This window comes from Kibdelosporangium aridum (genome assembly GCF_900176515.1).
Classification (GTDB): domain Bacteria; phylum Actinomycetota; class Actinomycetes; order Mycobacteriales; family Pseudonocardiaceae; genus Kibdelosporangium; species Kibdelosporangium aridum.
Genome location: NZ_FWXV01000001.1, coordinates 2,106,275 through 2,161,546, shown reverse-complemented (window position 1 = coordinate 2,161,546; position 55,272 = coordinate 2,106,275). Strand labels below are relative to the sequence as shown.

The window sequence follows — 55,272 nt, the reverse complement described above, 5'->3', positions numbered from 1 at the left end:
CAAGGACAAGGGTGCACAGCGTGATGCCCAGCTGGGAACCGGCCAGGAGCAGGGACAGCTCCCGTGAACTGCGCAACGCGGCCCGCGCCGACAGGCTCTTCTCAGCGGCTTCGGCCAGGCGGTATTGCCGCGCTGCCACCAAAGCGAACTCGACAGCGACGAAGAACGCGCTCAGCGCCACCATTCCGGCGGTGATGACCAACGCAAGCCCGGTGCTCACGTGATCACCCGCAGCAGAACTGTGTCCGGCACGTGCCGGGCGATGCTCCGGACCGTCACGGTGATCTTGTGCTCGCGCGGGAGCTCGATCGTGACCGTGTCGCCGGGTTTGGGCAGCCGTTGCATCTCGGTGATCACCAGACCCGCGATCGTCTCGTACTCGCCGTCCGGCAGATCGTGCCCGATCAGTCGTTCCACCTCGTCGATATGGGTTGTACCGGGCAGCAACCAGCCGTCCTCGGCCGCCGTGGCGATGCCTTCACCCACGGGATCGTGTTCGTCGGTGATCTCACCGACGAGCTCCTCGGCGATGTCCTCCATCGTGATCACGCCGGCCAAGCCGCCGTACTCGTCGACGACACAAGCGAACTGCTCGCCCGCTTCGCGCAACCGCGCCAGGACCACGGTCAACGGCAACGACGCGGGAACCATGACGCTCGGCCGGGTCGCTTCGCGGACAGCGATGTCTGTCCGGTCGTCCAGTTCGAGCACGTCCCGCAGGCAGATCATCCCGGTCACATCGTCCACATCGGAGCCGAGCACGGGCAGGCGGGAATACCCGGAAGCCATCAGTTCGATGGCGTGGCTGACCGGATCGTCAGCGTCGATCGTGGTGACCAACGGCCGCGGGATCATCGCGTGCTCGGCCGTCCGCTCGTGCAGATCGAGCGTGCGGTCGAGCAAAGTGGACAGTTCGGCCGGGAGGTCACCGCTGGCCCGGGACGCGGCCACGATGTGTTCGAGGTCGCGTGGCGTGGCCGCGTGTTCGACGTCGTGCACCGGCTTGATCCGCAGCACCTTGAGCAGCAGGTTCGACGCGTGGTCGAACAGCCGGATCAGCCAGCCGAAGACCTTGAGGTACACGCCGGTGGACAGCGCCAGCCTGCGGGCCACCGGTTCCGGCCGGGCGATGGCGAGGTTCTTGGGCACGAGCTCGCCGAACACCATCTGCACGCCGGTGGAGAACAGCAACGCCAGCACAGTGCCGATCGCGATGCCCACGGCCTGCGGGATTCCCACACCACCCAGGAGTTCGCCAAGGCCCGCGCCGATCATCGGCTCGGCGACGTAACCAACGAGCAGACCGGTCACGGTGATGCCCAGTTGCGCGCCGGACAGCATGAATGACGTGCGTTTGGTGATGCCCAGTGCACGGGTGGCGCCTGCGTCGCCAGCGGCTGCCCTGGCTTTCAGCCGCGAGCGGTCCACGGCCATGTAGCCGAATTCCTGTGCCACGAAATAACCGGTCAACGCGGTCAACGCGACCACAACGAGGATGCCGAGCAGGATGGTCATCGCACACGTTCCTGACTGGAACATGTGCGGCTGGTACTTCGGGAGGGGTCCATGATCCTCTCTCGAACGGGGGTAAGGGCCTCTCAGTGAACTCGAACGTACCTTATGGGCGATTAGTTCCGGCGTGTCACCATCCGCGACACGGTTGTTGTTGCAGGTAGATGGCTGTTGCGCCGTTGTCGCTTCGCAGTGGGAGCACCTATCTTGAGGCCATGGGACACGGGCATGGGCACGGTCACGGCCATCACCACAGGAAGGGAATCTTGGCTCGGCTCAAACCGCACAGCCACGATGCCGGTGACATTGTGGACAGTGCGCTCGAAGCGAGCCGCCGAGGCATGCGGACACTGTGGATTTCCTTCGCGGCCTTGATGGTCACGGCCGTGGCCCAGGCTGTCCTTGTCGCTTTCACTGGATCTGTGGCGTTGCTGGGCGACACGTTGCACAACTTCGCTGACGCGTTGACGGCTGTGCCGTTGGGCATCGCGTTCCTGCTGGGCAGGCGCGCGGCCACCCGCCGGTTCACCTACGGCTTGGGGCGCGCGGAAGACCTTGCCGGTCTGGTGATCCTCGCCGTGATCGGCACGTCAGCCGGGTTGGCCGGCTGGGAAGCGATCCAGCGGCTGATCGAGCCACGGGACATGCGCAACATCGGCTGGGTCGCGGCGGCCGGCCTGATCGGCTTCCTGGGCAACGAACTCGTGGCCCGGTACCGGATCACCGTGGGCAGGCAGATCGGATCGGCGGCTCTGGTCGCTGACGGGCTGCACGCCAGGACGGACGGCTTCACGAGTCTGGCCGTGCTGCTGTCAGCCGGTGGTGCGGCGGTCGGCTGGCAGTGGGCGGACCCTGTGGTGGGCCTGCTGATCACCGTCGCGATCTTGTCCGTGTTGTGGGGTGCGGCCAAAGAGGTCTTCGGGCGGCTGCTGGACGCGGTCGACCCGGTACTGGTCGATCAAGCCGAACACGCGCTTGCTTCGTCGCCTGGTGTTCTTGCCGTGCACCAGGTTCGGCTCCGTTGGGTCGGGCACGCGTTGCACGCGGAGGCAGAGCTGTCCGTCGATCCGGGTTTGACGCTGAGCGCCGCCCATCAGATAGCCCACGATGCCGAGCACCGGCTACTGCACGCGTTGCCGCGGGTCACCCGGGCCGTCCTGCACGCTCATCCCGCTGAGCCGCATGGGGACGCGGCGCACGACCTGGTCGCGCATCACCTATCGCGGACCCTCGGGTGATCCGTCCGACGTGAGCGCTCCTTGCCCAGGTTTGGACGGCAGGAAGATGTGCGCGTGACCGCGGCCCGAGTCGACGTTGAGGACGTCAAGCTGGGTCGCCGCGATGGACCAGGTGACGACGGCCGCGTCGCGCTGCCGCCCGGCGGTCTCCAGCCAGGCCTGTTTGTCCGGTGCGTCAAGGGATTTGGCGAAGGTGGCCACCGCGAGGTCAAGCTGCTGGACGCTGGAGGCCAGGCCCGAGCGGGCGATGTTGACCGCGGTGCCCGCCGACGGGCGTTCGGCGAACTCGTCCACGTAGCCCTTGGTCACCTTCTGCCAGCCGGTGACCTGTTCCTTGGTGGCGGCGGTCGTGTTGAGGCCTTCGAGTACGGGGAGCAGGCCGTCGTGGATGCGCCGCGCTTGCTGGGTGAGCGTGCCGATCTGTTCGTTGTCGCGTTGCGCGTCTTGTTTCTTCATCTCCGCGACCGGGTCGGCGGCGATTTCGGCGCTGGGACGGCCCAGGAAGAACCCGGCTACGAAGGCCACGATGACGATCGGGATCGCCCACAGTGCTTTGGCCCGGTTTGGCTGCGGCGATTCGCCGCCGCCCCATCGTTCGCTGCGTAAGGTACGCGGGCGCGAGCGCACAACTGCCTCCACTGGTAGCCGAGCCGACACGCCATGTTATTGATCGGGTCGACGTCGGCGGAAGGCTCACGCGTCGATCTGGCCCGCGTGGAACAACGCCTGGTCGAGCAGGCCGCGTACGTGGTCGTTGGCCGCCGAGTAGTAGACGAACGTGCCCTCCCTGCGGCCTTTGACCAGGCCGGCGAGCCGGAGTTTGGCCAGGTGCTGGCTGACCGCGGTGGGGGCGGCGCCTGCCAGTTCAGCGAGGCACGCGACCGACGACTCGCCTTGCAACAACGCCCACAGCACCCTGATCCGGGTCGGGTCGGCCAGCAGCCGGAACGTTTCGGCGGCGAGGTGGACCTGCTCTTCGGAGGGCATGTCGAAGTCGGGAAGAGACGAGTGCATACCGCATCATAGCCTGCTTGGTCAACTGCTTGCGTATCTGCGTGAATGCGCAGATAAGATGTCTTCATGTTCTCTCTCCCGGAAGTGCGCTGGGCCGTGCTCTCGACCAGCCTGTTCGGATTCGGCCTGCTCACGCAGGTGGCCGGCGGGCCGTCGTGGCTGTGGTGGTCGCTCTACCTGTGTTGTTACGCCGCCGGTGGCTGGGAACCTGCGTTGTCGGGGCTCAAGGCGTTGCGTGAGAAGACGCTCGACGTCGACCTGCTGATGGTCCTGGCGGCGATCGGAGCCGCGTCCATCGGCCAGGTCTTCGACGGCGGGCTGCTCATCGTGATCTTCGCGACCTCCGGTGCGTTGGAGGCGGTCGCGACCAAGCGCACCGAGGACTCGGTACGCGGCCTGCTCGACCTCGCACCGCAGACCGCGACCCGGGTCACCGCCGACGGCGAGCAGGTCGTCGACGCGGCACAACTGCAGGCCGGTGACGTGATCCTGGTGCGTCCCGGCGAGCGGATCGGCGGCGACGGTGCGGTGATCGACGGCGCCAGCGACGTCGACCAGGCGACGATTACCGGCGAGCCGCTGCCCGCGCCGAAACACCTCGGCGACGAGGTCTTCGCCGGGACGTTGAACGGAACCGGCGCGCTGCGCGTACGGATCACCAGGCCGGCCAAGGACACGGTGATCGCCAGGATCGTGGCCATGGTCGAGCAGGCGAGTGCGACCAAAGCCCGGACTCAGCTGTTCATCGAAAAGGTGGAACAGCGGTACTCGGTGGGCATGGTCGCCGTGACGTTGGCGCTTTTCCTCGTCCCGCTGGCGTTCGGCGCCGCGTTCGAGCCCACCTTGTTGCGGGCGATGACTTTCATGATTGTGGCGTCACCCTGTGCCGTGGTGCTCGCGACGATGCCGCCCTTGCTGTCCGCGATCGCCAACGCGGGCCGTCATGGAGTTCTGGTGAAATCCGCGGTGGTGCTCGAACGTCTCGGCACGGCGACGCGCGTGGCGTTCGACAAGACCGGCACACTCACGTTGGGGACACCTGAGGTCGCGGTCGTCAAACCGCTGCTGGAAGTCGACGTTCTGCGGCTGGCGGCGGCTGCTGAGAGCCAGTCCGAGCATCCAGTGGGGCGGGCGATTGTCGCGGCGTGCCCGGATGCGGCCCCGGCGTCGGAGTTCACGTCCGTGCCAGGCAAGGGAGTGTCCGCTGTGGTCGACGGGCGACTGGTCGAAGTGGGCAGTCCGGCGCATTTGCTGGACAGGGCAGATCCTGTCGTCGAGTCGGTCGAGTCCAGCGGGTACACGGCGGTCGTGGTCAAAGTGGACGGTGTACTCGCCGGAGTGATCGGGCTGACCGACCAGCTGCGGCCGGGTGCTGCCGATGCCGTGCAGCGGCTCGCTGAGATGCAACCGGTCCTGCTCACCGGGGACAACCCAAGGGCCGCTGCGAAGATCGCGGCCGATGTCGGAATCACCAACGTCCAGGCAGGACTGTTGCCACAGGACAAAGTGGCCGCGGTGCAGCAGATGCCGCGGGCTGTTGTCGTGGGGGATGGTGTGAACGACGCTCCCGCGTTGGCGACTGCTCACGTGGGAATCGCCATGGGGCGTACGGGATCCGACCTCGCCTTGGACACCGCTGATGTCGTGATCACCCGTGATGATTTGTCCACTGTGCCCGCTGTGATCGCGTTGGCCCGACGCGCCCGCCGGGTCGTGATCGCGAACCTCGTCATCGCTGGGACATTCATTTGTGTGCTGGCCGGGTGGGATTTGTTCGGCACGCTGCCGCTCCCGCTGGGCGTCGCTGGCCATGAAGGTTCCACGATCATTGTGGGTCTCAACGGTTTGCGCCTGCTCCGACGGTCCGCTTGGGACAGTTAGTCACTCGATCAGTGGACAGATGCATAGCGCAGGAGTGATCGGGTAGCCCACTGACTGGCAGTTCACAACACGGACAGGAGTGGCACTATGTTCGAGAAGGCCAAGGAAAAGCTGCAGAAGCTGGCCGGGGAACACCCGGACAAGGTCGACAAGGGCATCGACAAGGCAGCCGACGTCGCCGACCAGCGGACCGGCGGGAAGCACGGCGACAAGATCCAGCAGGGTGCCGACAAGCTCAAGGAGCGCATGCAGCGGCCCGACAACAACCAGCCGCCCGCGTAACCTGTTAGCCGACAAGCAGGTCGGCGAGATCGTCGAACCGGATCACGAAGACCGCGCCCACGGCACCGCCTGCGGCGGCCAGCGCCGCGATCACGGGGTCCACTGTGCCCGGCGACAGCGTGGCCACACCAAGCACGGCGATCAACAACAAGAGCGCGTTGCGCACCACATGCCGACGGGCCAGCACCGTATGGGCTGGCCCGAAACAACGGCACACCGCGCCAGACCGACGCGCCACCGCCCGCCAGACCGCGACAGTCAACACACCGAACAGCCCCACCGAGAGCCCCAGCCCAGCGGTGGCGAGCCAACGTCCGGTGTTGAGATCGGCTGCCATGAGCACAGTCGCGCATAGCAACAGGGCAGTGATGGCAACCTCTGCGGCCAACGTCGCCGCGGCGAACAGCCGCGTCCACTGGGCGGGGATGCCGAAGGCGGGGATGGATGCGGCGAACTCGGCGTAGTCCTTGCCGCTGCGGGCCTTGCTGACTGCGGAGATGAGCAGGACGAGCCCGCAGAGGACCATCGCCGCAACGCTGATGTAGGCCATTGCTTACCTCTCACCGATCGGTCGAAGGACCACGCCGATCAACGCTTCTGCCGGGATGTAGCCGAGCCTTCGCGAGTCGTTGCTGCGCGCCGGATTGTCGCCGAGCACTAGCAGCCTGCCGTGAGGCACTACCGAGTCGGCCACCGGGATGTGCGCGGGGACTGGGTCACCCGGTACCGCTGCCGCGCGCTTCACCAGCCGCCCACCGGTCGGATCGCCGGGCGCCTTCTCCACTTGCACCACCACAACCTGCCCTGTCCGCACGCGCTCCAGCCGCGACCGGCGCACCAACAGCCGATCACCAGACCGGTAGGTCGGTTCCATGCTCACCCCGTGCACCGTGACCACGAGCAGGCGCCTGCGCTGCACCACTGCCCACGCCACCACGGCGCCGACAACAGCTAGTACCGCCCAGATCAAGGGAGAACCACCTCTTCGTAACCTGAAGCCTGCAGCCGGAACAACCGCGCGTACTCCCCGGACGCAGCCATCAGTTCATCGTGCGTGCCGATCTCTGCCACCTTGCCGTCGGCGAGCACTGCGATCACGTTGGCATCGCGAATCGCCCCAAGGCGGTGGGAGATAAGCACGCTGGTCGCGCCGTCACGGTGTCGCCGTAGGCTGCTGTGCACTTCGTACTCCGCCTCGGCGTCCAGGCCGCTGCTTGGCTCGTCGAGGATCATCAAATCCCTGCGGTCCCGCAGAAATGCCCGGGCCAACGCGAGTCGTTGCCATTGCCCACCGGACAACAACACTCCGGTCTCCGGGTCATCTCGGTCGGCTTCGTCAAAGAACATTCGCGACAGGAGGGTGTCGTAGCCCTTCGGCAGTGCGGCGACGATGTCGTGCGCACCGGCCCGGTGTGCCGCTGCGACCACTCGCTCCCGATCGTCCATACAGGATACGTCGCCCACGCCGATGTTCTCGGCCGCGCTCAGGTCGTAACACATGTAATCCTGGAACACCGCGCCGATCCGGGCACGCAACTCGTCCACCGGGACATGGCGGAGGTCTACCCCGTCCCAGCGGATCGTGCCGCGATCGGGGTCGTAGAAACGGCACAGCAGCTTGATGATTGTGGACTTGCCCGCGCCGTTCAGGCCGACCAACGCAAGCGAACGCCCGTGCGGGATAGTCAGGTTCACCCCGCGCAGCACCCATGGCTGGTCCTCCGCGTACCGGAACCACACATCGCGCAGTTCGATGCCAGAGCGCAGCGGCGGAACAGCTTGAGGGGAAACAGGAATCGGAAGATCCGGCTCCTGTGATGAGATCTCCAGATAATGATCGAACAACAACATCGAGTGGTGCGCCGAAGCCAGCCGTACCACCAGACCTTGTAGCGCGCTTTGCACTCCGCCGACGGCCGCGATGAACATGGCGACGTCGCCGATCGACAAACTCCCTTGAGCCGCCAGCCATACCGACCACACGAGCCCGCCGGCGGACACCAGCGCGGTCAGGCCCGCCAGCACTCCTTGCACCCGCGCGTCTCGACGGTCTTGGCCTTCCATAGCGGTGTGCGCGGCAGTCAACTCCACGAGCATCCGACGGCGGAACAAGCCGCCGAGACCGAGCAGCCGGAGTTCCTTGGCCGCATCCAGACTCGCAAGGAGATCGGCGTAGAACACCTCACGGCGTTCGGCTGGGGCGATCGACCACAACATCTGCGCCCGGGCGCGGCTCAACCGCAGGTGCGCGATGAGCGCGGGAACCGCGGCGACCAGCACGATCAACGCCATACTCGCGTTGATCACGAGCACAGTCCCGAGGAAACCACCCACTGTCACGGCCGCTTGGACGGTGCCGAGCCCATCGTCGACGAGTTGACCCGGGCCGCTGCGACCGGTCTGCTGAGCAAGCCGGAGTTTGTCGCGGAAGGCCGGATCTTCCATCCGAGCCAGACCGGTCAGCCGGTCCATCGCCACGTACAACCGGTCCATCGTCAACCGGGCCACCGCCCGGTCCAGTCGCTGCTTGAGGTACTCCGACACCACCGGCAGCAAGCCGGTCACCAGCCCGGCGACCGCCAGAGCGACCGCCCACGGAAGCAACGTCAGCCACGCTCCACCGACGGCCAGCCCGTCCAGCAAGACCTTGGTGCACCATGCCGTCACGATCGGGGCGAGCCCGCTGAACACGCACATCAGGACGTAGAACGGGGTGCCCGCCGGCGCCGCCTGCCTGGTCAGCCGGATTGCCGCGGCCAGCAGGGTCAGCGCCCGGCGGACACCAAGGGAGGCGTTCACCGGTTAGCCGGCACCGGCAACGCGGAGATCTCCCATCCGCTGGCCACGACGGTCCCTGAGCCGTCGACCAGGGACAGCGCCGGGTAACCCTTGGCGCCCAACGCCTGGTGCACCGGGCCGCCGTCCCGCTCGAGCACGACCTCGGCCACCTCGCCCAGCCGGCCGACCATGTCGTCGGCCGCACCGGGATCGACGTCCGCGACCGCGATCACCCGGCCGTCGAAGCGGGTGGCGTATTCGATGAACTCGGGCATCCGCTCCTTGCACGGCTCGCAGTTCGGGGTGAAGAAGCCGATCAGGAACCCGGTGCCGTCCAGATTGGACACTTCGGCGCCGCTGACCGCGGTCGCGGTGAACATGGCGACGGTTGATCCGGCAGGCAGTGCGATGTCCGCGTCGATACCGCCGCCTGCCTGTTGCTGCACTTTACGAAGGGTCTCGTTCTGTTCCCGCAGCCGCCGGATGATGCCGAAGCTGAGGAGCAGGTCGATGACGCACAGGATTCCGACGATGACGACGGCGGCCGTCAGTAAGGGCATGGCAGAACTCCGAGGCTCTCGGGGGGATTGGATACCGCGGGTGGCGACCGCGCCACCCGCGGGTCAAGAGCTAGCCTCCGCAGACCCGGAAGGCGTAGCAGGGGCCGCAGTACAGCTTGCAGGCACCGTTGTACGAGCAGTGCCTGCGGAAGTCGCTGCGTTCACGGCAGTAGCAGTGCCGGTAGTGCGGGTCGGGCGGGCAGGCCGCGCCCACGTCGGCCTTGGGGATGAACATGCTCAGCAGCTTGTCGCTGAAGGCCCCGATAGTCGTGCGCATGTACCGCGTTCCTCACTTCCTCGCGCGCCGGTCGGCGCTTGGTGGCGCCCAACGTAGGAAAGCCAGGTACACAACGACGAACACAATGGATACACGACCGCGTGTATCCGATTTGACAAGTTCTTGATCACCTTCGGGCACGCTGTGCGGGGTGTCGACGATCGAGTTCAGGATCCTGGGGAGGACCGAGGTCCACACCGAAACGGGCACCGTCGCACTGGGATCGCTGAAGCAGCGCACATTTCTGGCGACGTTGCTGCTCAATCCCGGACGGGCAGTGCCACTGCGCAAACTGATCCAGTCACTGTGGGGTGATGAGCCGCCACAGTCGGCGGTGGCCAACGTCCGCACGTACGCCAATCGCCTGCGACGCGCGATTCCCGCCTGCGCATCCGGCGGACAGCGGATCACCGGGCACTCAGCGGGTTACGAGCTTTCCTTGCAGCAAGGTGAACTTGACTTGCACGGCTTCACCGAGCGCGCGAATGTAGGCCGTGCCGCGCTGTCGCATGGGGATTATGCCGCTGCCGCAAGGCATTTGGGTGAGGCGCTGTCAGCATGCCGTGGCGCGGTGCTGGAGGACTTGGCCGACAGCGACGCACTCGCCGGACTGATCGCGCCGGTCGAGGAGCTGCGGCTGTCGGTGGCCGAGGACTACCTCGACGCCCGGCTGGGCCTCGGTGAGCATCGGGAGGTGATCGGCCAGCTGCGGGAATTCGTCGCGGAGAACCCGTTGCGGGAGCGCGCATGGGCGCACCTGATGACTGCGCTCTATCGATCGGGCGATCCGGCAGGCGCTGTCGCCGCCTACGCCGATTGCCGCTGCGCGCTCGCCGAACATCTTGGCCTGGAGCCGTCACCGGACCTGGTGCGGCTGCACCGGGCGGTGCTGGACCGCGACCCCAGCTTGGGAACACGCACGACCACTGTGCACGCCAACGCGCCAGCACCACGGGAACTTCCCGCGCGGTGCGGGTCATTCGTCGGCCGGGACCGGGATCTCGCACACCTGCAAGGACTGTTGGACAAGTCGGGGCCACGGATCGCGGTCGTGCACGGGCCCTGCGGGATCGGGAAAAGCGCATTGGTGCTGGAGATGGCGCACCGCGTCGAGGCACAGTTCCCGGGCGGCCAGCTCTACATCGATCTCGCCGCGGAAAGCCAGGGAACCCGATTACCCCAGCGGCTTCTCCGGCACCTGGGCGTACCACCGCTCGAGATCCCGAAGAAGCCGGACGAAGCCGCCGCGGTCCTGCGTTCCCACCTGGCGCATCGACAGGTCCTCCTGGTGCTCGATGGCGCGGCCGAATCGGCTGCACTGCGTGACCTGCTCCCGGCTGGCGGGTCCTGCGCGGTCATGGTGACAAGCCGTTCGCCGTTGATGCTGGGCGGCGCCGAACATCTCGCCCTCACCCCACTGTCTGATCTGGACGGACGCGAACTGGTGGCGCGGTTGGCCGGACGGGTGCGGGTGGATGCCGAGCCCGCCGCGGCGGCGAGCATTGTCCAGTACTGTCACGGGATTCCGCTGGCGCTGCGGATCGTGGGAACGATATTGGCATATCGGCCGGTCCGGTCCTTGTCCTGGCTGGCACGCAGACTGGCCGCCGAGGAACACCGGCTGAACGAGCTGAGCTTCTGCGGTGAATCAGTACGTGAGGTCTACTCAGCGGCCTATCACGCGGTTGTCCAGAGCGAGGATCCGTTGGTTGGCGCGGCGTTCCGGTTGCTGGGCAAGCCGGGCTACGACGGTTGCGACATCGCCAATGCGTCGAGCACGCTTGGTGCCAGCGCCATGAAGGTCGAGGCCGCGCTGGACCGGCTGGTGGATCTCGGCCTTGCCGAGTGGGGCGAGCAGGACACCTATCGGCTGCCACCGTTGATGCGACTGTTCGCCGTGGAACTCTAGGCCCGGAAACAGCGTCCGTTCTGGTACAGGTCACCTGCGACCACCGCGCGTCCGGCGGGCGGGCCGACCTCGTAGGCCCACGCGCCGTTGCGGCTGAGTGACCGTTGGCAGTCGACGCTGCCGGAGTCGGTGGCCGAGCCCGTCCAGACGTTGATCGTCGTGCCGGAACACTGCGGGCACAGGTCTTCGAGGATGAAATACCGCTTGAGGTCCGGGACGTAGATCTTGGTCCCGGGCTGGTAGCGGTCGGTGCCCGCGGCGAACGTGATCGGGTCGTCGAACGTGCCTGTTCCGCCTGCTTGGCCGTGCATGACGTTGGTGTACGCGATGGCGCGGCTGCCGGGCGGGTCGTTGTTGCGGGCGCCGTAGAAATTGATCCGGCCCGACACGGTTGCCGCTGGTGCGGGTGGTGCCTGACGGGCTGGTGGCGGTGGTTCGCCGGATGACGATGACGGTGTTGTGGACGGCGACGTCGGTGCTTGATCCGAACTCGTCGGTGCGCCGGGCAGGATGAACGTCGGCGTGATCGTCATCGACGTCGGTACCTGCTCGTCAGGCAATTCGCCCGCGGTCGGGACCGTCAAGGACGCGGCCGGTCTGTTTTCTTGGTCACCTGGCAGCAGGACGATGACAAGCACCAGCAGGAGCACGAGGACGGCTCCGGCACCGACAGCCAGCTTCAGTCGCATGTGTGCACGTGGTCCCTTTGTCTGACAAGCGAGAGCAACTTAGCGCCACCGTGATCCGCCGCACAATGTTATGCGTGAGGATCATTCGTGTTCTCGCCGGGGCCGGTGCACGTCAGCTCTGCCAGGTCACAGCCTTGTTGTTGTCGCGGTCATATGGCTTCTCGGTGTACTTCAGCGACGTGATCGGGTCGGAGGCGAGACCGAAGTAGAGCCTGCAGGTGGTGAACTTCGCGCCCTTGGTGGTGAAGTCGCTCGGTGCGAACAGTTCCTCCGCGCAGCCGCTGACCTCGACCTTCGACAGGCCGAGCAGCGTGCCCGGCCAGCCGCCGCTCTTGGTGCTCGCGGTGAACAGCGGAGCCTGGTACTGCGTGAAGTTGACGCCGTCGAGGTTCTCCAGCACCGCACGCACGAAGAAGAAGTTCTTGCCGCGCAGCTTGGCCTTGTCCTCGTCCTTCAACGGCAGCTTGTCGATGTCGGCGTCCGGTGCCTTGACACTCTCCACAGTGACCGTGAACCCGAGATTGCCCTTGGCATACCGGCTGAACGTGGGGATGACGGCCTGGGCGCCGAACTTCAGCTTCGTGCCCGCCGGGGTCGTCGCGCCGGAGATCTCGAGGGTCGGGGTCTCGGTCAGGTACGGCGTGGGCGTGGACGTCGAGGTCGGCTTCTTGGACGACGAGCGCGGCGAAGCAGTCGACTGGACGTCGTCCGCCGGGACCGCGGTCGCGGTGACCGTCTTCGTGCACCCGGTGAGTGCCGCGCAGGCCAGTAGGGCGCCAAGCATCCCGGCGGTGATTCTCATCTGTGTTTCCCCAGTTTCGCGAACGTGCCGGCTGAGATTACAACACCCGGTTCCCGGCCAGCCGGATCACGGCCTCGGTGACCAGTTTGTCGCGTTCCTCGGCGGTGAAGATGTCCGGCAGGGTCAGCTGTTCGAGGATCAGCCAACTGAGCGCCAGTTGGAGCAGCTGCACCGAAGTGGCGTCGCCCGGCAGTCCGGATGCAAGGTGACGGGCCACGTTCTCGTCCATGTCGGTGCGCACCCGCTTGGTCAGGACTTCACGTAGTTCCGGTCGTCGCGTCGCCTCGAGCCGCAGTTCCAGCAGTGCGAGGTAGCCGGTGCGGAAGCTGGAGACCCGGTTGACCGTCTCCTTCAGCAACTCGACAACCGTGTCGATGTCGCCCGTCGGCGCCATCTGCGCGAGGGTGGCCTCGTCGGGTATCAGACGCTCGTACACGCGGGCGCCTGCCTGCGTGAGCAAGGTGTCCCGGCTGTTGAAGTAGTTCGACGCGGTGCCGATCGGCACGCCCGCCTCTTTGTCCACCGCGCGCAGGGTCAACCCCCGGGAGCCTTCCCTGGCCAGGACCTCGATGGCCGCATCGAGCAGGGCGGCGCGCCGAGCGGGGTTCTGCCGCATCTCAACCTCCTGTTGACACCACTTCAAGTGAAGTACTATGGTCAAACCACTTCAGTCAGAGTACTCCAGAGGGGGCGTTATGCGAAAGCTCGTCTACTACGTGGGCATCTCGCTCGACGGCTACATCGCAGGGCCGGGCGGGGAGATCGACTTCTACCCGGTGTCGGACGAATTCATGACCTGGATGTCCGAGAACTACCCGGAGACGCTGCCCACCCATGTCCGCAAGCACTTCGGCTTCGACGACGCGCCGAACAAGGCGTTCGACACGATGGTGATGGGACTCGGCACGTACCAACCTGCCTTGGACATCGGCGTCACCAACCCGTACGGCCATGTGAAGCAGTACGTGGTGTCGACGTCGTTGGAGAAGATCGACGACCCTGCCGTGACGCTGGTGCGGGACCCGTTGTCGCTGGTGCGGGAGCTCAAGCAAGGCGAAGGACTGGACGTCTGGTTCGCGGGTGGCGGCAAGCTGGCGGGTTCGGTGCTGCCGGAGATCGACCAGCTGGTGATCAAGAGCTACCCGGTGATAGCGGGCAAGGGCGTGCTCGCGGTCAACGGCGAGTTCCAGCCGACGCAGTTCACGCCGACCAGGCAGGTCTCGTTCGAAAACGGCGTGTACGTGACCTGGTTCGACCGGAAGTGAGGGAGCCCATGCGAAAGCTCGTCTACTACATGGCCGTCTCATTGGACGGATACATCGCGGGGCCCGGTGGGGAGTACGACTTCTATCCCACCACGGACGCCTATACGGCGTGGATGACCGAGCGGTTCCCGGACACGATACCGACTCGCTTCCGCGAAATGGTCGGGGTCGCGGACGTGCCGAACAAGAACTTCGACACCGTGATCATGGGGTTGGGGACATACCTGCCCGGCTTGGCTGACGGGATGACCAGCCCGTGGGCCAACCTGGAGCAGTATGTCGTGTCGACTTCGCTGGAGAAGATCGATGATCCCGCTGTGACGCTCGTGCGTGACCCGTTCGCGCTCGTGCGGGAGTTGAAACAGCGCGAGGGCAAGGACATCTGGCTTGCCGGTGCCGCGAAGCTGGCCGGTTCGTTGCTCTCCGAGATCGACCAATTGATCATCAAGCGGTATCCGGTGCTCGCCGGAGCCGGCATTCCCCTCATCACCGGGGAGTTCCAGCCGACGCAGTTCACGCCGACCGAGAACGTGTTGTGCGACAACGGCGCCTATGTGACGTGGTACGACCGGAAGCAGTAGTTCTCGAGCACTAGTCAAGTCGCTACTCGGGCCGTATGTGCGTTCGGTGACGCGTTCCTAGTCTCGGAATCGTGTTCATTCGTTTGGTGCTGGGCGTTTCGGTAGCGCTGATTGTGGTCGCGGTACCCGCGTCGGCACATGTGGTCAGTGCCGACGCGGGTCTGCGTGTGGCACAGACGATCTCGGGCACCGAGCTGACGGTCGTACTCAGGCGGACACCGGAGGTGCCCGGTCCGCTGCACGTGGATCTCATTGCCTACCAGCCGGTTCGTGATCTCACGATCGACCTTGCCGTAGCCGGGAGTGCCGGGACGGTCCGGCTCCACCGCGACCGGCCCGGCACGTATCCCGTTGTCCTGCAGGTGCAGAACGGCGGCCCGCATGAGCTGCTGCTCAAGGCCTCCGGCGAGGTCTCAGCGTTGCCTTTCGATGTCCGCGTTGCGCAGTCCGCCACCTGGGAACTGGTGGTGTACGGCGGTTTTGGTGCGACGGGTGTGTTGCTCGCGGCGGCGCTCGTCGCTGGCGCGCTGGCCCGCCGATGGACCGCTTTGTCCCTCGGCGGTATCGGTGTAGTCGCGATGGTCGTCGCGGCGACCGTTGCCGTGGTCTCGCCTCAGCTTGGCTCCGAAGTGCGTGATTCTGGCCGTCCCAACGCGCAGGGCTTTCTGTCGGTGACTCCGGCCCAGCCACGCGCGGGGGACGAGGTCACAGTCCGGTTCGAGCTCGTCGACGGATCGACAGGGCTGCCGGTGAACGACCTCGCCGTGCACCACGACGCACTCGCGCACCTGGTGATCACCAGCGAGGATGGCGAGTTCTTCACCCATGTCCATCCAATAAGGCCAGCCGGAGGCCGGCTGGAGACCCGGCTCATCGCCGCACGGCCGGGACGGTACCTGGCGTACCTCGATCTTGAACGGCTGGACGCAGGCGGCCAGTTGATCTCGGGGGCCTTCGACGTCGGCGGCCCTGCGCACGAGGCGTCCCCGCGAGCCGCTTCCTGGAGGTTTCCGGCAGGCCGTCCAGTCACCGTCGAGGTCGACACCGGCACAACCGGGCTGCAGCCGTGGCTGGGCATGGCCGGTCACATGATCACCCGTGACCACGCCGGGACCTTCTTCGGTCACGTGCACGAACAGAGCCCGATGTCCACATCGGACGGAACGGTCGCGCAGCATGGTCCGAAGCTGCGCTTCACAATGAGCTTTCCCAAGCCTGGCAAGTACTTCGCGTGGGTGCAGTACGTGCAGGACTTCAAGATCGTGACGGTCCCGCACGTGGTCGAGGTTTTCTCATGAAGCGCCCGCTCGTTCTGGCGGCCGCGGGTGTGGTCGCGATCGCCCTTCTGCTGCTCACTGTTCTGCCGAGTGCCGAACCGGTCAGGCTCACCAGCTCGGACGTGACCGTGCAGCTGGACAAGACCACTACTGGAACGGTTGTGGCGCAGGTGGAAACGCCGCCAGGAGTGGCCGCTGTGTCCGTGTTCGCGACGATGCCGCGCATGGGGCACCTGACTGGGGAAATCACCGCTGTGCGGGAGAAACCCGGCCTCTTCAAGGCGACAGGCGAGCTGTTCTCGATGCCGGGCTTGTGGGAGCTGAGTGTGCGAGCCGACGTCCGGGTCGTGACCTTCGAAATCACCGTGAAATAGGAGTTGGAGATGGTACCTAGGCGGCAAGTGGTCGGCGCGTGGTTGCTGCTGACCGGTTTCTGTTCGTTGTGGCTGGGGGTCGCGTGGGACGGGCAGTGGCACGTCGACGTCGGCCCGGACACGTTCTTCACCGCACCACACCTGATGTTCTATTTCGGGACCTCGCTGATCGGCCTGACCAGCCTGGTGGTCGTGCTGCGCAGCCAGCGGGACCCCGGAGTCAAGGTGCTGGGGCTGCGGGCTCCGGCCCCGTTCCTGGTCGCTGGTCTCGGCGCGGCCGGGCATCTGGTGTACGGCGCGGTTGACCTGTGGTGGCACACGATCTTCGGCTTCGACCTGCTGGAGAGCACCCCGTCGCACCTGAGCCTGCAGTTCGCCATGCAGATCCAGGCAATCGGGACGATCATGGCGTTCGCGGCGTTGCGGGAGACCCGGTCAGGTCTGTGGGGGCTGGCGTTGGCGGGTGCGGGCGGCGTCGCCGCGAGCTCGATCCTGCTCGACGGTTCGGTGTTCGGCATCAAGTTGTCCGCGATCACCGGTGCCGCGATCGCGGCATGGACGTTGTCGGTCATGGCCGGTGTGACGCGCAGCGCCTGGTGGATGGCAGCGCTGGGCCTGGCGTATGCGGCGTTGCACGCTGCCTCGTTCCTGTTCCCGCCGTGGGCGACCCAGCTGTACGCCGACGGAATCGACCAGCCGATCCGTGACAACGCACTGGGCGTACCGATGGTCGCTCTGGCGATGCCGCTGATCTTCCCGATCCTTGCCCTGCTCGGCGCGGGTGCCGTCCGGATCGCCAAACAACGTGAGATCGCGCCGCAGGTCGCCATGACGTGGTTGGGTGCTGCCGCCGGGTTGATAGCCGCGGTGACCATGAGCTTTCTCGATGACTTCCCGGGCAACGCCCTGCTGAACATCGTGGTCGTCACCGCGTTCGGAGCCCTCGGCGGCCGGTTCGGCTGGCAGTGCGCGGCGCTGCTGCGTCGGCTGAGCCCTCGGCAGGCGGTGGCGGTATGAGGCTACGAATCGCGCTCAGTGTGGCCGCTCTGTTGATCTTGTCGGCACCGGTCGCGTCGGCGCAGGTAGAGCCGTTGACGATCGTGCACAGCGAGCGGATCCCGTTGGGCAACAGCACGTTGACCGCGTCTTTCTCGGACTGGCCCATCAGAGCCGGGCGATCGCTAGACTTCACGTTCGAGCCCGCTGGGGGAATCGAAGGGCGCACCGGCACCGTGCGGGCGATCGCGCCGTCCGGGGAACCGAAGGCTCTGGGCATCGTGGGTCTCGACGGCGAGGCCGACATGAAGTTGCAGCGGCATCCGCAGGCGCGCCACGCGTGGGGGCTGGATGTCGTGGCATTACCCGAGGAGGGCATGTGGCGCTTCGAATTCACCGTGCCCGGGGTCGGGACAGGGACGCTGCCGGTCCTGGCGGGGCCGACGCCGGGCCCACCGGCGGCGCTGAGCTGGACGGTCGGCATGATCCCGTGGACGATCGCGTTGCTGTTGCTTGGCCGCAAGTGGTGGCGGGTGCGCAAGCAGGCCGTGCTGGCCTGGAGCGACTGAGCGACGGACTCATCGCGCTGCTGCCGCTGATGGTCGCCTGGCTGTCCATACTGGACGATCCGGTGGAGCCGCACACCGGGATCATGCTCGGGGTGGCGACGGCGCAGACGTTCACGCTCGTGTGGTGCCGCCGGTTGCCGCTGACGGTCCTGCTGATGGTGATGGCCCTGGAAACCGTGCTGGTCGTGCTGGACAATGAGATCTTCGTCGGAGTCCTCGCGGCGACGTTCGCACTGGGCACGTGGGGAAAGCCGGTGCAGCAACGAATCGGGCTCGCCATCGGCCTGACGTTGCTGGCCATCGGGATGTTCGTGAGCATCGTGGGTGGTTCGCAGCCGGGGTTCGCCGTGGTCGGCATCGTCTCGGTCGCGGTGATGTTCGTGGGGTTCTGGTCGAACGGACGGCTCGGCGCACGCCAGCGCTCCAGGATCCGCGAGCTCGAAGCCGAGCGGACACAGGTCGTCGAACGTGAAAGAGCCCTGCTGGCAAGGGAATTGCACGACATCCTGAACCACTCGGTGACCGCGATGGTCCTCGACGCCACCGCGGCTGCGGAGACCGGATCACCCGACGAGGCGCGAGAGACCCTGGACAGGGTCGCGCGGACCGGCCGCAACTCCCTCGCGGAGTTGCGGCGCTTGCTCGGCGTGTTGCGCGCCAACGCGTCCGCCACCGATCACGACCCCTTGATCGTGCCGCCCGGCCTCGCTCAGATCGACGAGCTGATCTCGTCGACTCCGCTGGAGATCACCTTGATACAGCAAGGAAAGGCCGGGTTACTGGACGCCAGCATCGAACACGCCGCCTATCGGGTGATCCAGGAGTCGCTGACGAACGTGATCAAACACGCCGGGCCAGTCGCGACAACTGTCTCGTTGTCCTTCGCGGCAGATCAACTGTCTGTTGTGGTTGTCAACGCGCCACGGGTGATCACGCCGAACCCTGGGACTGGCTTGGGTTTGGTCGGGATGCGTGAACGGGTTTCCCTTGTCGGAGGCACGCTTCATGCGGGGCCGTCTGCCGATGGCGGGTTCGAGGTGCGTGCTGTTCTGCCAGTGAGGAGCGTTGCGTGCTCCGCGTAGTCGTCTGCGATGACGAACAGTTGCTCAGGGAAGCGTTGACCAAGATCATCGACGCGGCGGCCGATCTGTCGGTTGTGGGCGTCGCGGCGAACGGGCAGGAAGCCGTGACCGCGGTCGATCAGCACGCGCCGGACGTCGTGCTGATGGACATCCGGATGCCCGTACTGGACGGGATCGAAGCGACCCGCCGGGTCTCAAGCCGCACACGAGTCCTCATCCTCACGACCTATGACCTCGACAGTTACGTCTATGCCGCCCTGCAGGCCGGTGCCAGCGGCTTCTTGCTGAAGGACGCGCCCAGCGAACGGCTGCGGGACGGCATTCGCATCGTTGCCGCAGGTCAGGCCGTGCTCGCGCCGGAGGCCACGGCGCGGATGATCACCGCGTTCCGTCCCGCGATGCCGACGGACGAAGATCAGGCGCTGCTGCGGGCGATCCAGGGCTTGTCACCGCGGGAACGCCAGGTCGGCGAGCTGATCGCCGCCGGGCTGGCCAACGACGAGATCGCGGAACGGCTGACCATCAGCCGGTACACGGTGAAGGTCCACGTGTCGAACATCCTGGGCAAACTCGGCGTCCCCGACCGGGTGCACGTGGTGCTGGCCTGGTCGCGGCTGCGCGGGCACGTCTGAACCGTTGACTTAACCCGCATGGGTCTGAAAACTTTGAAGCTGACCCTGCAAGAACGTAGCTAACAGTGCTCAATTTTGCGGCAGACGCGTCCTCGGCGTCTGCCTGTTCTTCCCTGCCCTCACAACAGAACAGAGGACACCATGAAACGTAAGCAGCGTCGCTTGCGGCTGGTCAGCGGCATCCTCGCAGCGGGTCTGCTCGCCGCAGGGATCTCGTCGAGTCCGGCGTTGGCGGCCGACGGCCCCAACCTGTCCATCGGCAAGACGGTCACGACGAGCGGTACCCAGGGTGGATACCCGGCAGGCAACGTCAATGACGGCAACGCTCAGACGTACTGGGAAAGCACGAACAACGCCCTCCCGCAATGGGTTCAAGTCGATCTCGGCACCAGCGTCAGCGTCAACCAGGTGATGCTGAAACTGCCTGGCTCGTGGGGCGCGCGCACGCAGACTCTCAGCGTGCAGGGCGGTACCGACGCCGCCACCTTCACCTCGTTGTCAGCCTCGGCCGGCCACGTGTTCTCGCCGTCCTCAGCCAACACGGTGACCATTGATTTCCCTGCGACGACCGTGCGCTACGTGCGGGTGCACGTCACCGCGAACACCGGCTGGCCGGCGGCACAGCTGTCGGAGTTCGAGATCTACGGGCCCGACAGCGAACCGCCTCCTGGCGGGGGAGAAGGCAACATAGCAGCGGGCAAGCCGGTCGAAGCCAACTCGCATGTGCACAACTTTGTCGCGGCCAACGCCAACGACAACAACGTGGGCACGTACTGGGAGTCCGCTGGTTTCGACGGAAACCTGACGGTCAAGCTGGGGTCGAACGCCGACATCAGCTCGGTGGTCGTCAAGCTCAACCCCGACCCGATCTGGGGACCGCGCACGCAGACCATTGAAGTCCTCGGCCGGGAACAGTCGGCGACCTCGTTCTCCTCGCTGAAAGCGTTGGCGCAGTACGCTTTCAACCCGTCATCCAGCAACACGGTGACCATTCCGGTGACCGGGCGGGTGGCCGATCTGAGACTGCGTTTCACGGCCAACACCGGCGCGCCTGGCGGACAGGTGGCCGAATTGCTGGTGATGGGAACGGCCGCGCCGAACCCGGACCTGACGGTCTCGGCGTTGTCCTGGACTCCGGCGTCGCCCTCGGAGACCGACACCATCACGGTCCGTGCGACTGTGCAGAACATCGGTACAGCCGCCGCGGGAGCGACCACGGTCAACGTCAGTCTCGGCGGCGTTGTCGCTGGTAGCGGCCCTGTTCCTGCTCTTGCTGCCGGTGCGTCGGCCACGGTCGCCGTGGACGTCGGCAGGCGTGCGATGGGCAGCTACCCGGTCACGTCGGTTGTTGATCCAAACAATGCAATTGTTGAACAAAATGATGGCAACAACAGCCTGACGTCGTCCACGCAGCTGGTCGTCGGCCAGGCGCCCGGCCCTGACCTGCTGATTACCAACATCACGTCGAACCCGCCCAACCCGGCGGTCGGGGCCTCCGTCACCTTCACGGTCTCCGTCAACAACCGCGGCACCACGGCGTCCGGCGCGACGACGGTGACGCGCCTGACCGTTGGTGGCACGACGTTGAACACCAATACGTCGTCCATCGCCGCCAGTGCGACCGTCAACGTCCCTGTCACCGGTAGCTGGACCGCCATAAGCGGCGGCGCCACGATCACCGCGACCGCTGACGCGACCAACGTCGTCACCGAGACGAACGAGAACAACAACTCCCTGTCGAAAGCGATCGTGGTGGGCCGCGGCGCGGCGTTGCCTTACGTCGAATACGAGGCAGAAGCCGCGAACTACCAAGGAACTCTGCTGCAGACCGACCCGCTGCGCACCTTCGGGCACACCAACTTCGCGACCGAGTCCTCCGGCCGTGAGTCGGTGCGGCTCAACAGCACGGGTCAGTTCGTCGAGTTCACGTCGGCCAACGCGGCGAACTCGATCGTCGTGCGCAACTCCATTCCGGACGCGCCCAGCGGCGGCGGTATCGACGCGACGATCAGCTTGTACATCAACGGGACGTTCGCCCAGAAGCTGTCGTTGTCGTCCAAGCACAGCTGGCTGTACGGAACCACAGACGATCCTGAAGGCCTGACGAACAGCCCGCAAGCCAACGCGCGCAGGCTGTTCGACGAATCACATGCCCTGCTGTCCACTTCGTACCCGCCGGGCACGAAGTTCCGGCTGCAGCGTGACGCTTCGGATACGGCCGCGTTCTACATCATCGACCTGATCGACCTCGAACAGGTCGCACCGCCGGCAAGCCAGCCGGCCGGCTGCACATCGATCACGTCGTACGGCGCGATCCCGAACGACGGCATCGACGACACCGCGGCGATCCAGAAAGCAGTGACCGACGACCAGAACGGCGTGATCAGCTGCGTGTGGATCCCGGCAGGGCAGTGGCGGCAGGAGCAGAAGATCCTGACCGACGACCCGCTTAACCGCGGGCAGTACAACCAGGTCGGGATCAGCAACGTGACGATCCGGGGCGCGGGCATGTGGCATTCGCAGCTGTACACGCTGACCGAGCCGCAGAACGCCGGTGGCATCAACCATCCGCACGAAGGCAACTTCGGCTTCGACATCGACAAGAACGTGCAGATCTCGGACATAGCGATCTTCGGATCGGGCCGCATCCGCGGCGGTGGGGGAGCGGAAGGCGGAGTGGGCCTCAACGGCCGCTTCGGCACCGGGACGAAGATCAGCAACGTCTGGATCGAACACGCGAACGTCGGCGTCTGGGTGGGAAGGGACTTCGACAACATCCCGGAGCTGTGGGGACCGGCGGACGGCCTGGAGTTCACCGGGATGCGGATTCGCAACACCTACGCGGACGGCATCAACTTCACCAACGGAACCCGCAACTCCCGCGTGTTCAACTCGTCCTTCCGGACAACGGGTGACGACTCGCTGGCGGTGTGGGCCAACAGGTACGTGAAGGACCCGGCGGTGGACATCGCGCACGACAACAGCTTCGTGAACAACACGATCCAACTGCCATGGCGCGCGAACGGAGCGGCGATCTACGGCGGCTACAACAACAAGATCGAGAACAACCTGATCTACGACATGATGAACTACCCGGGCATCATGCTGGCGACCGACCATGACCCGCTGCCCTTCAGCGGGCAGACGCTGATCGCCAACAACGGCCTGTACCGCGCCGGCGGCGTGTTCTGGGGCGAAGCGCAAAAGTTCGGCGCGATCACCCTGTTCGCCCAGAACCGCGACATCACCGGAGTGACGATCCGCGACACGGAAATCGTCGACTCGACGTATGACGGCATCCAGTTCAAGGGCGGCGGAGGCAACATGCCGAACGTCGCCATCACGAACGTCCGCATCGACAAGTCGAACAACGGCGCCGGAATCCTGGCGCAGGGAAGCGCAAGAGGAAGCGCTACCCTGAACAACGTGACCATCACGAATTCGGCCAACGGAAACATAGTGGTCGAACCAGGATCCAGCTTCACCATCACCGGAAGCTGATGTTGTCGGGGTGGGCCGGTCTGGCGGACCGGCCCACCTCTAGTAATCCAGATAGGACACTCTGACCTGTGCCGGAAGTTCGTCGAGCCCTTGGTATTCGCTCTCCGCGCCCTTCGTCAGCACCAAGACACGCAGGGTTCTCATGCCTGCCAGCGGTCGCAGGTCCCGCGCGGGCGAGCCGGTGAGGGAGAGTCCCTTCAATTTCAGGGCACTGAGCTGTGCGAGGTCGACCACGTTGGGCATGCTTCGCAGTCGCAGGTCCTCCAGCTCGGGAAACGCGTCGGCGATCTGGTCGATCAAGTCGTCGATGGGACAGTCCTGCAGGTGGAGGACTTCCAAGTGGCGGTGCTGGAGGATGGGGGCGGCGCTGGACAGATGGGGAATCGCGTAGAGCGCCAGGACCTCCAAGTCACGGATGGCCTTGAGACCCTCGAAGTTCCTGACGTTCCGCAGGTTGTTCAGAGCGAGGACTCTCAGATCGGGATGGTGTTCCAGGAAACGGATATCCGATCGTTCACTGGTTTGATAGAGGACCAGGTAGTCGAGCTTCGGCAGCCTGCGCAGTGCGGATACTCCGGTGTACCGGTGCGCTCCGCTCAACAAGATGGTCTGGAGCGCAGGGGACTGGGCGAGTGGGCGCAGGTCGATCGGGCCCGAGCACCCGTGTGCCCAGAAGTCGGTGATCGGGCGGCGCAGATCCGCGATGAACGCCAGGTCGGTGACCTTGTCGTGTTCGCGCAGCCTGATGCTGAGCTGGACGTCCTCGGGCAACCTGTCCAGATAGGGGAGGGCGTGGCGGTTGCGGATCTCGACCCGCTTGCCATCGAAGGTGACCCTTGCCAGAACTTCCTCGGCGTAGCGGGCCGGGTCGAAATACTGCCAGGCGTCGAGCAGCTCCTGCTGTACCACTGATCTTTTGTCAGCGGCGTAGCCGACCAGCCGGGTGAGTGCCTCCGAGTTGCACGTCAGAGCGGTTGCCCGGACGGTCGCGGCGGCGGCGGCCTCGGACAACTCGTCGAGTGTGCCAGGCAGATACCGCAGCACCCGGTGCCCCATCGCAGACAGCGACCTGGCCTCACGGATGCCCCTTGGTGGCACCAGACACTCATTGATCATGTTGTCGACGCGTTGCCGTACATCAGGATCGATGTCGGTGATCGTCTCGAGGCAGCCCGCGGCCAGCAGTCTCAAGTGGCGGGCGTGGCGGCGTTCGTTCTCCGCACGATCCAGTAGCGCTGTCAGCAGGTCGCGGACCTGGGAGCGCTTGGCGTGGCCGCACGCCATGACGATCGTCTCGCGCCACGCGTCGACGTGGGCGTGGCCTGCCAGCGTGTCGATGTGGTCTTCCTCGGTGGCTTCGCTGGCGGCCAGGTACTCCTGGAAAGTCCGGTGCACGAAGTCGACCCGGCCAGGCACCGGTTCGCGGATCACGCCACTGCGCTCCAGGAGGTGGTCCAGGACGTCGGCGGGCGGCGCGTCGACGTTCGGCATCGCCGGGAGCTTCCGGGTGACGTGGTCGAGTGCCTTCGCGCGACTGAGTTCGGTGCGGCTGCCGAGGGTGAGCCGCCACGCCAGATCGCGCAGCAGAACGGTCTTCTCCCGCACGTCGAGCAGCCCGGAGATCTGCCGTTCGGCGTCGCGCAGGTCGACGAGCATCGCGATCGCCGCCTGGTAGAGCTCCATCCGGTTGCGCGGAAGCTCAGCCGTGTGTGCGAGGTTCAACGCGCAGAGCATCGCGCACAACAGTGGGTTGGCGGCCAGTTGCCGCAGATGCGGCCGGGCATCGAGCTGGGCGAGCAGCCGCCGCTGTGCTTCGGCTGGGTCCCGGGGCAGAGACTCGGCAGCCGCTTCGTGCCAGCGGCTGAGGAACAGACGCACGTCACTCGCGGACATCTGTTCCAACATCACCGAGGAGAAGTCCTCCTCAGCGAGCCACCGCTCCTCAGCCGCCGCGGGCCGGGCGGTCACGACAACCCGGATGTCCGGGTACACCGCGACAAGCTCACCCAGCCAAGAACGGACCGCGATCCGTTGACGAGGTGGTACTTCGTCAACGCCGTCGACAAGCACGAGTGCGTGACCAGACCGGAGGCATCGATGCACCCACCCTTCCGGCATGATCCCGGCCAGCCAGCTCGCCGCGTGATCAAGGAATTGTTCCGGCCTTGGCAGATCCGCACCGACGTACCGGCGCAACCGGATCGGGAACGGCACACACCCGTTCCAGTCCGCCAGAGCCTCGGTGAATCCCTTCCTGGCCGCGGTGACAGCGATCCAGTCGAGCAACGTCGTCTTGCCTGAACCGGCTTCACCCCGCACCAGTGTGCGCCGCGCCGCGCCGATGGCGGCTTCCACCCGGACTGTGCTTGTCTGGTCCCGGTCCACGCCGTGGCCGAACCACTGCTTGGCGAGACTGTCCGGACTGTGGGCTGGACTGTCCCGCTCGGACACGGTCAGGCTGAGGTACGCGACGCTCAACGCCAACCGCGGCCGGTTGCGCATGCTGAGGCCCAGCAGCTCAAGGCGATCAAGGCGGTCGGCGAGATAACGCAGGTACTCGGCCTCGAACTCCTCGTCATGCGTCGTGCCGCGTGGGGCGTCCAGGCTGGTACGCGGTGTGTGGGCCAGGATGTCCGTGACCTGAGCGACCACTGTGGACAGACGATCCAGCACCTCCGTCAATGCTCGTGGCTGGAACGCGGGCAGCTGGCGGACCACCGACACCAGGTACCGGCAGCCCTGGTCGAGGAGCCGTTCGTACAACACGACACCGGCCGGGGAGAGTCCGGCGCCTCGGGGCACGGTCCGGCGGATGCCGCGGGCCAGGATCTCCGGGTCGGCGTCCGCCGCGAACAGCGCTTCGTCGGACAAGTCCGTGGCCTGCAGCGCTTCGACCGCGGCCGCCGCCGCTGCCGCGACCTCGTTGTCTGGCAGGTCTCTGAACTCCACGGCAAGGAACGACTCGAGTTGTTCGGCCGCGCCGAGTCCGATGCTTTCGAGTGCGTTGGCCAGCTTGCCGCGACTCAGTGGGCTGCTCAGTTCAGCTGCTGCCAGCTCGGCGAGGCTCGACGCGCGCTCGCCCGCTGCGCGTCGGCGCCGAAGCCATTCACGGGCGGCGTGTTGTGCGACGGCTTGTCCGACCTTGACCGCTGCGGCTTCCAGTCCGATGAGTCGACTCCCTCGAACGACGCGTGCATCCTTCTGTCGTCCGCGCAGCGCCACGGGTTACCGGTTTAACCTGAACGGCGGAAGGCTTGGAACTCGTGCTCCTCGACGTAGAAGACCACGAGCACGTCGGTCGAGACGTACCACCGGTCGCATTGGCCGGACAACTCCACGAAATCCCGCATCCAGCCCGCGACGTCCGGGGCGGTCACCGGCAAGGTGGCATCGGGGACGGCTGTCGTGGGGCGCGTGGCGTCGAGCGCGGGACGGACCCAGCCGGGCAGTGCGGCCCCCACTGGACGAAATCGCCGGGCTCCAATGTGGACAACCGATTGTGCGGGGTCTTGGCCCGCATCAACTTCAACGCGCCGGTTCTGGGCCTCGGATCGCATCCAGACGATCATACCGCTGTCCGGGCAGGCGCGGATAATCAATCGCAGTATCGGCCGCGAGACGGCACCATGGGCGGTTCCGCTGTTTTTGGAAGGGGAAGCATGACAGCGCGCCGACAAGCTCTCTTGCTGGCACTCCGATACTACTGGAACGAACTGGTCCGGCTCAGACGATATTCCCTGCCCGCACTCATCTTTCCCGCCCTCGGCAACACCTGCATCCTGTACATCGCCCCGCTCGTCGTCGCGCAGCTGGCCGGTCATCTGGCTGACGGCGGTACGGACGTCCTGCCGTATGTCGCGGCGTTCTTCGGGTTGATGCTGCTCGCCGAGGTGTTCTGGCGCATCGGCATCCACATGCTCAACCGCGCCGAAGTGCTGGGCAGCGAAAACCTCAACACGGTCGGCATGAACGCCCTCTTGGCCAAGGATGTGGCGTTCTTCCACGACAACTTCGCCGGTTCGCTGACCAAGCGGGAGCTCAGCTTCGCCAGCCGGTTCGTGGACATCGTCGACACTATGGCCTTCTCAGTCGTCGCGAGCATCATCCCGCTCGGCTTCGCGTCGGTCGTGCTGTGGACGTACGACCCGCTTCTCGTGCTGCTGCTGCTCGGCATGATCGCGATCACCGGGCTGCTCATCGCGCCGATGATCCGGCGGCGGCAGGAGATGGTGGACAACCGGGAGGCCGCCATCGCGAGGGTCTCCGGGCACGTCGCCGACAGCTTGACCAATATGGAAACCGTGCGCGCCTTCGCCGCCGAGGACCGGGAAGCGGCCGAGCACAAGGCGCGAGTCGCCGAGTACCGCAGGCTCGCACTGCGCGCGTGGGACTACGCCAACCTCAAGATCGACATGGTGGTCGCGCCGCTTTTGGTGCTCACCAACGCTTTGGGGCTGTTCATCGCGGTCAGCCTCGGCAACCTCGGGGTCGAGGAGGTGGTGGTGACGTTCACGTACTTCACCGCCGCGACCCGGATCATGTTCGAGTTCAACTCGATCTACCGGCGGCTGGAGAGCTCGCTGACCGAGGCGGCCCAGTTCACCGAGCTGCTGCTGGACCCGCCGACCGTGCTGGACCCCGACGACCCCGAGAAACTCGAGCACACGGGAGCGGAAGTCCGGTTCGACAACGTCTGCTTCACGCACGCTGGAACGTCGTCGCCGCTGTTCACCGGGCTGAACCTGACTGTGCCGAGTGGAACGAAGGTCGGCCTGGTCGGCCGGTCCGGCGGCGGCAAGAGCACGCTGACCAAGCTGCTGTTGCGCATGATGGACATCGAGGGCGGCCGGATCCTGATCGGCGATCAGGACATCAGCAAGCTGAAGCAGGCCGACGTGCGTAGTCTCATCGCGTACGTCCCGCAGGATCCGGCGATGTTCCACCGGACGCTCAAGCAGAACATCGCGTTCGCCCGGCCGGACGCCACTGACGAGGAGATCGTGCGCGCGGCCAAAGCCGCACACGTCACCGAGTTCGCGGCCGATCTGCCGCAAGGGTTCGACACCCTTGTCGGCGAGCGAGGCGTGAAACTGTCCGGCGGGCAACGGCAACGGGTCGCCCTTGCCCGCGCGATCCTGCGAGACGCTCCGATCCTGCTGCTCGACGAGGCCACGAGCGCGCTGGACTCGGAGAGCGAAATCCTTGTCCAGCAAGCACTCTGGCGCCTGATGGAAGGACGGACGGCGATTGTGGTCGCACACCGGCTGAGCACGGTCGCGCAGATGGACCAACTCGTCGTGCTGGACCGCGGCGAGATCGTCGAGCAAGGCAGTCACGCCGAACTGCTTGGGCTCGGCGGCACCTACGCCAGGCTCTGGCAACACCAGTCCGGCGGCTTCCTCGACGACACCGAGGAAGCGGTCAGTCGGTAAGCACGTCCAGCCGGGTCATCCCGTTGAGGAGCAGGTTCGGATACCGGGCTGGCTCCTCGGCGGGATCGGCCAGCCGTAACGTCGGGAAGCGGTCCAGCAGGTCGTTGATCGCGATCCGCGCCTCCAGCCGGGCCAGCGGTGCGCCCAGACAGTGGTGGATCCCGTGCCCGAAAGCCATGTGCTGGTTGTCCTCGCGGGTGATGTCCAGCGTGTCGGGGGAGGAGAACCGGTTCGCGTCGCGGTTCGCCGTCCACACAGTCGGCAGCACGACCTCGCCTGGCTGGATCGTGACATCACCGATCTGCACGGGCGCGTTGGCCTTCGCCGGGAACGTGATCATGGCGGGACTGTCGTAGCGCAGCAGTTCTTCGACGGCGGCAGGCAGCAACGATCGATCGGCCCGCAGCTTCGTCAGCTGATCGGGATGGCGGAGCAGGTTGTAGATGCCGGTGGCGATCAGGTTGACCGTGGTCTCGTGGCCCGCGACGAGCAGCAGGTACACCATGGACGTGAGCTCGTCGTCGGACAGCTTGTCGCCGCCGTCCCGGACCGCGATCAACTCGGACAGCAGATCCTCGCCCGGCTCGGAGCGCTTCTCTTCGATCAGGCCACGCAAGAGGTCGGCCATTTCGGAGATCGCTGCGATGTAGTCCTCAGGGGTGTGCAGCGGACCGCTCGTCGCGATCGAGGACAGCCTGCGGAAATCGTCGCGCAGGTCCGTCGGCACACCGATCATTTCGGAGATCACCGTGATCGGCAGCGGGTAGCTGTACTGGCTGACCAGATCGAACCGGGAGCCCTCGATGCTGTCCAGCAGCGACGCGCTGATCTGCTTGATCCGCGGCTCGAGCCCGTCGATCCGGCGACGGGTGAACACCGCCGAGACCAGTTTGCGCAGCCGGGTGTGGTCAGGCGGGTTGGCCATCAGCATGTGCTGATTCATCGCGGCGACCAGCTCGGCGGGGACGTGGTCCTGGTGCGGGCCTTCGGTGAACGACTTGACGATGTTCGGGTTCGTCAGTGCCTGACGTGCCTCCGCGTGTCCGGTCACCAGCCACACGGTTACGCCGGTGAAAAGCGTGACCTTCTGCACCGGTCCGTTCTCGATCAGCGAGGCGAAACCGGCATACCGGTCCGTTGTGGTCGTTGCGGTGAATGGATCGACGTCGTTCACCAGTTCACCCTAGCCCCGGTTACGCTGCCGCCGCACGAAGATCGCCACGCATCGCCCCAGCGAGGATCCGGCGGGTCAACCGCGTTGGCTGGACGTCGAGCTCCGTGCGTAGCCGCCGGGCACACAGCCGGTACCAGCCGTGCACCCGGCCGAGGTGACCAAGGCGAGCATGCATGATCATCAGCGTCTGGTACGCGCCCTCCGCGCACGGATCAATCTCCACCATGCGCTTGCTCGCCTCGATGACTCTGGAATAGTCGTTGTCCCGCAAAGCTTCTGTGCTGATCTGCCGTAACGAGTGCAGGACGAGCGTCTTGCACCACTCGCGGTGTTCCACGACCCAATCGGCGTGGTCGCCGGGCAGGAAGTCACCCGTGTACAGCTCCGCGACGCGTTGGTGCTGTCCCGTGTTGGCGTACCTGGCGAGCTGTTCGAAGTCGATCACCACATCCCGTGCGGTCAGCCGGTAGTGACCGTTTTCGTGCTCGATGGTGAAGCCCTGGTGTGCGGCCAGGATCTTGCGGACAGCGTGCATCGCGACCTTCAGTGAGCTCGACCGCGGTGAGACCGCTCGCCCCGGCCACAGCACTTCGCACAAGCGGTTCCCCGACGCGAATCTGTCCCGGTTGACCAGCAGGTACTGGAACAGGCTGCGGGCTTTGCCCGCGCGCCAGGTGCGCACCGGCCTGCCGTCGATGACGAACGAGAACTCGCCAAGGCAGCGGATTTCCATGGTCCCTCCTCGAAAAACTCGACCCGGTGGGACCTTGCCGGGCCTGCCGTCACGCGGCCGTGACCGCGTCGGCGTACTGAGTCCGGTAAAGCAGTGCGTACCTGCCGTTTTTCGCCAGCAGTGACTCATGAGTGCCGCGTTCGGCGATCCTGCCGCCGGCGATCACGAGGATCTGGTCGGCCGCGCGGATCGTGGACAGCCGGTGGGCGATCACGATGGACGTGCGACCGTTCAACGCATCCGTCAGAGCTTCCTGGACCGCGGCCTCAGAGGCCGAATCGAGATGCGCGGTGGCTTCGTCGAGAATCACCACACTCGGACGGGACAGCAGGATTCGTGCGATGGTCAGGCGTTGCCGCTCGCCGCCGGACAGCCGGTAGCCTCGCTCGCCGACGACGGTGTTCAACCCGTCCGGCAACGATCGCACCACTGTGGCCAGTCGAGCGCGGTGGAGGGCGTCCCAGAGTTCTTCGTCGGTCGCGTCCGGGCGGGCGTAGGCCAGGTTGGCGCGGATGGTGTCGTGGAACAGGTGTCCATCCTGCGTGACGACACCGACGGTGGACCGCAGCGAGTCGAAGCTGAGATCCCGGACGTCCACGCCGGAAAGCCGGACGGCGCCACTGTCCACATCGTACAAACGAGGTACCAGAGCGGCGATGGTCGACTTGCCCGCCCCCGACGAGCCGACCAACGCGACCATTTGCCCGGGTGCGGCCCGGAAGCTGATGCCGTGCAAGACTTCCTCGCCGTCGTGCCGGTCGAAGGACGTGACCTCTTCCAACGACGCCAGCGAAACGTCGGCAGCAGCGGGGTAGGAGAACCGGACCGCGTCGAAATCCACGGCGACCTCCCCGGCGGGAACGGCACGGGCACCGGGCTTCTCGTTGATCGCCGGAGGCAGGTCGAGCACCTCGAAGACCCGCTCGAACGACACCAACGCCGTCATCACGTCCACCCGTACGTTCGCCAGCTGGGTCAGCGGCGTGTAGAGCCTGACCAGCAGCAACGCGAGGGTGACGATTGTGCCTGCGGCGAGTTCCCCGGACAGCACCAGATATCCGCCGACTCCGTACACCAACGCCTGAGCCAGTGCGGAAACCAGCGTCAGGCTGGTCAGGAACCACCGGGTCAGCATCGCGGTCCGTACGCCGATGTCACGCACCCGCCCGGCTCGCCGGCCGAACTCGTCGGCCTCGATCGTGGGCCTGCCGAACAGCTTCACCAAGGTCGCGCCCGGTGCGGAGAACCGTTCGGTCATCTGGGTGGTCATCGCGGCGTTGTGATCGGCCGCTTCGCGTTGCAGCCCGGCCATCCGGCGGCCCAGCTTGCGCGCCGGGACGATGAAGATCGGCAGCAGGACCAGTGACAGCACAGTGACCTGCCATGACAGCGTCATCATCACCGCGACCGTCAGCACGAGCTGGATGACGTTCGTGACCACGCCGGACAGCGTGGACGTGAACGCCCGCTGCGCGCCGATGACGTCCGTGTTGAGCCTGCTGACCAACGCACCCGTCCGGGTCCGGGTGAAGAACGCGACCGGCATCCGTTGCACGTGCTCGAAAACGGCCCGCCGCAGGGCATAGATCAACGCCTCGCCGATGTTCGCCGAATGCCAGCGTTCCGCCAGACCGATGGCCGCGCTGGCGATCGCGACTCCGGCGATCGCGATCGCGAGCCAGACGACAACCGCGAAATCGCCGCCGTTGACGATGGTGTCCACGACGCGCCCGGCGAGCAACGGCGTGATCAGCAGCAATACCGCGGCGACCACAGTGAGCAGCAGGAAGACGACGATCCGTCGGCGCAGCGGGCCTGCGAACCGGAAAACCCGCCGGACCGTGCCTTTGCGTAACCCTTTCGGCGTGGTCGCGGCGTTCATCGCACCACGCATGATCCTGTCAGTCCCGTTCATTCCCGGGACGCTAGGACCGGGTGGTTAGCCGCTGGTTATCCGCCGAGCTCCTTGGCCCGGCCGGTGAGCACCCTCGTGACGTTGTCCCGGAACGAAGCCGAGTCGTTCGAGTGCGGGAACTCGACGTCCGGCACGTCGACACCGAGGAACGCGCAGAGCGGTTCCCACCCCTGGCTGACCTCGTACACCAGCAGACGGGACTTCTCCACGCCCGCTCGTACGTCCGCGTTGTGCTTGTTGAACACCGCGATCATGTCGGCTTCATCGAGATCGCGCCGGAATCCACGGCCGGCCATCGCGTCGGAGAAGGGCTGCAGCAAGGCGGCCAGGTGCTCGTCGATGTTCTCGTTGCGGATCGGGTTGAGGATGGTGGCGCGGGCGCTGTCGTACCACTCCTTCGGGTCGCGCACGCTGAGCAGCACCTTTGCCGAGGGGTAGAGGTCCATCATCTCGCGCCACAGCAGGCAACCGGGGAAGTCCAGCGTGGCCCGGTACTCGCTCAACAGGCCGGGCAGGACGCTGGGGTCACCGTTGAGAGCCGCGGTCCACCCGACCGTGGTGTCGGGCTGTTTGAGGACTTCGCTCATGTGGTGGCAAGGGTCGTACTCGAGCAGCTCCAGTGCCCGTTTCAGCGAGGCCGTCCCGGTCCGGCCGAAGCCCGCTCCGATGATCTCGACCATGCGCACCCGTCCTTGTCAGAGCCGCTGCGGAGAGATCTTGACGGTACCTGGCGGCCACGGCGGAGATCCACATCTTGACGCCGTTTGACGGGATGAGGAGTCATCCGGATGTGACAGGGAAGGGGTACATTCCCTGTCACATCGCCGGTTCGACGTCCACGCGAAACATCCCAGACCGACCAGAAGGGCCACGCTGATGCGCTACCTGATGATGACCATGCGGGACGAGAACCAGGGCACGCCGGACGAGAAGCTGTTCGAGGAGATGGACAAGTTCGTCGCCGAGCTGTCCGCAGCGGGCGTCATCGTCGCCGCTGGCGGGCTCGACCAGAACGGCATGCAGATCGTCCAGCGGGACGGCGAACTGGTCGTAACCGACGGCCCGTACGCCGAAGCGAAAGAGACCGTCGGCGGCTTCGCGTTGGTCGACGTCCGGTCCAAAGAGGAGATGCTGGAGATTGCGCGCCGGTCCTTCGCCATCGGCGGTGACGGCGTCTGCCGGGTGCACGAGGTGTTCCTGTGACCGACGCCCACCGGCTGATCGACGCGGTCTGGAAGCTGGAGGCCGCGAAGATCATCGGCGGGCTGACCCGGCTGGTGCACGACGTCGGACTGGCCGAAGAGCTGGCGCAGGACGCACTCGTCGCCGCGTTGGAGCAGTGGCCGGAGTCAGGCGTCCCGGACAATCCGGGCGCCTGGCTCACGGCCGTCGCCAAACGCCGGGCCGTCGACCACATCCGGCGCGCCAAGCTGGCCGAAAGCAAACAGGCCGAGCTGGTCAAGGACAGCGCGCAGCCGCAGGAGGACGACGTCCTGCGGCTGATGTTCATCACCTGCGATCCGATCCTGCCTGCCCGTGACCGAGCCGCGTTGACCCTGCGGCTGCTCGGCGGGCTGAGCCCGGCGGAGATCGCGCGGGCGTTCCTGACGACCGAGCTGGACATCACGCACCGCATCGCCACAGCGAAACGAACCCTGGCCGAGCACGAACGGTCGAGGACCGCCGACATCCCCGCGGTCCTCGAAGTGATCTACCTGATCTTCAACGAGGGCTACTCGGCCACCTCCGGCGACGACCTGATGCGGCCGGGACTGTGCCTGGAAGCGTTGCGGCTCGGCCGAATGCTGGCCGCTCTCGTGCCGCGGGAGGCCGAAGTGCACGGCCTGGTCGCGCTGATGGAGATCCAAGCGTCCCGGCAGGCCGCGCGGACCGGGCCGTCCGGTGAGCCGGTCCTGCTGCACGAGCAGGACCGTGACCGCTGGGATCCGCTGCTGATCCGCCGTGGGTTCACCGCGATGCTGCGTGCCAGGGACATCGGTGGCACACCGGGTCCTTACGTGCTGCAAGCCGCGATCGCGGTGTGCCACGCACAGGCCAAGACCGCCAAGGACACCGACTGGGTCCAGATTTCCAATCTGTACACGGCTTTGGCCGGGTTGCTGCCCACGCCGGTCGTGCAGCTCAACCGTGCGGTCGCGTTCGGCAAGGCGTACGGCGCCGAAGCCGGGCTGGCGATGGTCGACAAGCTGGTCGACGATCCGGCGCTGCGGAACTACCACTTGCTGCCCAGCGTCCGGGGCGACCTGCTCGAGCAACTCGGGCGGCATCCGGAAGCCCGGCTGGAGTACGAACGGGCCGCGGCGCTGACCAACAACGCCGCCGAACGTGCCTTTCTGTTGCGGCGTGCGGGATCGATCGCGGTCGTGACAGCTGGGCCCACTTTGGGTGAGGCCAGCGCGGAATTCCTGGCGCGCACGGATTTGGACGCGGCCACACTTCGTTCGTACGGCCAGACTCTGCGCCGGCTGTGCCGGTCGTTGGGGGAGCAGCTGCCGCTGGAATCACTGAATGCCGATCAGGTCGCCCGGGTTTTCGCGACAGCGTGGCCGAACGCGGCGCCGAAAACGTGGAACCGGCATCGCTCGGCGATCCGGTCTTTCGGTGCGTGGGCCGCCTTGCCCGATTTGGACACACGGCTGGACCGACGGGCTGAACCGTCAACGCAGCCAACGACTTTGGCACCGTCTCAGCTGGAGATGGTGTGGGGCCTTGAGGTCGCAGTGCGGGAACGGACTTTGTGGCGGCTGCTACACGAATCCGGCGCTGCGGTGACAACGGTGTTGTCGTTGAACGTCGAAGACCTCGACATGGCCGACCGGCGCGCCCGGGCCGACGGGTCGTGGGTCACCTGGCGTTCTGGAACAGCGAAATCGTTGCCACAGCTGGTTGCTGGACGCACTCGCGGCCCGTTGTTCCTTGCTGACCGCAAACCTGTGCCCGCCCGGATGCCCGCCACCGCTGATCTGTGTCCGGAAACCGGACGCGGCCGGCTGTCCTATCCCCGTGCCGAGTACCTGTTCAAGCAAGCCACGAGGCCATTGGATCCCCGTGGCGTCGGATACACACTGAAACAGCTGAAAGCGGGCAACCGGGCCCGGCCCGAGGCGTCCCCCAGATAGAGATCCACAGCTGGGAGGGCACCATGGGCAGCCGCTATCTTTTTCTGACCAGGCACGGCGAAGCGCTGCCCGACGAGACAACACTGACCGAGGCCGGTTGCCGGCAGGCGACGCAGCTCGGTCAACGACTGAAACAGGTGCCGCTCGACGCGGTGTACCACGGACCCCGCAGCAGGACGGAACAGACGGCGAAGCTGATCGCCGAGCAGGTGGGCGACGTGCCGGTGCAATCGGTGGAGGCCGCGGGCGACTACATCCCCTATGTACCCACGCGGGATGAGTTGCCGGAGGACTCGGCGGACGTCCTGCTCAGTTTTCTGAGCCAGTTCACCATCCTGGAACGTCAGCGCGGCGCCAAACTCGTCAAAGAGGCCACCGCCCTGTTCACCGGCCCGGTCGACGGCGGCCAAGACCGCTACGAGCTGCTCGTCACCCACAACTACCTGGCCGGATGGCTGGTCAACCAGGCGCAGGGGTCGCCGGCGTGGCGGTGGCTGGCGCTCGACCACGCCAACGCGGCACTGACCATCATCCGCTACACGCCGGAACGCGCTCCCTCGTTGCTGGTGTTCAACGACATGGGTCATCTGCCCGCTGACCTGCGGTGGACCGGGTTCCCGGGAGAATTTCAGCGGTTGGCCTAAAAGTGCTCAGTTGATGAGCACTTTGACTCGGAGGATGAAAGCAACCGAGTCAAAGGAGTCAGCGATGTTGCGAGGACTTGCCACCGTCACAATCTGCGCGCAGGACGTGCCAGCCGCTGTGGCCTGGTACAGCGAGGTATTCGGGATCAAGCCGTACTTCGAGCGCGAGGTCGACGGCAAGGTCGCTTACGTGGAGTTCCGCGTCGGCGACTACGAGCACGAATTCGGCATCATGGACGCGAAGTTCTCGCCGAGCGACCGCGACCAGCCGGGTGGTGCGATCGTCTACTGGCACGTGGACGACGTCCACGCGGAGTTCGACCGCCTGATCGAACTCGGTGCCAAGGTGTACATGCCGGTGATCGAACGCGGGCCCGGGTTCGTGCCCGCGTCCGTGGTCGACCCGTTCGGCAACATCCTCGGGATCATGTACAACCGGCACTACCTGGAGATCCTGGGATGAGCACGTTCTACGCGAGCAGCACAGCGCAGTGGCGGGCGTGGCTGGCCGAGAACAGCGACTCGGCCAAGGAAGTCTGGCTGATCCTGCACCACAAGGACAGCGCGACGCCCAGCCCGCGCTACCACGAGGCGATCGAACAGGCACTGTGTTTCGGCTGGATCGACAGCCACCACCGCAAGCGCGACGCGACCAGTTCGCAGCTGCGCTTCAGCCCGCGGACCACCCGCAGTTCGTGGAGCCAGCTCAACCGTGACCGCGCGGCACGCATGATCGCGCAAGGCCAGATGACGCCACGCGGCCAGGCCCTGATCGATCACGCCAAAGCCAACGGCACATGGGACGCGCCGGCAGTGCCGGACGACCTGCGGGAGCTGCTGGACGGCAACGAAAGCGCACGGGAGAACTTCGAGAAGTTCCCGCCGTCGTCGAAACGGCTGATCCTCGACTGGATCGGATCGGCGAAAAAAGCGGAAACCCGGCAGCGCCGAATCGGCCGGACAGTGGAACTCGCCGCGCGGAACATCCGGGCAAACCACCCGTCACAACCGAGTTTACGGCCCGCAGTGCAGCAGGCCAGGTAATTTCGCGCAGTGTCGGTTGCCGTCGATTCGCGGTGGGCGTTGAGTTATTCCTGACGGGCGTGTCGTCCCGTCAGGAATGAGGTTCGGCGAATGAAGTTCAGAAAACTGGTTCCAGTGGCGGCCATTACCCTTTCATTGGCGGCTGGCGTGCTCGCCGCGCCATCTGCCCAAGCCATTTCAGGCGGGGTGTCGAGTCGTCGCCCTGAAGGGGCGGTGCAGCTCGCCCACCAAGGCCAGGTCATCTGCGGGGGAACGCTGGTGTCGCAGCGTTTCGTCGTCACAGCAAGGCATTGCTTCTACGACGACAAGGGCAACGAACTGCCGCTTGGCCAGTTCCAGGTCAATGTCGGCAACCACGTACGAGGGCAGGGTGAACACTTCGGCGTCTGCCGGAAGTACGCCAGAATAGGGGTTGTCACGGGTGGCGACCAGGCGCAAGGAGCATTCTCGGACATCATGGTCATCCAGCTGAACAGGAATGTCGGGCAGACCAACCAAATCGTCGGTTACAGCGGCAGCCGTCCCGTGATCGGCTCGACGGTCTCGATCAGAGGATGGGGACAGTCCGGTGATCTGCGGGTGGCGAATATGCGGGTGAACGCGTTCAACGTCAAGATCGACGCCGTTCCCGACGGGATGGAACTGCGCCAGGCGACGGGTATCTCCCAGAAGGGTGATTCCGGCGGCCCGGTGCTGCAGGGCGGGAAGCTGGTCGGGGTCATCTCCGAAGGGGAGAGCAACCCGCCCGGCACCATCGCGGTGGAGGTCGCCCGATACCACGACTGGATCGCCCAGACGCTGCAAAGCAGGCTCTGCTGAAACGCTCTGCTGAAACGGCGTGACCGCGAAGCCCTGCCCTCGCTGTCACCGCTGGGCTGAATAAGGTGTGCCATGGCCTTTCGCACGCTGATGTTCGCCACTTTGCTGGCATTCACGTTGGTCGCGCCGCCCGCGGTCGCGGCGCCTCAGGGCACCCTTTCCATCGCCAAAGCGCGTACCCAGCCGTTAGGCACCGTTGTCACCGTCAGCGGGACCGTGACCACGCCGTCCGGAGCCTTCGAGTCCAGCTTCTTCGACAAGGGCTTCGGTTTGCAGGACGGCAGTGCGGGCATCTACATCAGCACCGCCGACAACTTGGGCGCCAACCCGGGCAGGCGCGCGAAAGTCACCGGCACCCTGCGTGACAGCTTCGGCTTCCTGATCCTCGTGCCGACCGAGGTCGATCTGGGCCGCACCGGCCCGCAGGTGCACGCGCGCTGGTCGGCCACGAAGGCGGTGGGGGAGAAGAGCGAAGGGCTGCTCCTGCGGGTCGCCGGCAAGATCACCCAGGGCCCGCTCAACGACTTGCCCTACGGCTACAAGTTCTGGATCAGCGACGGTTCCGGTGAGGTGCAGATCTTCGTCAACACGCAGACCGGCATCGACGTCTCCACGCTCAAGCTCGGCCAGGTCGTGCTGGCGACCGGGCTGAGCGGGCAGTTCGAGACCCACTACGAGGTGCTGCCGCGTTCGCCGAAGGACCTCATGGTCTTCGGCTGAACGAAGACGGGCGCGACTGCCGGAGAGAAGACAGTCGCGCCCGTCGCGGGAGAAGGACAGGAAGTCAGGAACGCACCAGCCGGGCGATGGCCTCGCTGGCTTCCCTGACCTTTTCCTCGGCGTTCTCGCCGCCCTGTGCGATCGCCTCGGCGACACAGTGCTTGAGGTGCTCGTCCATCAGCCCGAGCGACACCGCCTGCAATGCCTTGGTGGCGGCCGAGATCTGGGTGAGCACGTCGATGCAGTACTCGTCGTTCTCGACCATTCGCTGCAGTCCGCGGACCTGTCCCTCGATCCGCCGCAGCCGCTTGAGGAACGCTTCCTTGTCCCCGGTGTATCCCCGCATGTCCTTCTCTCCCTCGCTCACACCCGGTCACCCAGCTTACCCCTTACCGGTACCTGGGTGGCCCTGATCAGCGCGAACACGTCAGCGGAAGCGGCGCAGCCGCAGGCTGTTGCTCACAACGAACACCGAGCTGAACGCCATCGCGGCGCCCGCGATCATCGGGTTGAGCAGTCCGGCCATCGCCAGCGGCAGTGCCGCGATGTTGTACGCGAAGGCCCAGAACAGGTTGCCCTTGATCGTCCCGAGTGTCCGCCGGGCCAGCCGGATCGCGTCGACGGCGGCCAGCAGGTCGCCACGGACCAGCGTCAGGTCGCTCGCCTCGATCGCCACGTCGGTACCGGTCCCCATGGCCAGGCCGAGGTCGGCCTGTGCCAGCGCGGCCGCGTCGTTCACGCCGTCGCCGACCATGGCCACCACGCGGCCTTCGGCCTGCAGCTTGCTGATCACGTCGACCTTGTCCTTCGGCAGGACCTCGGGGATCACCTCGTCGATGCCGACCTGGGCGGCGATCGCCTTGGCCGCGGCCGAGTTGTCCCCGGTGAGCAGGACCGGCTTGAGCCCCAAGGCCCGTAGCCTGGTCACTGCCTCGGCGGACGTCGGCTTGACCGTGTCGGCGACGACGAAAACCGCCCTTGCCTCGCCGTCCCAGCCGACCGCGACCGCGGTCTGGCCGTCCTTCTCCGCGTCGGACTTGGCCGCCGCCAAGCTCTCCGGCAGCTTCTGGCTCCAGTCATCGAGCAACGCCGTCCGCCCGGCGATGACTACCTGGCCGTCGACAATGCCTTGCACGCCAAGGCCTTCGATGTTCTTGAAGTCCTCGACCGCGGGCAGATCACCGAGTTTGTCGGCCGCCGCCCGCGCGATCGCCTGTGCGATGGGGTGTTCGGACGCGCTCTCCACCGCTCCGGCCAGTCGCAGGGCTTCCTCGTCGTCGACGCCTTCGGCGACGTGAATGTCCACAAGCGACATCTGACCGGTGGTCACCGTGCCGGTCTTGTCCAGAACGACGGTGTCGATGCGTCGAGTGGACTCCAGCACCTCAGGGCCCTTGATCAGGATCCCGAGCTGCGCGCCTCGGCCCGTGCCGACCAGCAGCGCCGTCGGCGTGGCCAACCCGAGTGCACACGGGCACGCGATGATCAGGACGGCAACGGCAGCGGTGAACGCTGCCGCGGTCGTACCGCCCGCGCCCAGCCAGAACGCCAACGTGCCGACAGCCAGCGCGATCACGATCGGCACGAACACCCCGGAGATCCGGTCGGCCAACCGCTGCACGTCGGCCTTACGTGTCTGCGCGTCCTCCACCAGCTTGGCCATCTGCGCCAGCTGCGTGTCCGACCCGATCCGCGTCGCACGCACGACCAGCCGTCCGCCCGCGTTGACCGTCGCGCCCACGACCTTGTCACCCGGCCCGACCTCGACCGGAACGGACTCACCGGTCAGCATGCTCGCGTCGACAGCGGAGCTGCCTTCCTCGATCACGCCGTCGGTCGCGATCTTCTCGCCAGGCCGGACCACGAACCGGTCGCCGACAGCGAGCGTGTCGATCGCAACGCGCACCTCACGGCCGTCGCGCAGGACGGCCACGTCCTTCGCGCCGAGTTCGAGCAGCGCTCGCAGCGCCGCGCCGGCCCGTCGCTTGGACCGTGCTTCGAAGTACCGGCCCGCCAGGATGAACGTGGTCACGCCCGCCGCGACCTCGAAGTAGATATTGCCGTCGCCGCTCATCCGCTCGATGGTCAGCTCGAACGGATGCGTCATCCCCGGCACGCCCGCGGTGCCCCACAGCAGTGCGTACAACGACCACGCGAACGCGGCCAGTGTGCCCATCGAGATGAGCGTGTCCATGGTGGCCGCGCCGTGCCGCAGGTTCTGCCACGCTGCGCGGTGGAACGGCCATGCCGCCCAGACCAGGACCGGTCCGGCCAACGCCAGCGAGATCCACTGCCAGTACGTGAACTGCAACGCCGGGATCATCGCGAGCGCGATCACCGGCACGGACAGGACGACCGAGCCGATCAGCCGCTGCCGCAACGACCGCAACGGGTCGCCTCCGGTCTCTTCGGGGTTTTCCAGCTCTTCCGGCTGCGGCAGGGTCGCGGAGTACCCGGCGGCCTCGACCGTCTGCACGAGCACACTGGGGTCAACCTCGGCAGGGAAGGTCACCTTGGCCTTCTCCGTCGCGTAGTTGACCGTCGCGGTCACACCGTCGAGCTTGTTCAGCTTGCGCTCGATGCGGTTGGCGCACGAGGCGCACGTCATGCCACTGATGGCCAGTTCGATCTGCTGACCGGTGGCGACATCTGATGTCACGGAATCCTCCCTGGTCAGTGGCCGTGGCCGTCGTTGGCGTGCCCCGGTTGCGCGGGCTGGGCGGGCTGGGCAGGTGCAGCGAAGCCGTCAGTTGACACGGTGAAGTCCGCGGTCCGGACCTTGCCCTCGTGCTGGAAGTCCAGGAACAGCCGGTACGTGCCGCTGGACGGGACCTCGGCGTAGAAGGTTATGCCAGGTCCGGCCGATGTCTTGCCGTCGCCGGGCGTGCCGTCCGGGTGGACGTGCAGGTAGGCGAGATCGCCGGTGCGCAGTGCGACCAGATGTCCGTATGCGCCCAGGTACGGCTGCAAATCGGTGACGTCCTGGCCGTTCTTGCGGACCGTCAGCATGACCTTGGACGACTGGCCTGCAACCAGCGTGCCGTCCAGCTTGACCTCGTAGTCATCGACATTGGATACCCGGAAGTCGCGGTACGTCACCGGCTGGAAGGTGCCCGGAGCGGCCAGGTCGACGCCGAGTGTGAGCTTGCTGCCGCCGGTCGGCTTGAAATCGGCGAACGCCCGGTAACTGCCGGCCTGGGTGAGCGTCAGCGGGACGCTCCACGTGCCGTCCGGAGCCATCTCCGGGTGCACGTGCTGGAATCCCGCGAGGTCACGGCGTACGACGATCAAGTGCATCCGCTTGTCGTGCTCGACGTCGAACGCGGTGAGGGCGGTCCCGTCACTCTTGGTGATCTTGAAGCTGAACGGAGTGGTGGCTCCCGTGCTGAACGTGGTGCTGGACGGCTGGAAGAGGTAACCGTCCTTGGCCGACGCCAGGCCAGCGGGATCCTCGGAGCTCGCCGCGACAGTGCCGCTGTGGGAATCCGTGTGGGCGGAAACGGCGGGAGTGCCCGCCGCGTCGCCGACCGGTCCGACAGCAGTGCCGATCGCCCAGGCGCCACCGGCGACCAGGACGAGCGCCGCACCGTAGGCGGTGAGCCTCGTGGCTGTGTTCATCATCAGTCCTGTTCTCGGGCTGAGTAGCGGTCAGCGGCCTGGTTGGTCCCAGCTTACCCCCTACCCGTATGCCGAACCGACGTGGCCGTGGTCATGTTTATACCCCCTGGGGGTATCGGTGGGCAAGGGGTGTCCACATGTGGACCTGGACATGCCTCATGCTCGAAAGCGGCATTGAGGCTGATACTCGGCCCACGGAATGGTCAGTCGTGCTGCATGCCCGGCGTGGGAAAAGGCAAAAGCGCCTCGCCAGCCCTAGGTTGGTGACGGGGCTGGCAGGTACTGCTCGGGGATCGCGAACGCGTCGACCAGCGTGCGCGCGTACTGCCGCAGCGATTTGCACAGGGCGTTGACCTCGGCGGTCACCTTCTTGGAGCGTGCCGTGGTGATCCGGCCGTGTTCGAGGAACCAGCCGCGATCGGCCTCGATGGACGCCAGCGCGTAGAGGTCGCAGACCTGCTCCAACAGCGCCTTGACCTCCTCGTCCGCGCAGTTGTCGATGGCGGCGACGAACGCGTCGAAGACCAGCCGGTCGATGTGCACGCGTCCGGCGAGCAGGACGTGGTCCTGCGCGTCGTTGAACACGTCGAACGGATCGGTGTCCGACGATGCCGCCGCGCGCAGGCGACGGGCGAGGCCTTCGAGAACGTGCTGCTCACGGTCCTCGAACAGGCTGCGGTGCCAGTCGCGGGAGCGGACGTCGTCGTCGAATCGCGATATGACCTGTCGCGCGGCGATTCGTTCGAGTACCGCGCCCATCAGCTGCTCGGCAACCAGGCGGGCGGTGGCCAACGGGCTCAGGTCGGCGAAGTTGTCGCGGTAGTCGGTCAGCAGTCCTTTCGCGACCAGCTGGAGCAGAACGGTGTTATCACCTTCGAACGTGGTGAACACGTCCGTGTCCGCCTTCAACGCGGGCAACCCGCTGTCGGCGAGGTAGCCCGCGCCGCCGCAGGCCTCGCGTGCCGTTTGGATGGTGCTCGTGGCGTGCCAGGTCGCCACGGCCTTGATCCCAGCCGCTCGGGATTCCAGTTGCCGCTGGGCAATGGGGTCCGGCTCAGGGGCGCTTTGCACGTCACCCAACATGCCGACCAGTTCGTCCTGTGCGAAGTGCAGCGCGTAGGTCCTGGCCAGCGGGATGAGCAGTTTACGTTGGTGGGCGAGGTAATCCAGCAATGGGATCTCAGTGTCCGAGTCCGGTTTGCGGAACTGGCTGCGGCTTTCCGCACGACGGACCGCGATCGTCAACGCGCGTTGCGAAGCGCTGTTCGCGGCGCCCGCGACGCTGATCCGCCCACGCACCAGCGTGCCGAGCATGGTGAAGAACCGGCGGCTGTCGCTCTCGATCGAACTGGTGTACGCACCGTCGTCGGTGACGTCGCCATATCGGTTGAGCAGGTTCTCTTTCGGAATGCGGACGTGGTCGAACCACAGCCTGCCGTTGTCCACACCGTTCAGTCCGGCTTTCGGTCCGCAGTCCCCGATGCGCACGCCTGGCACCGGTCGGCCCGCAGCGTCCCGGATGGGCACAAGGAACGCGTGCACGCCGTACGACCGGTCTTCGACGATGAGCTGTGCGAACACCACGGCCATCCGCCCGTCGCGGGCGGCGTTGCCGATGTAGTCCTTACGCGCGGCGTCGTCCGGAGTGTCCACAACGAATTCGCCGTTGTCGTACCGCGCTGTGGTCCTCAGGTGCTGGACGTCGGAACCGTGCCCGGTCTCGGTCATCGCGAAACAGCCGGGCAGGTCGAGGGACATGATGTCCGGCAGGTACTTCGCGTGGTGCCGTTCGGTGCCGAGCATCTGCACGGCCCCGCCGAACAGTCCCCACTGGACACCTGCTTTGACCATCAGCGACAAGTCGCCGTAGCCGAGCATCTGGAACGACACGACCGAGCCGCCGATGTCGCCTTCGCCGCCGTACTGCTTGGCGAAGCCGAGCCGGGGATGCCTGGTCGCGGCCAGTTCCCTGAGCTGATCGAACACCAGGGCGCGGTGCGTGTCGACGTCCAGCCCGATCGTGTCGGCCAACTTCGCGTCGGTCATCCGTTCCCGCAGCTCACGGCGCAATTCCTGGTGCCGGCCGTCGAGCACTTCGGTGACCCGCGCAGGTTCGATCATGGTTTCGGTTTACCCGACTGTAGCCGCACTACACGTCATATCCTGGCGGCATGTGCCGGAACATCACCACATTGCGTGGTCTGGAGCCCGCCGCGACGCCCGCGGAGATCGAAGCGGCCGCGCGCCAGTACGTGCGCAAGGTCAGCGGCGTCCAGTCGGTGTCGGATGCCACGCGTGAGGCGTTCGAAGCTGCCGTCGCCGAGGTCACCGCGACGACCACCCGCCTGCTGGAAGCGCTGCCCGCGCGACGGCAGCCGCCGACCACTGTGCCGCCGCTGCGTCGGCCAGAGGTCCAAGCGCGACTGGCGGCCAAGGGGAAGTCTTCGTAGCGAGGTCGCCGGGGGACTGCACCTTTCACCACCCCGGCGACCCCGTCGAGGAACCGCGACCCGGGCCATCGACGTCGCGGTTCCGTCGTGCATGGGCGTCCAAACCGCCACCACGCCTATCTGCGATCCGGACTTACTCGGCTCGCCACAGAGAGGGAGCCGATGGCGGCTCCCATCCTTGCTGCGCCGTATGGGTTTGCAGGCACACATAGCCAAGCCCGCTGTACGTCACGCGAGCGCCAGCGGTGTATGCCGTACCTGCTGCCCACGTGCCGCTGCCAGGCGGCGGGGTTGTGGTCGGCGGGTTCTGGGGCACGTTGAGCACGAAGTCGAAAGCGGCCTCACGTCCGCCGCCCACGTTCCGCACGGTCATCAGCAGCCGTGGATCGAACAGCGCATCCGTGTTGTTGCGCGGCTCGCCGGGGAAGTACAGCTGCGTCGTGAGCACCGGACGGTTGGGTGCCTGCACCTTCACGTGAATATGCCTGGTACGACCCGGGTACAGGCCGGGCACGATCGTGGTGAGTGAGAAGGCGCCTTGCGCATCGGTGAACTGGTGGCCGCGGAAGCGGTAGCCGACGTTGTCGTAGGCGCCGTTGTTGTCAGCCTGCCAGAAGTCCAGCAGAACATTGCTCAACGGCAAGCACTTCAGCCCGAACACGTACCCGGTCACCTTGAGCGGGGTGCCGGCCGTGCCGGGCTGGACCAGCGAGTTGCGGCGGGGCGAATTCGGCTTGAAGTAAGGGCCTTCCATCTGCGGCGGGGTCGGGTCGTCGCCGTCGTCACAAGCAGGAGTGAGTGGTGGGGTGCCGGTCGTGGTGCGGGCGAGTGCAGGGACCGCGACGATGGCGGCGGGCACGGCGACGCCTGCGGCGAGCGCGGCCCGCAGCACCGTCTTCCGGCTGGGAAGGTTGTCCATGCCTGCTCCTTATGGGCGCGTGGGACACTGACAACGAACCTAGGTAGGCGGTTGCTCGCTGACGATGGACTGGTGCGGCCAGTCATGGTGTTTTTCCCGGAAGTCGCCAGGGCTGTCGCCGGTCTCCCGCCGGAAGAACCGGCAGAAATAGGCGGAGTCAGCGAACCCGATCCGGCGCGAGATCTGCCGCACGGTGAGATCGGTCCTGATCAGCAGCCGTTTCGCCTCACGGATGCGCGCCTCACGGATGAGCTGCGAAGGCGTACGGCCGATAGCGTTCTTGACGACATCGGTGAGATAACCCGGCGTGACCCCGATCTGATCGGCGTATTCGCGCACGGTCCACAAGTCGGTCTGCGCGGTCAAAGCAGCGAACTTCTGGGCGACGGCATGCGCCCTGGCCGGGCTCGGCCCAGGAACTTCGGTGAGCCGTGCGGCCCGGGAGACGATGACGTGCAGAAGTGCGCGTAGCACGGACTCGGTGCCGTCCTGGAACTCCTGGTGCAGCTCGGCGATGAGCGTCTGCATCCGGTCGTGGGACGCCTTGTCGAGGCTGAGCCACGGCCGTTCGCTCAACCGCCTGAGCAATTCCCGGTCAGCCGGATGGTCGACGAGGAAGTCGTCGGTGAAGAGGGTGACGAACCCGTCGAGGTCCTGTGCGTTCTCCCAGTGGTGCACCTGCCCCGGGACGATTACACAAAGGTGTGGCGGTCGCAGCTGCCACCGGGCGAGGTCGACGACATGCGTGCCGGTCCCGCCGGTGACGTACACGATCTCGTGAAAGGTGTGCCGGTGCGGGAAAGGGGCGCGGGAAAGCGGCCCGATGGAGTCGAACGTCCCCATCGCGAACGGCATGGCGTCCGCGACTTCGAGCCGGTGGATCGGCGGCTCGCCATTGCGTGGGGCGAGGCAGGGGGTTCCGGGCGGAACCGTCGTACCACGCATGTCAGTCCTCCCGTCATCGCGAGGTCCAGACCAATTATGCGCAGACGTGGCAACAGTTCAGGCCAAGCCAAACAGGCTCCGAGCGGGGCGACGTCAGTGTTCGCCGAGGGCGCACACACTATGGATGAGAGTTGTGCGCACCGAACCTCGATCGCAGCGCAGTCAAGGATTGACCTTTGCGGCTCGCAGGTGCTTACTGTCCGGATCGTGAAGTTCGGGTCAGGAGGTGCTCATGGCCGGTATCGATCCTCGAACCCAGCAATCTGAGTTTCCGCTGGGGGTGAGCCGTCCGCCGCTGGACGTCGCCGATCTTCCCCAACCGGAGGAGGTCTTCAAGGTAAGCAAGCTCGGCCCGCTCCAGGTCATCCAGTTCGTCATCGGTCCCAGCCTGATCGCGCTGGGCATCTCGATCGGCAGTGGGGAGTGGTTGCTCGGGCCGCAGGCGGTCGGGTCGTTCGGTTTCATCGGCATCGGGTGGGTCATCACCGTCTCCGCTGTCCTGCAGACCTTGTACAACATCGAGATCGCCCGCTACGTCCTGGCCACCGGCGAGGTGCCGATCGTCGGGTTCGGACGGGTCCCACCCGGGTGGAAGCTCTGGGTTCCGTTATCCCTCATCGTGTTCTACTTCGCGTTCATCTTCGGTGGTTGGGCCGCTGGTGCCGGGCAGGGGCTGTTCGCGTTGTTCGCGGGGCGGGTGCACCGGCCCGACGAGCTGGAGTACGTGCGGCTGCTGGGTATCGGGTTGCTGCTCGTCGTCTTCCTGATCACCGCGCTGGCCCGGAAGGTCTCCAGGGCGCTCGAGCTGGCGAACTGGGTCATCGTCGGCACCCTGTTGCTCGTCCTGATCGTTGTCACGATCGCGATCGTTCCTGGCAATGTCTGGTGGGACGGTGTCGCGGGCCTGGTGACGCCCGCCGCGCCACCGGAAGGCATCACCGCCACTCAACTCGGGGCGCTCGCCGGGTTCACCGCTCTGGCGTCCGGCTTGAACTGGTACGCGATGAGCCACTATCGCGACAAGGGCTACGGCATGGGCCACCGGGTGGGGTTCATCTCCGGGATGCGGGGCGAACGCAAGGAGATCAAGCCGGTTGGCGTGACTTTCCTTGATACGCCTGAGAACACCGCGTTGTGGAAGCGGTGGTACCGGCTTCTGCGGCTGGACATGTGGGGTGTGTTCTTCGCCGGCGCGATGATCGGCATGCTGTTGCCGACCATCCTGATGTCCCACCTGGTGGCGACCTCCGGAGTGGCGCCGACGGCCGCGAACGTCCCGACGTACACAGCGGAACAGCTTGGTCAGCAATACGGACCAGGCCTGTTCTACCTGATGCTGCTGGTCGGTGTGCTGATCCTGTTCTCGACACAGCTGGGCATCTTCGAGGCGTTGGTCCGGAACTTCACCGACGCCGTGCACGCGACCAGTCCGAAGCTGCGGGCCCGCATCGAAGGTGACCCGAGGCGCTTCTACTACCCGTTCATGTTGCTGCTGCTCGTTGTCATCGCGTTCGCGATCCACCTCGCGCTGCCGGTGGAACTCGTGCAGATCTCGGCCAACATGTCCAACCTGGGCGCCCTGATGTTCCCGTTCGCGTTGATGTACCTCAACAGCAGGCTGCCGAAGGCCGCCCGGCCACGGGCTTGGCACTACGTCATATTGGTGCTGAACGTCCTGTTCTTCGGGTTCTTCTTCGTGAACTTCGTGTACGAGTTCCTCACTGGGACCGCCTTGGTGCGGTTCTGACCTACGACGGCAGCAGGCCGAGGCCGGGGCGGTGGTGCGACCGCCCCGGTCCACTGAGGACTTAGGGCCACGGGTCCAGCTCGCGCTGCCGGGAGAACGTGACCCCTGAGTGGTCGCGTCCGGCGAGCCACGCGGCGATCTCGCGTGGATCGCCGGATACGCGGACCGGTTCGCCCTCGCCCAGCACCCGATCCGGCAGAATGACGCTCACACCGGACGGGACGCGTGGGGACAAGAAGCCGATGATGTAATCGCAGAACTCCGGCGACCAGTCGACACGCCCGAGGTCGAGATCCGCACTGTGGATCTCGACCTCACGCCACCGGGCGAGCACGGTGCCTTCGAGTGTTCCGTCCCGGTACGTCACCGGACGTGCCCAGTCGTCCGGACCCACTGCGGCCCAGGCTGTTTCGAGCTCTTTCGCAGACTGGACGACGTCGTCGGCCAGGGCGCTGGCCGGGCGGCCGGATCCGGCTTCGATGGCCGCGGCGCGGCTGGGCAAGCCGCCATCGTACATGTCGACCAGCTTGCCGTCCAGGGCGTATTCCGTTTGGCGTTTCAGTGCCTTCGCGTGTTCGGCCAGATGCGTCAGCACGTGCCCGCGTGACCAGCCCGGTAACGCCGAGGCGGCTCGTGCCTGGTCGTCGGTGAGACCGGTGATGAGGTCGGCAAGGCGGGCGTGGCCAGCCGAGATGACATCGAGGTTCACGGCCATAGCAGCGTTCGCTCCCATTCGTCGTCGGTCGAGGTGTATCGCAGTCGCGTGTGGTCACGGCCCGGATCGCCCTGCCAGAACTCCACTTCCTGGCCGACGACGCCGTACAGCGTCCATTCCGGACATTCAGGCGGCGGTTCGGTCCGGCTGAGCACAGTGCGGCGTTCTTCCGCGTTGGCCAGCGGCTTGCTTTGGTTCCCCAGCGCGGCGACGGTCCGTGCGGACTCGGAGCGTTCGAGGAAATCCCGTGCGCTGTCCGCGCTGCTTGCCGTGATCACGGCGCCGCGGACCCGGATCTGGCGTCCGAGCGTGGGCCAGTAGAACGTGAGTGCCGCGTACGGCGTGGCGGTGAGCTGTGTTCCCTTCGGACTCAAGGAGTGCGTGGCGAACCACCAGACGGCGCCGGTGAGGTCCTTCAGGATCAATGTCCGGGCATCCGGGCGGCCGTGCGCGTCCACGGTCGACAAGGTCATTGCGTGCGGCTCGCGCAGGCCGGCGTCGATCGCGTTCTCGAGCCACGACTGGAACAGCGCAGCTGGGTTCGCCGGTGCTTGGGAGGTGTCGAAGGCCGGTAAGGGTGCGGCCAGGGACGGCAGGCCCCGGAGCGTCGACCTAATGGAGTTCGTCACCAAGCTCATTAGCCGACCGTATCTCACATGGGGTCGTCCGGGGAAGTCCATTAGACTCTGGCCATGGCCTCACTCGCCCTGCAGCTGGCGTCGACGATCAGGCACGACGGCCACGGCGGCGTGGCGGACGACCTGGACACTGAGGAAGGTTTCCGCGAGTGGGTACGCGAGCACGTCGGAAGCAACGTCGACGGGGACCGCGAGCAGGTCGTCGCGCTGCGGCGCGCAGTCCGGTCACTGTTCGCGCACGCCGTCAAGCCCGGTGAGCCGAGCAAGGCCGACGCCAACAAGCTACTGGACCCACAGGTCGCCTTGGCGCAGTTGAACGCAGCCGCGGGTACCGTGCGGCCGCGGCTGGAGTGGCCGCAAGGCGGCGAGCCCGTCATGCGATACGACGACAACGGGTTGCTCTCGACCTTGGCGCGAGCCGCGATCGAGTTCCTGGCCGGCGATGAGCGGGCCCGGCTGCGGGCATGTCCGGCGCCGCGGTGTGTGCGGTACTTCGTCAAGGATCACCCGCAGCAGGAGTGGTGCAAGCCGTCGTGCGGCAACCGGGCCCGGGTGGCGCGCTACTACAAGCGCAAGATCGAATCGGTTTAGTTCCATCCCGGCCAGGGCAGCCCGAACCTGTGGACAGTGCGCGGAATTCGGTGCCCCGGCTGTTGCGTGTCACAGCCGCGTTGAGTTGGCGGGTCGTGGCCGTGGCGGCGGCGTTGTACGTTCTCGGTCACGTCGTGGGTTTTCTCGCGCCAGTGGTCGTGCCGCTTGCGATCGCGTTGCTGCTGGCCGCTTTGCTGGCGCCCGCGGTCTCGTTGTTGGTACGGCACCGGGTCCCGCGTGGCTTGGCTGTCACGCTGGTCATCATCGGCGGTCTGGCCATCTTCGGCGGGTTGCTGACTTTTGTGGTCACCACTTTCGTCAACGGCCTTCCCGCACTGCGCACCCAGCTTTCGCAGAGCCTGGAGACCATTTCGAACTGGCTGACCAACGGCCCGCTGCATTTGAGCGACGCCCAGTTGCGGAAGTTCCTCGACGGGATCGTCACGGCCGTGGCCGGAAGCCAGAACGAGATCACGACCGGGGCGTTGAACACCGCGCTGACCATCGGCGAACTCCTCGCGCAGATGCTGCTGGTGATCTTCTCGCTGATCTTCCTGCTGTACGACGGCCCGGGCATCTGGGGCTTCCTGATGCGTGGCGTGCCCAACGGCCACCGCACCCGAGTGGACGTCGCCGGACGCCGTGGACTGGCCGCGCTCGTCAGCTACGTGCGGGCCACTGTCGCAGTGGCCACAGTGGATGCTGTGGGTATCGGCATCGGGTTGTTCGTGCTCGGTGTCCCGTTGGCGTTTCCGTTGTCGGCGTTGGTGTTTCTCGGCGCGTTCGTACCCATTGTCGGTGCGGTTGTGGCGGGCGGCGTGGCAGTGTTGATCGCTTTGGTGGCCAACGGCCCGCTCAACGCGCTGATCCTGCTCGCCGTCGTGATCGCCGTACAGCAGTTGGAAGGGCACGTGTTGCAGCCGTTGTTGCTCGGCCGGGCGGTGAAGCTGCATCCGCTCGCCGTCGTCCTGGTGATCTCCGCTGGTGTCGTGACAGCTGGAATCACCGGGGCGCTGCTCGCGGTTCCGTTGCTTGCCGTGCTGAACTCCGGGATTCGATCGTTGCGCAGCGACGCCGACGAGCACGTCAAACCGGAGGACGTGCGGACCAGCGAGCCGGAGGAGTCCGGCCCGGATGAGCCGGATCTCGACACGCACAAGGCTCCATAGGGCCGTAGCTCACGAGATGGTCGAACCGCTGACTGTGGGTTTCTCGGCGTTGCCGAGGTAGAAGATCCCTTTGATCGTCTCGAACCCGTCGCTGCGGTTGCGGCGGAGTACCGATCCTTCGATGGTCATCGATCCGGTGCGGTCGTTGCTGACGAAGAACACCGCGCCGCCGCCTTCGTTGGCGTGGTTGTCCTCCACTATGGAGCCGGCGATCCGGACGGTGAACTTGTCACCGTCGGTGTAGATCGCGCCGCCGCTTCCGCCGCCCGGTGTGCCTGCCCGGGCCGGGTTCGCGCCTCGCCCGACGGCTTTGTTCTTTCGCAGAACGCTGTTGAGCACGACGAACGTCACGTGCAAGCCGCTCAGCGCGCCGCCGTTGGCGCAGGTGCCGTCCTCGACGTGCTGCCCACGATGTGCACCGGTGCGCTGCGAGCCTGGTTGACGCGCAGCCCGGCACCACCAAGATCGGGACCGTTGGCCGCGCACCGGTTGTCGTAGAACCGGGAATTGACCACCTTGACCTTGCCGCCACGTACGTACACCGCGCCGCCGCCGTCATCGGTCGCCGAATTGCCGCCGGTGAACGAGAGGTTCTGCAGCACGAGCTGTGGACCGCTCTGGTTGGGCACGTCCATCACGAGAATCTGCCGCTTGCCACCCCCGCTCAACGTGACCCGGCCGCCACCGTCGAGCACGGTCTTGGGGCCTGCCTTGACTTTCGCGGTCTCGGCCATGGTGATGGTCACCGCCGCCGGGCCGCAGGAGAACACGATCACCCCACCTGCCGCGACCGCTGAGACCACGGCCTGTGACGTGCAACTGCCGGGCGTGCCGTCGCCGATGACCCTCGTCGGTTTCGAGGTGTCCTCGGCCTTGGCCTCTGCGGGAACCGTGGCTCGCCCGGCCGGATTGCCGAACTGAGCAGGTGGAGCAGGCGCGACGGACGACGTGGGCGCTGTTGTTGTTGTCGCTGTCGTTGGAGTCGCTGTCGGCGTGGCCGAAACGCTGTTTGTGGCAGGTGGATCGGAGGGCGGCGCCGCGATGCCGACACCGGGCGTAGTCGTCGCGCAGCCGCCGAGCAACGCAAGCGATGCCAAGGCGGCTAACGGACGACGCATGGCGGAGACCCTAACCCGGAACACCCGGCCGAGGAACTGCTGGCGGCCTAGCCTTCGGGGTAGAACACGAACAAAACACACCCGGTCTTGCTCTGCGGGATGTGCCACGAACCCGCGGGCGCGTGGATGAACGACCCGGCCGGGTAGTCGTTGAAGCCGTCGTTGAAGGTGCCACTGACCACGTAGACCTCTTCCGGGCCAGGCTCGTGCACGTCCTTGCCTTCCCAGCACGCACCCGCGTCGATCTCCACGACGTTCGCGCTCGCCCCGTTCGATCCTGTCCAGAGTGGACGCAGCCGGATGCCGGGGGACAGCTCGCGGGCCGGGGCGCCGGTGAGGGTGGCCGTTTCGAATTCCATGTCCGAGAGCTTGGTGCGGTCACCGCGGGCGGACCAGTGTCAGGAAAGACATCATTGGGTACTTTGTTGCCATGCACCGCGTGGTGGCCCTCGCCCAGCCGATCCAGTCGACCTTCGAACTCGCCTGTGCCGCGGAAGTGTTCGGCATCAAGCGGGACTGCCTGCCTCAGTACTACGACTTGCGGATCTGCGCCGAGAAACCCGGGCCGGTCCCGACGACCGCGGGCTACGACATGCTGGTCACCGAGGGACTGTCCGCATTGGACTCCGCGGACACCGTGCTCGTTTCCAGCCGGCGCCCAATTGACGCACCGCTCTCGCCCGCGGTGCTGAAGAAGGTGAAACGGGCGCACAAGCGTGGCTGCCGCGTGGTGTCGATCTGCACGGGAGCGTTCGGCCTGGCGCAGACGGGATTGCTCGACAACCGCCGTGCGACAACGCACTGGGCTCGCACGGACCAACTCCGTGAGCGGTTCCCGAAGGTGCAGGTCGATTCGGACGTGCTCTACATCGACCACGGAGACGTTGCCACCAGTGCCGGTGCGGGCGCCGGTATCGACTTGCTCCTGCATCTGGTTCGCAACGACCTCGGTGCCGCGCATTCCGTGCACATTGCGCGGCACATGGTGTTGCCGCCGCATCGCGAGGGCGGTCAGACGCAGTACGCGGCCGACGTGCCAGCGGCCCAGCCCGACCAGTCGCTCGGCCGTTTGCTCGACTGGGTGTCTGATCGGCTGCACGAACCGCTGAGCGTCGAGGACATGGCCGCGTACCTGCAAGTCTCGGCACGCACGTTGGCCCGGCGCTTCGACGAGCAACTCGGTACGAGCCCTGGTCGCTGGCTGCTGGCCCAACGCATCACCGCGACCAGGGCACTGCTGGAGGAAACGGACTTGCCGGTCGAGGCGATCGCCCGCCGGGTCGGGCTGGCCTCGGCGACCAACCTGCGCAGGCGGTTCGTCGCCGCCGTGCGGACAACCCCCGCCGCCTACCGCCGCACGTTCAAGCCTTGATCGCTACCAGGACGTGGTCGTCACCGACCTGCCAGAGCGGCGCCACGTGCTCGAAGCCCGCGGTTCGCAAGGCGTCGGCCTGGCCCGTGATGCTGAGTGTGTTCTCGTTGTGCGAGCCCGTCTTCGCCTTGCGCTCGATGCGCGCCTGCGCGAGCGCCGACAACTCCGGGGCGCTGTTGACCGCGTCCCACCACGCCCCCCAGTCCTCGTTGTCCTGCACGCCGACGCGGGCGGCGCGGCGGTGCCGGATGACCTCGGCCAGCTTGTCCAGCCGTTCGTCACCCACTTTGATGTGGTCGCCGTTGACGAAGACGCCGCCTGGCGCCATCAGGCCGCTCAGTGTGCGATAGAGCTCCAGCAGTTGGTCGTTGTCCAGCCAGTGCAGCGCCGTGGTCGAGACCGCGGCGTGGATCACCGGCGGGACCTCGGCCAGCCACTCGCGCTTGCTCAGATCGGCGTCAACCCACGTGATACCGGTGTAATGGGCGCGGGCCAGGCCGAGCAGGAGCGGATCGGAGTCGATGCCGATGATCATGGCGTGGGGCAGCCGGTCACGCAGGCGCGCGGCCAGGGACCCCGGCCCGCAGCCGAGGTCGACGATCACGGGCTCGGCCACGCCCTCCACTGCCGTCTCCACGATGTCGCACAGCACCGTGAACCGCTCTTCGCGGTCGGCGACGTACCGCTCTTGCTGCGCGTCCCACCGGCGCAACCAGGCTTCGGCCACGTCATTGGTCACCTGGGTCATGATCCACCCCGTCACTGTCGATACTCTGTTTGGCAGTGACGCTAGAGGACGAAGGGGTGACTGGTCAATTGAACTTTGACAGTCACACAAGCGACGTGGTCGCCGCCGCGGTCGAGGCGGTCAACGTGCTCACGCCCGGCCACGCGCTTGGCCGCGACTACTCCGCCGAAGACCCCGACATCAGCGGGCTGACCAACGGATCGGTTCCCAGCCGAAAGGACGTCGACGAGCTGCGCGGCTACGCGGTGAGGCTGCGAGCGATCTTCGAGGCGGTCGAGGGCGGCCGGATCGACGAAGCCTGCGGGGTGACCAACGCGCTGCTGGCGGACACCCACGCGGTGCCCAGGCTGATCAAGCACGACGGCGAGCCGTGGCACATGCACTTCCACGCGGGCTCGGCGA

57 protein-coding genes (2 of these 57 only partly in view) are annotated in these 55,272 nt (G+C 66.2%); 27 read left to right on the top strand and 30 right to left on the bottom strand.

Annotation, left to right across the window (positions count from 1 at the left end):
• Both B9C43_RS09335 and B9C43_RS09330 read right to left on the bottom strand, forming a co-directional pair.
• Positions 1 to 220 carry the 5' portion of a hemolysin family protein gene (locus tag B9C43_RS09335; protein WP_235038507.1) on the bottom strand. 773 nt of this gene lie to the left of the window's left edge, so the window shows 220 of its 993 coding nt (coding positions 1-220); it begins with the start codon at positions 218 to 220; its stop codon lies beyond the left edge, outside the window.
• Positions 217 to 1,515 carry a hemolysin family protein gene (locus tag B9C43_RS09330; RefSeq protein WP_143446196.1) on the bottom strand — a complete coding sequence of 433 codons (1,299 nt, stop codon included), beginning with the start codon at positions 1,513 to 1,515 and terminating at the stop codon, positions 217 to 219. Before B9C43_RS09330 ends, B9C43_RS09335 begins: the two co-directional genes overlap by 4 nt.
• 212 nt (positions 1,516 to 1,727) lie before the next feature.
• Here B9C43_RS09330 and B9C43_RS09325 point away from each other — a divergent pair, with 212 nt between their 5' ends.
• Positions 1,728 to 2,750, top strand: coding sequence for a cation diffusion facilitator family transporter (locus tag B9C43_RS09325; protein ID WP_084425473.1), 1,023 nt, complete (start codon positions 1,728 to 1,730; stop codon positions 2,748 to 2,750).
• On the opposite strand, the gene B9C43_RS09320 is transcribed toward B9C43_RS09325, so the two are convergent.
• Both B9C43_RS09320 and B9C43_RS09315 read right to left on the bottom strand, forming a co-directional pair.
• Complete coding sequence (locus tag B9C43_RS09320; protein ID WP_084425472.1) at positions 2,730 to 3,377, bottom strand: hypothetical protein; 648 nt, start codon at positions 3,375 to 3,377, stop codon at positions 2,730 to 2,732. The genes B9C43_RS09325 and B9C43_RS09320 overlap by 21 nt on opposite strands.
• A 66-nt stretch (positions 3,378 to 3,443) precedes the next feature.
• A complete protein-coding gene (locus B9C43_RS09315; protein WP_033387336.1) occupies positions 3,444 to 3,764 on the bottom strand; it encodes an ArsR/SmtB family transcription factor in 321 nt (106 codons plus the stop codon).
• Between the two features lie 66 nt (positions 3,765 to 3,830).
• Here B9C43_RS09315 and B9C43_RS09310 point away from each other — a divergent pair, with 66 nt between their 5' ends.
• Positions 3,831 to 5,645 carry a heavy metal translocating P-type ATPase gene (locus B9C43_RS09310; protein WP_084425471.1) on the top strand — a complete coding sequence of 605 codons (1,815 nt, stop codon included), beginning with the start codon at positions 3,831 to 3,833 and terminating at the stop codon, positions 5,643 to 5,645.
• Between the two features lie 87 nt (positions 5,646 to 5,732).
• Complete coding sequence (locus B9C43_RS09305) at positions 5,733 to 5,927, top strand: antitoxin (protein ID WP_033387320.1); 195 nt, start codon at positions 5,733 to 5,735, stop codon at positions 5,925 to 5,927.
• Between the two features lie 4 nt (positions 5,928 to 5,931).
• Here B9C43_RS09305 and B9C43_RS09300 read toward each other — a convergent pair whose 3' ends face one another.
• The 5 genes from B9C43_RS09300 to B9C43_RS09280 form a co-directional block, all read right to left on the bottom strand.
• Positions 5,932 to 6,477 carry a MauE/DoxX family redox-associated membrane protein gene (locus B9C43_RS09300; protein WP_084425470.1) on the bottom strand — a complete coding sequence of 182 codons (546 nt, stop codon included), beginning with the start codon at positions 6,475 to 6,477 and terminating at the stop codon, positions 5,932 to 5,934.
• Positions 6,478 to 6,480: 3 nt separating this feature from the next.
• Positions 6,481 to 6,897 (bottom strand): S26 family signal peptidase, encoded by a 417-nt coding sequence (locus B9C43_RS09295; protein WP_084425469.1) that lies wholly within the window; start codon positions 6,895 to 6,897, stop codon positions 6,481 to 6,483.
• A complete protein-coding gene (locus tag B9C43_RS09290; protein ID WP_084425468.1) occupies positions 6,894 to 8,726 on the bottom strand; it encodes an ABC transporter ATP-binding protein in 1,833 nt (610 codons plus the stop codon). Before B9C43_RS09290 ends, B9C43_RS09295 begins: the two co-directional genes overlap by 4 nt.
• On the bottom strand, positions 8,723 to 9,265 hold the full coding sequence (locus B9C43_RS09285) for a TlpA family protein disulfide reductase (RefSeq protein WP_084425467.1): 543 nt from the start codon (positions 9,263 to 9,265) through the stop codon (positions 8,723 to 8,725). Before B9C43_RS09285 ends, B9C43_RS09290 begins: the two co-directional genes overlap by 4 nt.
• A gap of 70 nt (positions 9,266 to 9,335) precedes the next feature.
• Positions 9,336 to 9,542 (bottom strand): hypothetical protein, encoded by a 207-nt coding sequence (locus tag B9C43_RS09280; protein WP_033387314.1) that lies wholly within the window; start codon positions 9,540 to 9,542, stop codon positions 9,336 to 9,338.
• 151 nt (positions 9,543 to 9,693) lie between these two features.
• On the opposite strand from B9C43_RS09280, the gene B9C43_RS09275 reads away from it, so the two are divergent.
• Positions 9,694 to 11,451 carry an AfsR/SARP family transcriptional regulator gene (locus tag B9C43_RS09275; protein ID WP_084425466.1) on the top strand — a complete coding sequence of 586 codons (1,758 nt, stop codon included), beginning with the start codon at positions 9,694 to 9,696 and terminating at the stop codon, positions 11,449 to 11,451.
• On the opposite strand, the gene B9C43_RS09270 is transcribed toward B9C43_RS09275, so the two are convergent.
• The 3 genes from B9C43_RS09270 to B9C43_RS09260 all read right to left on the bottom strand — a co-directional run bounded on the left by B9C43_RS09270 (position 11,448) and on the right by B9C43_RS09260 (position 13,558).
• Entirely contained in the window at positions 11,448 to 12,140 is a 693-nt protein-coding gene (locus tag B9C43_RS09270) for a hypothetical protein (protein ID WP_084425465.1), read from the bottom strand. The two genes, B9C43_RS09275 and B9C43_RS09270, sit on opposite strands and share 4 nt — an antisense overlap.
• A gap of 112 nt (positions 12,141 to 12,252) precedes the next feature.
• Entirely contained in the window at positions 12,253 to 12,942 is a 690-nt protein-coding gene (locus B9C43_RS09265; RefSeq protein ID WP_235038506.1) for a hypothetical protein, read from the bottom strand.
• Positions 12,943 to 12,979: 37 nt separating this feature from the next.
• On the bottom strand, positions 12,980 to 13,558 hold the full coding sequence (locus B9C43_RS09260) for a TetR/AcrR family transcriptional regulator (protein ID WP_084425464.1): 579 nt from the start codon (positions 13,556 to 13,558) through the stop codon (positions 12,980 to 12,982).
• A gap of 79 nt (positions 13,559 to 13,637) precedes the next feature.
• Between B9C43_RS09260 and B9C43_RS09255 the strand changes: the two genes are divergently transcribed.
• From B9C43_RS09255 to B9C43_RS09215, 9 genes are all read left to right on the top strand, one after another.
• Positions 13,638 to 14,207, top strand: a complete 570-nt coding sequence (locus B9C43_RS09255; protein WP_033387306.1) for a dihydrofolate reductase family protein — start codon at positions 13,638 to 13,640, stop codon at positions 14,205 to 14,207.
• 8 nt (positions 14,208 to 14,215) lie between these two features.
• Positions 14,216 to 14,788 (top strand): dihydrofolate reductase family protein, encoded by a 573-nt coding sequence (locus B9C43_RS09250; RefSeq protein ID WP_084425463.1) that lies wholly within the window; start codon positions 14,216 to 14,218, stop codon positions 14,786 to 14,788.
• 71 nt (positions 14,789 to 14,859) lie between these two features.
• Positions 14,860 to 16,086: a hypothetical protein gene (locus B9C43_RS09245; protein WP_084425462.1), complete on the top strand. Its 1,227-nt coding sequence runs from the start codon at positions 14,860 to 14,862 to the stop codon at positions 16,084 to 16,086.
• Positions 16,083 to 16,439 carry a FixH family protein gene (locus tag B9C43_RS09240; RefSeq protein WP_084425461.1) on the top strand — a complete coding sequence of 119 codons (357 nt, stop codon included), beginning with the start codon at positions 16,083 to 16,085 and terminating at the stop codon, positions 16,437 to 16,439. Before B9C43_RS09245 ends, B9C43_RS09240 begins: the two co-directional genes overlap by 4 nt.
• 9 nt (positions 16,440 to 16,448) lie before the next feature.
• Positions 16,449 to 17,456, top strand: a complete 1,008-nt coding sequence (locus B9C43_RS09235; protein ID WP_143446195.1) for a hypothetical protein — start codon at positions 16,449 to 16,451, stop codon at positions 17,454 to 17,456.
• A complete protein-coding gene (locus B9C43_RS09230; protein WP_033387287.1) occupies positions 17,453 to 18,004 on the top strand; it encodes a hypothetical protein in 552 nt (183 codons plus the stop codon). Before B9C43_RS09235 ends, B9C43_RS09230 begins: the two co-directional genes overlap by 4 nt.
• Entirely contained in the window at positions 17,926 to 19,086 is a 1,161-nt protein-coding gene (locus tag B9C43_RS09225) for a sensor histidine kinase (RefSeq protein ID WP_160096424.1), read from the top strand. Before B9C43_RS09230 ends, B9C43_RS09225 begins: the two co-directional genes overlap by 79 nt.
• Positions 19,074 to 19,718: a response regulator gene (locus tag B9C43_RS09220; protein ID WP_084425458.1), complete on the top strand. Its 645-nt coding sequence runs from the start codon at positions 19,074 to 19,076 to the stop codon at positions 19,716 to 19,718. Before B9C43_RS09225 ends, B9C43_RS09220 begins: the two co-directional genes overlap by 13 nt.
• Positions 19,719 to 19,859: 141 nt before the next feature.
• On the top strand, positions 19,860 to 23,219 hold the full coding sequence (locus B9C43_RS09215) for a CARDB domain-containing protein (RefSeq protein WP_084425457.1): 3,360 nt from the start codon (positions 19,860 to 19,862) through the stop codon (positions 23,217 to 23,219).
• A gap of 39 nt (positions 23,220 to 23,258) precedes the next feature.
• Here the strand turns inward: B9C43_RS09215 and B9C43_RS09210 are convergent, their stop codons facing one another.
• A complete protein-coding gene (locus tag B9C43_RS09210; protein ID WP_143446194.1) occupies positions 23,259 to 26,441 on the bottom strand; it encodes an NACHT domain-containing protein in 3,183 nt (1,060 codons plus the stop codon).
• A gap of 11 nt (positions 26,442 to 26,452) precedes the next feature.
• Positions 26,453 to 26,680 (bottom strand): hypothetical protein, encoded by a 228-nt coding sequence (locus tag B9C43_RS09205; RefSeq protein WP_084425456.1) that lies wholly within the window; start codon positions 26,678 to 26,680, stop codon positions 26,453 to 26,455.
• 198 nt (positions 26,681 to 26,878) lie between these two features.
• On the opposite strand from B9C43_RS09205, the gene B9C43_RS09200 reads away from it, so the two are divergent.
• On the top strand, positions 26,879 to 28,651 hold the full coding sequence (locus B9C43_RS09200; protein WP_235038505.1) for an ABC transporter ATP-binding protein: 1,773 nt from the start codon (positions 26,879 to 26,881) through the stop codon (positions 28,649 to 28,651).
• Here the strand turns inward: B9C43_RS09200 and B9C43_RS09195 are convergent.
• Genes B9C43_RS09195 through B9C43_RS09180 form a run of 4 tightly spaced genes read right to left on the bottom strand, consistent with a single transcriptional unit; the run spans position 28,641 to position 33,153 of the window.
• On the bottom strand, positions 28,641 to 29,825 hold the full coding sequence (locus tag B9C43_RS09195; protein ID WP_200825468.1) for a cytochrome P450 family protein: 1,185 nt from the start codon (positions 29,823 to 29,825) through the stop codon (positions 28,641 to 28,643). The genes B9C43_RS09200 and B9C43_RS09195 overlap by 11 nt on opposite strands.
• A gap of 19 nt (positions 29,826 to 29,844) precedes the next feature.
• Entirely contained in the window at positions 29,845 to 30,558 is a 714-nt protein-coding gene (locus B9C43_RS09190) for an AfsR/SARP family transcriptional regulator (protein WP_160096422.1), read from the bottom strand.
• Positions 30,559 to 30,607: 49 nt separating this feature from the next.
• The gene (locus B9C43_RS09185; protein ID WP_084425452.1) at positions 30,608 to 32,473 is read right to left on the bottom strand and encodes an ABC transporter ATP-binding protein; all 1,866 of its coding nucleotides are present in this window, start codon (positions 32,471 to 32,473) and stop codon (positions 30,608 to 30,610) included.
• Between the two features lie 35 nt (positions 32,474 to 32,508).
• Complete coding sequence (locus tag B9C43_RS09180) at positions 32,509 to 33,153, bottom strand: sulfotransferase family protein (protein ID WP_084425451.1); 645 nt, start codon at positions 33,151 to 33,153, stop codon at positions 32,509 to 32,511.
• A 196-nt stretch (positions 33,154 to 33,349) separates the two neighbouring features.
• Between B9C43_RS09180 and B9C43_RS09175 the strand changes: the two genes are divergently transcribed.
• From B9C43_RS09175 to B9C43_RS09145, 7 genes are all read left to right on the top strand, one after another.
• Entirely contained in the window at positions 33,350 to 33,676 is a 327-nt protein-coding gene (locus B9C43_RS09175; RefSeq protein ID WP_033387256.1) for a YciI family protein, read from the top strand.
• A complete protein-coding gene (locus B9C43_RS59925) occupies positions 33,673 to 35,613 on the top strand; it encodes a DUF6596 domain-containing protein (protein ID WP_084425450.1) in 1,941 nt (646 codons plus the stop codon). Before B9C43_RS09175 ends, B9C43_RS59925 begins: the two co-directional genes overlap by 4 nt.
• Positions 35,614 to 35,636: 23 nt before the next feature.
• Complete coding sequence (locus tag B9C43_RS09165) at positions 35,637 to 36,257, top strand: histidine phosphatase family protein (RefSeq protein ID WP_033387252.1); 621 nt, start codon at positions 35,637 to 35,639, stop codon at positions 36,255 to 36,257.
• 64 nt (positions 36,258 to 36,321) lie between these two features.
• A complete protein-coding gene (locus B9C43_RS09160; protein ID WP_033387250.1) occupies positions 36,322 to 36,720 on the top strand; it encodes a VOC family protein in 399 nt (132 codons plus the stop codon).
• Entirely contained in the window at positions 36,717 to 37,301 is a 585-nt protein-coding gene (locus B9C43_RS09155; RefSeq protein ID WP_084425449.1) for a YdeI/OmpD-associated family protein, read from the top strand. The genes B9C43_RS09160 and B9C43_RS09155 overlap by 4 nt, the downstream gene beginning before the upstream one ends.
• A 90-nt stretch (positions 37,302 to 37,391) precedes the next feature.
• The gene (locus B9C43_RS09150; protein ID WP_084425448.1) at positions 37,392 to 38,120 is read left to right on the top strand and encodes a S1 family peptidase; all 729 of its coding nucleotides are present in this window, start codon (positions 37,392 to 37,394) and stop codon (positions 38,118 to 38,120) included.
• A 72-nt stretch (positions 38,121 to 38,192) separates the two neighbouring features.
• Positions 38,193 to 38,840, top strand: a complete 648-nt coding sequence (locus tag B9C43_RS09145; protein WP_033387244.1) for a hypothetical protein — start codon at positions 38,193 to 38,195, stop codon at positions 38,838 to 38,840.
• Positions 38,841 to 38,904: 64 nt separating this feature from the next.
• On the opposite strand, the gene B9C43_RS09140 is transcribed toward B9C43_RS09145, so the two are convergent.
• The 4 genes from B9C43_RS09140 to B9C43_RS09125 all read right to left on the bottom strand — a co-directional run bounded on the left by B9C43_RS09140 (position 38,905) and on the right by B9C43_RS09125 (position 44,579).
• Positions 38,905 to 39,186, bottom strand: a complete 282-nt coding sequence (locus B9C43_RS09140) for a metal-sensitive transcriptional regulator (protein WP_033387242.1) — start codon at positions 39,184 to 39,186, stop codon at positions 38,905 to 38,907.
• 81 nt (positions 39,187 to 39,267) lie between these two features.
• Positions 39,268 to 41,448: a heavy metal translocating P-type ATPase gene (locus tag B9C43_RS09135; protein WP_143446249.1), complete on the bottom strand. Its 2,181-nt coding sequence runs from the start codon at positions 41,446 to 41,448 to the stop codon at positions 39,268 to 39,270.
• A 65-nt stretch (positions 41,449 to 41,513) separates the two neighbouring features.
• On the bottom strand, positions 41,514 to 42,458 hold the full coding sequence (locus tag B9C43_RS09130) for a hypothetical protein (RefSeq protein ID WP_084425679.1): 945 nt from the start codon (positions 42,456 to 42,458) through the stop codon (positions 41,514 to 41,516).
• 255 nt (positions 42,459 to 42,713) lie between these two features.
• A complete protein-coding gene (locus B9C43_RS09125) occupies positions 42,714 to 44,579 on the bottom strand; it encodes an acyl-CoA dehydrogenase family protein (RefSeq protein ID WP_084425446.1) in 1,866 nt (621 codons plus the stop codon).
• Positions 44,580 to 44,629: 50 nt separating this feature from the next.
• On the opposite strand from B9C43_RS09125, the gene B9C43_RS09120 reads away from it, so the two are divergent.
• Complete coding sequence (locus B9C43_RS09120) at positions 44,630 to 44,908, top strand: DUF2277 domain-containing protein (RefSeq protein WP_037271084.1); 279 nt, start codon at positions 44,630 to 44,632, stop codon at positions 44,906 to 44,908.
• A gap of 133 nt (positions 44,909 to 45,041) precedes the next feature.
• Here B9C43_RS09120 and B9C43_RS09115 read toward each other — a convergent pair whose 3' ends face one another.
• The gene (locus B9C43_RS09115; protein ID WP_084425445.1) at positions 45,042 to 45,827 is read right to left on the bottom strand and encodes a dioxygenase family protein; all 786 of its coding nucleotides are present in this window, start codon (positions 45,825 to 45,827) and stop codon (positions 45,042 to 45,044) included.
• 39 nt (positions 45,828 to 45,866) lie between these two features.
• A complete protein-coding gene (locus B9C43_RS09110; RefSeq protein ID WP_084425444.1) occupies positions 45,867 to 46,772 on the bottom strand; it encodes a helix-turn-helix domain-containing protein in 906 nt (301 codons plus the stop codon).
• A 232-nt stretch (positions 46,773 to 47,004) separates the two neighbouring features.
• On the opposite strand from B9C43_RS09110, the gene B9C43_RS09105 reads away from it, so the two are divergent.
• Positions 47,005 to 48,519, top strand: coding sequence for an Nramp family divalent metal transporter (locus tag B9C43_RS09105; RefSeq protein ID WP_051896510.1), 1,515 nt, complete (start codon positions 47,005 to 47,007; stop codon positions 48,517 to 48,519).
• A 61-nt stretch (positions 48,520 to 48,580) separates the two neighbouring features.
• Here the strand turns inward: B9C43_RS09105 and B9C43_RS09100 are convergent, their stop codons facing one another.
• Both B9C43_RS09100 and B9C43_RS09095 read right to left on the bottom strand, forming a co-directional pair.
• Positions 48,581 to 49,234, bottom strand: a complete 654-nt coding sequence (locus tag B9C43_RS09100; protein ID WP_084425443.1) for a maleylpyruvate isomerase family mycothiol-dependent enzyme — start codon at positions 49,232 to 49,234, stop codon at positions 48,581 to 48,583.
• A complete protein-coding gene (locus tag B9C43_RS09095) occupies positions 49,225 to 49,872 on the bottom strand; it encodes a pyridoxine/pyridoxamine 5'-phosphate oxidase (RefSeq protein ID WP_033387197.1) in 648 nt (215 codons plus the stop codon). Before B9C43_RS09095 ends, B9C43_RS09100 begins: the two co-directional genes overlap by 10 nt.
• Before the next feature lie 54 nt (positions 49,873 to 49,926).
• On the opposite strand from B9C43_RS09095, the gene B9C43_RS09090 reads away from it, so the two are divergent.
• A complete protein-coding gene (locus B9C43_RS09090) occupies positions 49,927 to 50,463 on the top strand; it encodes a CGNR zinc finger domain-containing protein (RefSeq protein ID WP_084425442.1) in 537 nt (178 codons plus the stop codon).
• Positions 50,464 to 50,492: 29 nt separating this feature from the next.
• Positions 50,493 to 51,632, top strand: coding sequence for an AI-2E family transporter (locus B9C43_RS09085; protein ID WP_327222014.1), 1,140 nt, complete (start codon positions 50,493 to 50,495; stop codon positions 51,630 to 51,632).
• Positions 51,633 to 51,641: 9 nt separating this feature from the next.
• Here B9C43_RS09085 and B9C43_RS57480 read toward each other — a convergent pair whose 3' ends face one another.
• Genes B9C43_RS57480 through B9C43_RS09075 form a run of 3 tightly spaced genes read right to left on the bottom strand, consistent with a single transcriptional unit; the run spans position 51,642 to position 53,109 of the window.
• On the bottom strand, positions 51,642 to 51,983 hold the full coding sequence (locus B9C43_RS57480) for a hypothetical protein (RefSeq protein ID WP_200825467.1): 342 nt from the start codon (positions 51,981 to 51,983) through the stop codon (positions 51,642 to 51,644).
• A gap of 11 nt (positions 51,984 to 51,994) precedes the next feature.
• On the bottom strand, positions 51,995 to 52,750 hold the full coding sequence (locus B9C43_RS09080; protein ID WP_200825466.1) for a right-handed parallel beta-helix repeat-containing protein: 756 nt from the start codon (positions 52,748 to 52,750) through the stop codon (positions 51,995 to 51,997).
• A gap of 47 nt (positions 52,751 to 52,797) precedes the next feature.
• Positions 52,798 to 53,109, bottom strand: coding sequence for a cupin domain-containing protein (locus tag B9C43_RS09075; protein ID WP_084425440.1), 312 nt, complete (start codon positions 53,107 to 53,109; stop codon positions 52,798 to 52,800).
• Between the two features lie 71 nt (positions 53,110 to 53,180).
• On the opposite strand from B9C43_RS09075, the gene B9C43_RS09070 reads away from it, so the two are divergent.
• Positions 53,181 to 54,122, top strand: a complete 942-nt coding sequence (locus tag B9C43_RS09070) for a GlxA family transcriptional regulator (protein WP_084425439.1) — start codon at positions 53,181 to 53,183, stop codon at positions 54,120 to 54,122.
• Here the strand turns inward: B9C43_RS09070 and B9C43_RS09065 are convergent.
• A complete protein-coding gene (locus B9C43_RS09065; protein ID WP_235038504.1) occupies positions 54,112 to 54,885 on the bottom strand; it encodes a class I SAM-dependent methyltransferase in 774 nt (257 codons plus the stop codon). The two genes, B9C43_RS09070 and B9C43_RS09065, sit on opposite strands and share 11 nt — an antisense overlap.
• A gap of 53 nt (positions 54,886 to 54,938) precedes the next feature.
• Here B9C43_RS09065 and B9C43_RS09060 point away from each other — a divergent pair, with 53 nt between their 5' ends.
• Positions 54,939 to 55,272, top strand: the 5' portion of a protein-coding gene (locus B9C43_RS09060) for a CGNR zinc finger domain-containing protein (protein WP_084425678.1). The gene runs 209 nt beyond the window's last position; the window shows 334 of its 543 coding nt (coding positions 1-334); its start codon is at positions 54,939 to 54,941; its stop codon lies off the right edge, out of view.

What these genes read in the sequence shown, in the direction of transcription:
- B9C43_RS09230 (WP_033387287.1), top strand. Translation starts at nt 17,453, where the DNA reads ATGAGGCTACGAATCGCGCTCAGTGTGGCCGCTCTGTTGATCTTGTCG.
- B9C43_RS09215 (WP_084425457.1), top strand. Translation starts at nt 19,860, where the DNA reads ATGAAACGTAAGCAGCGTCGCTTGCGGCTGGTCAGCGGCATCCTCGCA.
- B9C43_RS09095 (WP_033387197.1), bottom strand. Translation starts at nt 49,872, where the DNA reads ATGAGCTTGGTGACGAACTCCATTAGGTCGACGCTCCGGGGCCTGCCG.
- B9C43_RS09130 (WP_084425679.1), bottom strand. Translation starts at nt 42,458, where the DNA reads ATGAACACAGCCACGAGGCTCACCGCCTACGGTGCGGCGCTCGTCCTG.
- B9C43_RS09090 (WP_084425442.1), top strand. Translation starts at nt 49,927, where the DNA reads ATGGCCTCACTCGCCCTGCAGCTGGCGTCGACGATCAGGCACGACGGC.
- B9C43_RS09120 (WP_037271084.1), top strand. Translation starts at nt 44,630, where the DNA reads ATGTGCCGGAACATCACCACATTGCGTGGTCTGGAGCCCGCCGCGACG.
- B9C43_RS09155 (WP_084425449.1), top strand. Translation starts at nt 36,717, where the DNA reads ATGAGCACGTTCTACGCGAGCAGCACAGCGCAGTGGCGGGCGTGGCTG.
- B9C43_RS09260 (WP_084425464.1), bottom strand. Translation starts at nt 13,558, where the DNA reads ATGCGGCAGAACCCCGCTCGGCGCGCCGCCCTGCTCGATGCGGCCATC.
- B9C43_RS09160 (WP_033387250.1), top strand. Translation starts at nt 36,322, where the DNA reads ATGTTGCGAGGACTTGCCACCGTCACAATCTGCGCGCAGGACGTGCCA.
- B9C43_RS09145 (WP_033387244.1), top strand. Translation starts at nt 38,193, where the DNA reads ATGGCCTTTCGCACGCTGATGTTCGCCACTTTGCTGGCATTCACGTTG.
- B9C43_RS09175 (WP_033387256.1), top strand. Translation starts at nt 33,350, where the DNA reads ATGCGCTACCTGATGATGACCATGCGGGACGAGAACCAGGGCACGCCG.
- B9C43_RS09185 (WP_084425452.1), bottom strand. Translation starts at nt 32,473, where the DNA reads ATGAACGGGACTGACAGGATCATGCGTGGTGCGATGAACGCCGCGACC.
- B9C43_RS09115 (WP_084425445.1), bottom strand. Translation starts at nt 45,827, where the DNA reads ATGGACAACCTTCCCAGCCGGAAGACGGTGCTGCGGGCCGCGCTCGCC.
- B9C43_RS09080 (WP_200825466.1), bottom strand. Translation starts at nt 52,750, where the DNA reads ATGCGTCGTCCGTTAGCCGCCTTGGCATCGCTTGCGTTGCTCGGCGGC.
- B9C43_RS09265 (WP_235038506.1), bottom strand. Translation starts at nt 12,942, where the DNA reads ATGAGAATCACCGCCGGGATGCTTGGCGCCCTACTGGCCTGCGCGGCA.
- B9C43_RS09235 (WP_143446195.1), top strand. Translation starts at nt 16,449, where the DNA reads ATGGTACCTAGGCGGCAAGTGGTCGGCGCGTGGTTGCTGCTGACCGGT.
- B9C43_RS09310 (WP_084425471.1), top strand. Translation starts at nt 3,831, where the DNA reads ATGTTCTCTCTCCCGGAAGTGCGCTGGGCCGTGCTCTCGACCAGCCTG.
- B9C43_RS09325 (WP_084425473.1), top strand. Translation starts at nt 1,728, where the DNA reads ATGGGACACGGGCATGGGCACGGTCACGGCCATCACCACAGGAAGGGA.
- B9C43_RS09150 (WP_084425448.1), top strand. Translation starts at nt 37,392, where the DNA reads ATGAAGTTCAGAAAACTGGTTCCAGTGGCGGCCATTACCCTTTCATTG.
- B9C43_RS09315 (WP_033387336.1), bottom strand. Translation starts at nt 3,764, where the DNA reads ATGCACTCGTCTCTTCCCGACTTCGACATGCCCTCCGAAGAGCAGGTC.
- B9C43_RS09280 (WP_033387314.1), bottom strand. Translation starts at nt 9,542, where the DNA reads ATGCGCACGACTATCGGGGCCTTCAGCGACAAGCTGCTGAGCATGTTC.
- B9C43_RS09070 (WP_084425439.1), top strand. Translation starts at nt 53,181, where the DNA reads ATGCACCGCGTGGTGGCCCTCGCCCAGCCGATCCAGTCGACCTTCGAA.
- B9C43_RS09105 (WP_051896510.1), top strand. Translation starts at nt 47,005, where the DNA reads ATGGCCGGTATCGATCCTCGAACCCAGCAATCTGAGTTTCCGCTGGGG.
- B9C43_RS09135 (WP_143446249.1), bottom strand. Translation starts at nt 41,448, where the DNA reads ATGACGTGCGCCTCGTGCGCCAACCGCATCGAGCGCAAGCTGAACAAG.
- B9C43_RS09190 (WP_160096422.1), bottom strand. Translation starts at nt 30,558, where the DNA reads ATGGAAATCCGCTGCCTTGGCGAGTTCTCGTTCGTCATCGACGGCAGG.
- B9C43_RS09285 (WP_084425467.1), bottom strand. Translation starts at nt 9,265, where the DNA reads ATGCCCTTACTGACGGCCGCCGTCGTCATCGTCGGAATCCTGTGCGTC.
- B9C43_RS09240 (WP_084425461.1), top strand. Translation starts at nt 16,083, where the DNA reads ATGAAGCGCCCGCTCGTTCTGGCGGCCGCGGGTGTGGTCGCGATCGCC.
- B9C43_RS09270 (WP_084425465.1), bottom strand. Translation starts at nt 12,140, where the DNA reads ATGCGACTGAAGCTGGCTGTCGGTGCCGGAGCCGTCCTCGTGCTCCTG.
- B9C43_RS09180 (WP_084425451.1), bottom strand. Translation starts at nt 33,153, where the DNA reads ATGGTCGAGATCATCGGAGCGGGCTTCGGCCGGACCGGGACGGCCTCG.
- B9C43_RS09305 (WP_033387320.1), top strand. Translation starts at nt 5,733, where the DNA reads ATGTTCGAGAAGGCCAAGGAAAAGCTGCAGAAGCTGGCCGGGGAACAC.
- B9C43_RS09125 (WP_084425446.1), bottom strand. Translation starts at nt 44,579, where the DNA reads ATGATCGAACCTGCGCGGGTCACCGAAGTGCTCGACGGCCGGCACCAG.
- B9C43_RS09300 (WP_084425470.1), bottom strand. Translation starts at nt 6,477, where the DNA reads ATGGCCTACATCAGCGTTGCGGCGATGGTCCTCTGCGGGCTCGTCCTG.
- B9C43_RS09200 (WP_235038505.1), top strand. Translation starts at nt 26,879, where the DNA reads ATGACAGCGCGCCGACAAGCTCTCTTGCTGGCACTCCGATACTACTGG.
- B9C43_RS09100 (WP_084425443.1), bottom strand. Translation starts at nt 49,234, where the DNA reads ATGGCCGTGAACCTCGATGTCATCTCGGCTGGCCACGCCCGCCTTGCC.
- B9C43_RS09110 (WP_084425444.1), bottom strand. Translation starts at nt 46,772, where the DNA reads ATGCGTGGTACGACGGTTCCGCCCGGAACCCCCTGCCTCGCCCCACGC.
- B9C43_RS09140 (WP_033387242.1), bottom strand. Translation starts at nt 39,186, where the DNA reads ATGCGGGGATACACCGGGGACAAGGAAGCGTTCCTCAAGCGGCTGCGG.
- B9C43_RS09330 (WP_143446196.1), bottom strand. Translation starts at nt 1,515, where the DNA reads ATGACCATCCTGCTCGGCATCCTCGTTGTGGTCGCGTTGACCGCGTTG.
- B9C43_RS09165 (WP_033387252.1), top strand. Translation starts at nt 35,637, where the DNA reads ATGGGCAGCCGCTATCTTTTTCTGACCAGGCACGGCGAAGCGCTGCCC.
- B9C43_RS09255 (WP_033387306.1), top strand. Translation starts at nt 13,638, where the DNA reads ATGCGAAAGCTCGTCTACTACGTGGGCATCTCGCTCGACGGCTACATC.
- B9C43_RS09075 (WP_084425440.1), bottom strand. Translation starts at nt 53,109, where the DNA reads ATGGAATTCGAAACGGCCACCCTCACCGGCGCCCCGGCCCGCGAGCTG.
- B9C43_RS09250 (WP_084425463.1), top strand. Translation starts at nt 14,216, where the DNA reads ATGCGAAAGCTCGTCTACTACATGGCCGTCTCATTGGACGGATACATC.